General features: G+C 52.8%; 55 protein-coding genes and 1 pseudogene (1 of these 56 running past the window's edge). 33 read left to right on the top strand and 23 right to left on the bottom strand.

Annotation, left to right across the window (positions count from 1 at the left end; all coding sequences use genetic code 11):
• From J1781_RS05045 to J1781_RS05030, 4 genes are all read left to right on the top strand, one after another.
• Positions 1 to 440, top strand: the 3' portion of a protein-coding gene (locus J1781_RS05045; protein WP_217138433.1) for a peptidylprolyl isomerase. It extends 124 nt beyond the left edge of the window; 440 of the gene's 564 nt are visible here — the last part of the coding sequence; its start codon lies beyond the left edge, outside the window; its stop codon occupies positions 438 to 440.
• A 45-nt stretch (positions 441 to 485) separates the two neighbouring features.
• Positions 486 to 812, top strand: coding sequence for a hypothetical protein (locus tag J1781_RS05040; RefSeq protein ID WP_217156661.1), 327 nt, complete (start codon positions 486 to 488; stop codon positions 810 to 812).
• 10 nt (positions 813 to 822) lie between these two features.
• Positions 823 to 1,659, top strand: a complete 837-nt coding sequence (locus J1781_RS05035; RefSeq protein ID WP_129991807.1) for an MBL fold metallo-hydrolase — start codon at positions 823 to 825, stop codon at positions 1,657 to 1,659.
• A 194-nt stretch (positions 1,660 to 1,853) separates the two neighbouring features.
• Complete coding sequence (locus J1781_RS05030) at positions 1,854 to 3,068, top strand: acyltransferase family protein (protein WP_217233288.1); 1,215 nt, start codon at positions 1,854 to 1,856, stop codon at positions 3,066 to 3,068.
• Between the two features lie 174 nt (positions 3,069 to 3,242).
• Here the strand turns inward: J1781_RS05030 and J1781_RS05025 are convergent, their stop codons facing one another.
• Positions 3,243 to 4,130: a LysR family transcriptional regulator gene (locus J1781_RS05025; RefSeq protein WP_129955493.1), complete on the bottom strand. Its 888-nt coding sequence runs from the start codon at positions 4,128 to 4,130 to the stop codon at positions 3,243 to 3,245.
• Positions 4,131 to 4,601: 471 nt separating this feature from the next.
• Here J1781_RS05025 and J1781_RS05020 point away from each other — a divergent pair, with 471 nt between their 5' ends.
• From J1781_RS05020 to J1781_RS05005, 4 genes are all read left to right on the top strand, one after another.
• Positions 4,602 to 6,029, top strand: coding sequence for a bifunctional 2-methylcitrate dehydratase/aconitate hydratase (locus tag J1781_RS05020; protein ID WP_217138432.1), 1,428 nt, complete (start codon positions 4,602 to 4,604; stop codon positions 6,027 to 6,029).
• Between the two features lie 67 nt (positions 6,030 to 6,096).
• Positions 6,097 to 7,221, top strand: coding sequence for a hypothetical protein (locus tag J1781_RS05015; RefSeq protein WP_235173990.1), 1,125 nt, complete (start codon positions 6,097 to 6,099; stop codon positions 7,219 to 7,221).
• A complete protein-coding gene (locus tag J1781_RS05010; protein WP_129955496.1) occupies positions 7,218 to 8,198 on the top strand; it encodes an aminoglycoside phosphotransferase family protein in 981 nt (326 codons plus the stop codon). Before J1781_RS05015 ends, J1781_RS05010 begins: the two co-directional genes overlap by 4 nt.
• A 28-nt stretch (positions 8,199 to 8,226) precedes the next feature.
• Positions 8,227 to 9,609, top strand: a complete 1,383-nt coding sequence (locus tag J1781_RS05005; protein ID WP_129955497.1) for a DHA2 family efflux MFS transporter permease subunit — start codon at positions 8,227 to 8,229, stop codon at positions 9,607 to 9,609.
• 88 nt (positions 9,610 to 9,697) lie between these two features.
• Here J1781_RS05005 and J1781_RS05000 read toward each other — a convergent pair whose 3' ends face one another.
• Genes J1781_RS05000 through J1781_RS04990 form a run of 3 tightly spaced genes read right to left on the bottom strand, consistent with a single transcriptional unit; the run spans position 9,698 to position 12,841 of the window.
• Positions 9,698 to 10,615, bottom strand: coding sequence for an efflux RND transporter periplasmic adaptor subunit (locus J1781_RS05000; protein ID WP_217233287.1), 918 nt, complete (start codon positions 10,613 to 10,615; stop codon positions 9,698 to 9,700).
• Positions 10,612 to 10,827: a DUF1656 domain-containing protein gene (locus tag J1781_RS04995; protein ID WP_217220075.1), complete on the bottom strand. Its 216-nt coding sequence runs from the start codon at positions 10,825 to 10,827 to the stop codon at positions 10,612 to 10,614. Before J1781_RS04995 ends, J1781_RS05000 begins: the two co-directional genes overlap by 4 nt.
• A complete protein-coding gene (locus tag J1781_RS04990; RefSeq protein ID WP_217233286.1) occupies positions 10,817 to 12,841 on the bottom strand; it encodes an FUSC family protein in 2,025 nt (674 codons plus the stop codon). Before J1781_RS04990 ends, J1781_RS04995 begins: the two co-directional genes overlap by 11 nt.
• A gap of 125 nt (positions 12,842 to 12,966) precedes the next feature.
• Between J1781_RS04990 and J1781_RS04985 the strand changes: the two genes are divergently transcribed.
• The 3 genes from J1781_RS04985 to katG all read left to right on the top strand — a co-directional run bounded on the left by J1781_RS04985 (position 12,967) and on the right by katG (position 17,477).
• Positions 12,967 to 13,752 (top strand): AraC family transcriptional regulator, encoded by a 786-nt coding sequence (locus J1781_RS04985; RefSeq protein ID WP_217220084.1) that lies wholly within the window; start codon positions 12,967 to 12,969, stop codon positions 13,750 to 13,752.
• A 227-nt stretch (positions 13,753 to 13,979) separates the two neighbouring features.
• The gene (locus tag J1781_RS04980; protein ID WP_217220077.1) at positions 13,980 to 15,005 is read left to right on the top strand and encodes an LLM class flavin-dependent oxidoreductase; all 1,026 of its coding nucleotides are present in this window, start codon (positions 13,980 to 13,982) and stop codon (positions 15,003 to 15,005) included.
• A gap of 261 nt (positions 15,006 to 15,266) precedes the next feature.
• Positions 15,267 to 17,477: a catalase/peroxidase HPI gene (katG, locus tag J1781_RS04975; RefSeq protein ID WP_238483471.1), complete on the top strand. Its 2,211-nt coding sequence runs from the start codon at positions 15,267 to 15,269 to the stop codon at positions 17,475 to 17,477.
• Between the two features lie 98 nt (positions 17,478 to 17,575).
• Here the strand turns inward: katG and J1781_RS04970 are convergent, their stop codons facing one another.
• The 9 genes from J1781_RS04970 to J1781_RS04930 form a co-directional block, all read right to left on the bottom strand.
• Positions 17,576 to 18,853 carry an OprD family porin gene (locus tag J1781_RS04970; protein ID WP_129955502.1) on the bottom strand — a complete coding sequence of 426 codons (1,278 nt, stop codon included), beginning with the start codon at positions 18,851 to 18,853 and terminating at the stop codon, positions 17,576 to 17,578.
• A 127-nt stretch (positions 18,854 to 18,980) separates the two neighbouring features.
• Positions 18,981 to 20,384, bottom strand: coding sequence for an FAD-binding oxidoreductase (locus tag J1781_RS04965; RefSeq protein ID WP_217233285.1), 1,404 nt, complete (start codon positions 20,382 to 20,384; stop codon positions 18,981 to 18,983).
• Positions 20,385 to 20,411: 27 nt separating this feature from the next.
• The gene (locus J1781_RS04960) at positions 20,412 to 21,227 is read right to left on the bottom strand and encodes an ABC transporter permease (RefSeq protein WP_217233284.1); all 816 of its coding nucleotides are present in this window, start codon (positions 21,225 to 21,227) and stop codon (positions 20,412 to 20,414) included.
• 4 nt (positions 21,228 to 21,231) lie between these two features.
• On the bottom strand, positions 21,232 to 22,059 hold the full coding sequence (locus J1781_RS04955; RefSeq protein WP_129955505.1) for an ABC transporter ATP-binding protein: 828 nt from the start codon (positions 22,057 to 22,059) through the stop codon (positions 21,232 to 21,234).
• A complete protein-coding gene (locus J1781_RS04950; protein WP_129955565.1) occupies positions 22,056 to 23,039 on the bottom strand; it encodes an ABC transporter substrate-binding protein in 984 nt (327 codons plus the stop codon). The genes J1781_RS04955 and J1781_RS04950 overlap by 4 nt, the downstream gene beginning before the upstream one ends.
• 13 nt (positions 23,040 to 23,052) lie before the next feature.
• The gene (locus J1781_RS04945) at positions 23,053 to 23,934 is read right to left on the bottom strand and encodes a creatininase family protein (protein WP_129955506.1); all 882 of its coding nucleotides are present in this window, start codon (positions 23,932 to 23,934) and stop codon (positions 23,053 to 23,055) included.
• A gap of 29 nt (positions 23,935 to 23,963) precedes the next feature.
• On the bottom strand, positions 23,964 to 24,425 hold the full coding sequence (locus J1781_RS04940; protein ID WP_129955507.1) for a RidA family protein: 462 nt from the start codon (positions 24,423 to 24,425) through the stop codon (positions 23,964 to 23,966).
• Positions 24,415 to 25,710, bottom strand: a complete 1,296-nt coding sequence (locus J1781_RS04935; protein WP_217233294.1) for an amidohydrolase family protein — start codon at positions 25,708 to 25,710, stop codon at positions 24,415 to 24,417. The genes J1781_RS04940 and J1781_RS04935 overlap by 11 nt, the downstream gene beginning before the upstream one ends.
• Positions 25,711 to 25,730: 20 nt before the next feature.
• Positions 25,731 to 26,705 (bottom strand): PDR/VanB family oxidoreductase, encoded by a 975-nt coding sequence (locus J1781_RS04930; protein WP_129991799.1) that lies wholly within the window; start codon positions 26,703 to 26,705, stop codon positions 25,731 to 25,733.
• Between the two features lie 214 nt (positions 26,706 to 26,919).
• On the opposite strand from J1781_RS04930, the gene J1781_RS04925 reads away from it, so the two are divergent.
• The 4 genes from J1781_RS04925 (at position 26,920) to J1781_RS04910 (ending at position 31,551) form a co-directional block, all read left to right on the top strand.
• Positions 26,920 to 27,843 (top strand): LysR family transcriptional regulator, encoded by a 924-nt coding sequence (locus J1781_RS04925; RefSeq protein WP_217138424.1) that lies wholly within the window; start codon positions 26,920 to 26,922, stop codon positions 27,841 to 27,843.
• A 262-nt stretch (positions 27,844 to 28,105) separates the two neighbouring features.
• Complete coding sequence (locus J1781_RS04920; protein ID WP_129955510.1) at positions 28,106 to 29,095, top strand: ABC transporter substrate-binding protein; 990 nt, start codon at positions 28,106 to 28,108, stop codon at positions 29,093 to 29,095.
• Between the two features lie 11 nt (positions 29,096 to 29,106).
• The gene (locus J1781_RS04915) at positions 29,107 to 30,534 is read left to right on the top strand and encodes an amidohydrolase family protein (protein WP_217233283.1); all 1,428 of its coding nucleotides are present in this window, start codon (positions 29,107 to 29,109) and stop codon (positions 30,532 to 30,534) included.
• Positions 30,535 to 30,561: 27 nt separating this feature from the next.
• Positions 30,562 to 31,551, top strand: coding sequence for an isopenicillin N synthase family dioxygenase (locus J1781_RS04910; protein WP_129955512.1), 990 nt, complete (start codon positions 30,562 to 30,564; stop codon positions 31,549 to 31,551).
• Between the two features lie 80 nt (positions 31,552 to 31,631).
• Here the strand turns inward: J1781_RS04910 and J1781_RS04905 are convergent, their stop codons facing one another.
• Positions 31,632 to 31,820 carry a YjfB family protein gene (locus J1781_RS04905; protein WP_129955513.1) on the bottom strand — a complete coding sequence of 63 codons (189 nt, stop codon included), beginning with the start codon at positions 31,818 to 31,820 and terminating at the stop codon, positions 31,632 to 31,634.
• A gap of 221 nt (positions 31,821 to 32,041) precedes the next feature.
• Here J1781_RS04905 and J1781_RS04900 point away from each other — a divergent pair, with 221 nt between their 5' ends.
• The 3 genes from J1781_RS04900 (at position 32,042) to J1781_RS04890 (ending at position 34,916) form a co-directional block, all read left to right on the top strand.
• Positions 32,042 to 32,581 carry a DUF2058 domain-containing protein gene (locus J1781_RS04900; RefSeq protein ID WP_129955514.1) on the top strand — a complete coding sequence of 180 codons (540 nt, stop codon included), beginning with the start codon at positions 32,042 to 32,044 and terminating at the stop codon, positions 32,579 to 32,581.
• A gap of 51 nt (positions 32,582 to 32,632) precedes the next feature.
• Positions 32,633 to 33,535, top strand: coding sequence for a LysR family transcriptional regulator (locus J1781_RS04895; protein ID WP_217138421.1), 903 nt, complete (start codon positions 32,633 to 32,635; stop codon positions 33,533 to 33,535).
• A gap of 172 nt (positions 33,536 to 33,707) precedes the next feature.
• Entirely contained in the window at positions 33,708 to 34,916 is a 1,209-nt protein-coding gene (locus tag J1781_RS04890; protein WP_217233282.1) for an MFS transporter, read from the top strand.
• Between the two features lie 58 nt (positions 34,917 to 34,974).
• Here the strand turns inward: J1781_RS04890 and J1781_RS04885 are convergent, their stop codons facing one another.
• From J1781_RS04885 to J1781_RS04875, 3 genes are all read right to left on the bottom strand, one after another.
• Positions 34,975 to 35,883 (bottom strand): LysR family transcriptional regulator, encoded by a 909-nt coding sequence (locus J1781_RS04885; protein WP_217158185.1) that lies wholly within the window; start codon positions 35,881 to 35,883, stop codon positions 34,975 to 34,977.
• A gap of 127 nt (positions 35,884 to 36,010) precedes the next feature.
• A complete protein-coding gene (locus tag J1781_RS04880; RefSeq protein ID WP_217233281.1) occupies positions 36,011 to 36,784 on the bottom strand; it encodes an SDR family oxidoreductase in 774 nt (257 codons plus the stop codon).
• Positions 36,785 to 36,901: 117 nt separating this feature from the next.
• Positions 36,902 to 37,291, bottom strand: coding sequence for a winged helix-turn-helix transcriptional regulator (locus tag J1781_RS04875; RefSeq protein ID WP_129955518.1), 390 nt, complete (start codon positions 37,289 to 37,291; stop codon positions 36,902 to 36,904).
• A 112-nt stretch (positions 37,292 to 37,403) separates the two neighbouring features.
• Between J1781_RS04875 and J1781_RS04870 the strand changes: the two genes are divergently transcribed.
• Together J1781_RS04870 and J1781_RS04865 are read left to right on the top strand one after the other, a co-directional pair.
• On the top strand, positions 37,404 to 38,138 hold the full coding sequence (locus J1781_RS04870; protein ID WP_129955519.1) for an SDR family NAD(P)-dependent oxidoreductase: 735 nt from the start codon (positions 37,404 to 37,406) through the stop codon (positions 38,136 to 38,138).
• 69 nt (positions 38,139 to 38,207) lie between these two features.
• Entirely contained in the window at positions 38,208 to 38,807 is a 600-nt protein-coding gene (locus J1781_RS04865; RefSeq protein WP_217233280.1) for an NADPH-dependent F420 reductase, read from the top strand.
• Between the two features lie 158 nt (positions 38,808 to 38,965).
• On the opposite strand, the gene J1781_RS04860 is transcribed toward J1781_RS04865, so the two are convergent.
• Positions 38,966 to 40,405, bottom strand: coding sequence for an efflux transporter outer membrane subunit (locus J1781_RS04860; RefSeq protein WP_217233279.1), 1,440 nt, complete (start codon positions 40,403 to 40,405; stop codon positions 38,966 to 38,968).
• Between the two features lie 90 nt (positions 40,406 to 40,495).
• Here J1781_RS04860 and J1781_RS04855 point away from each other — a divergent pair, with 90 nt between their 5' ends.
• From J1781_RS04855 to J1781_RS04840, 4 genes are all read left to right on the top strand, one after another.
• On the top strand, positions 40,496 to 41,110 hold the full coding sequence (locus J1781_RS04855; protein WP_129955522.1) for a TetR/AcrR family transcriptional regulator: 615 nt from the start codon (positions 40,496 to 40,498) through the stop codon (positions 41,108 to 41,110).
• 74 nt (positions 41,111 to 41,184) lie between these two features.
• Positions 41,185 to 42,294, top strand: a complete 1,110-nt coding sequence (locus J1781_RS04850) for an efflux RND transporter periplasmic adaptor subunit (protein ID WP_217233278.1) — start codon at positions 41,185 to 41,187, stop codon at positions 42,292 to 42,294.
• The gene (locus tag J1781_RS04845) at positions 42,291 to 45,362 is read left to right on the top strand and encodes an efflux RND transporter permease subunit (RefSeq protein ID WP_217233277.1); all 3,072 of its coding nucleotides are present in this window, start codon (positions 42,291 to 42,293) and stop codon (positions 45,360 to 45,362) included. Before J1781_RS04850 ends, J1781_RS04845 begins: the two co-directional genes overlap by 4 nt.
• Positions 45,363 to 45,587: 225 nt before the next feature.
• The gene (locus J1781_RS04840) at positions 45,588 to 46,148 is read left to right on the top strand and encodes a diguanylate cyclase (RefSeq protein ID WP_217138413.1); all 561 of its coding nucleotides are present in this window, start codon (positions 45,588 to 45,590) and stop codon (positions 46,146 to 46,148) included.
• A gap of 22 nt (positions 46,149 to 46,170) precedes the next feature.
• Here J1781_RS04840 and J1781_RS04835 read toward each other — a convergent pair whose 3' ends face one another.
• Together J1781_RS04835 and J1781_RS04830 are read right to left on the bottom strand one after the other, a co-directional pair.
• Positions 46,171 to 47,010: an MBL fold metallo-hydrolase gene (locus tag J1781_RS04835; protein WP_217138412.1), complete on the bottom strand. Its 840-nt coding sequence runs from the start codon at positions 47,008 to 47,010 to the stop codon at positions 46,171 to 46,173.
• 273 nt (positions 47,011 to 47,283) lie between these two features.
• Entirely contained in the window at positions 47,284 to 48,375 is a 1,092-nt protein-coding gene (locus J1781_RS04830; RefSeq protein WP_238483470.1) for a LysR family transcriptional regulator, read from the bottom strand.
• Positions 48,376 to 48,423: 48 nt separating this feature from the next.
• Between J1781_RS04830 and J1781_RS04825 the strand changes: the two genes are divergently transcribed.
• The 7 genes and pseudogenes from J1781_RS04825 to J1781_RS04795 form a co-directional block, all read left to right on the top strand.
• Positions 48,424 to 49,164, top strand: a complete 741-nt coding sequence (locus J1781_RS04825) for an MBL fold metallo-hydrolase (protein WP_231572432.1) — start codon at positions 48,424 to 48,426, stop codon at positions 49,162 to 49,164.
• Positions 49,164 to 50,507 carry an amidase gene (locus tag J1781_RS04820; RefSeq protein WP_217233276.1) on the top strand — a complete coding sequence of 448 codons (1,344 nt, stop codon included), beginning with the start codon at positions 49,164 to 49,166 and terminating at the stop codon, positions 50,505 to 50,507. Before J1781_RS04825 ends, J1781_RS04820 begins: the two co-directional genes overlap by 1 nt.
• A gap of 223 nt (positions 50,508 to 50,730) precedes the next feature.
• A complete protein-coding gene (locus tag J1781_RS04815; protein WP_217233275.1) occupies positions 50,731 to 51,198 on the top strand; it encodes a GNAT family N-acetyltransferase in 468 nt (155 codons plus the stop codon).
• A gap of 361 nt (positions 51,199 to 51,559) precedes the next feature.
• Entirely contained in the window at positions 51,560 to 52,207 is a 648-nt protein-coding gene (locus tag J1781_RS04810; protein WP_217233274.1) for a dTMP kinase, read from the top strand.
• 116 nt (positions 52,208 to 52,323) lie between these two features.
• Positions 52,324 to 52,533, top strand: a complete 210-nt coding sequence (locus tag J1781_RS04805) for a DUF6434 domain-containing protein (RefSeq protein ID WP_129955531.1) — start codon at positions 52,324 to 52,326, stop codon at positions 52,531 to 52,533.
• A gap of 185 nt (positions 52,534 to 52,718) precedes the next feature.
• Positions 52,719 to 53,201: a glutathione peroxidase gene (locus tag J1781_RS04800; RefSeq protein ID WP_129955532.1), complete on the top strand. Its 483-nt coding sequence runs from the start codon at positions 52,719 to 52,721 to the stop codon at positions 53,199 to 53,201.
• A 129-nt stretch (positions 53,202 to 53,330) separates the two neighbouring features.
• A pseudogene (locus J1781_RS04795) lies at positions 53,331 to 53,513 on the top strand (VOC family protein); the annotation flags it as partial.
• A gap of 68 nt (positions 53,514 to 53,581) precedes the next feature.
• Here the strand turns inward: J1781_RS04795 and J1781_RS04790 are convergent.
• Positions 53,582 to 54,118 carry a GNAT family N-acetyltransferase gene (locus J1781_RS04790; RefSeq protein ID WP_129955534.1) on the bottom strand — a complete coding sequence of 179 codons (537 nt, stop codon included), beginning with the start codon at positions 54,116 to 54,118 and terminating at the stop codon, positions 53,582 to 53,584.
• 262 nt (positions 54,119 to 54,380) lie between these two features.
• Positions 54,381 to 54,848, bottom strand: a complete 468-nt coding sequence (locus tag J1781_RS04785) for a GNAT family N-acetyltransferase (protein WP_217138407.1) — start codon at positions 54,846 to 54,848, stop codon at positions 54,381 to 54,383.
• A gap of 363 nt (positions 54,849 to 55,211) precedes the next feature.
• Here J1781_RS04785 and J1781_RS04780 point away from each other — a divergent pair, with 363 nt between their 5' ends.
• Both J1781_RS04780 and J1781_RS04775 read left to right on the top strand, forming a co-directional pair.
• On the top strand, positions 55,212 to 55,448 hold the full coding sequence (locus tag J1781_RS04780) for a hypothetical protein (protein ID WP_034789686.1): 237 nt from the start codon (positions 55,212 to 55,214) through the stop codon (positions 55,446 to 55,448).
• 162 nt (positions 55,449 to 55,610) lie between these two features.
• Positions 55,611 to 55,811: a hypothetical protein gene (locus J1781_RS04775; RefSeq protein ID WP_129955536.1), complete on the top strand. Its 201-nt coding sequence runs from the start codon at positions 55,611 to 55,613 to the stop codon at positions 55,809 to 55,811.
• A gap of 207 nt (positions 55,812 to 56,018) precedes the next feature.
• Here the strand turns inward: J1781_RS04775 and J1781_RS04770 are convergent, their stop codons facing one another.
• Complete coding sequence (locus tag J1781_RS04770; RefSeq protein ID WP_217233273.1) at positions 56,019 to 56,396, bottom strand: hypothetical protein; 378 nt, start codon at positions 56,394 to 56,396, stop codon at positions 56,019 to 56,021.
• Positions 56,397 to 56,525 lie beyond the last annotated feature (129 nt).

Raw genomic sequence — 56,525 nt, 5'->3', positions numbered from 1 at the left:
CAGTGAGCATCCGTTTATTTCCTGATTTGGCACCCGGGCATGTTGAACGCATAAAATCGCTGGTAGAGGCCAGATTTTATGACGGCATGCCGTTTAGCCGGGTTATAGAAGGCTTTATGGCACAAACGGGTGACCCGATAAAAGATCCTGGTCTGGATTACCGGAGATTACCGGCGCTGGCCGCAGAGTTTAACCGCATGCCTTTTGAACGCGGTACCCTCGGCATGGCCAGATCACGGTATCCGCACAGTGCCAGCCATCAGTTTTTCATTACCTCCGCCAGAGCAGGTTTTTTAGACCAGAACTACACGGCTTTTGGGAAGGTCACGAGTGGCATAGAGTTAATTGATCAACTCCGCCGGGGGGCTTCGGACACGGGCACGGTGGCTAATCCCGATGTCATAAAAAGCATGCGATTAGCCCCTGTCAGAACAGTATAAGGCTCTCTGACTGCCTAAATAACTCGCCGAAGGAGTCGATGTCATATGCCCAGCATTACTCTCTATACCTCAGCCAGTCACCGGTTAGATGCCGGGGTTTTTGCTGAATTTTCAACCACCTTAACCCGTCTTGCCAAAGAGATTCTGAAAGCGAAAGAAAATAATATTCACATCAGCTACCTCACCGCAGAGATAGGTTTCGGTACGCCGGTCTATTTTGAAGCAAAACTAAGGCAGGAAGTTTTCCGAACCGTGCCCGTGTTGGATGAATTCATGCATCAGGTTGATTTATTGATTAAGGAGAAAATAGGAGTCACAGCAAGAATTCGCTGTTTCTCTTTTGAAGCAGGTAATATTTATGCAAAGAACTAAGGAACAGATTATGAATGTTAGTTTTCCAACAAGAGATCTCGGCGATATATCGGTTACTGCGGTTAGCGATGGCTATCTGCACGTCGACTTCGGGATGCTTTCAAATGTGGACGAGGAAGAGTGCAAAACCATTCAGCGCAGTGCGAAAATCAGTGAACTCAATGCGGTTCATATTAACACCTTCTTAATCCGCCGGCAGGATAAAAATATTCTTATTGATAGCGGAGCAGGGGGAGTTAAGGGATGGGGGGGCAGGCTGATTGCCAATCTGGACCGGTTGGGGATACAACCTGACAATATTGACGCTGTACTTCTCACCCATGCCCATCCCGATCATATCGGTGGATTGCTCACCGCAGAAGGCGACGCTGTATTTGTTAATGCTGAACTGGTGATAAACAGCGATGAATTCAATTATCTGCAAGATGATGAGAATTTCGCAGCCGTCAGTGACCGCGTAAAAGGTAATTTCCTGCTGGCGCGAAGTATATTCAAAAAGTATCAGAAAAATCTTCGTCTCATCGATCATGGCGAGGTATTTCCTGGTGTTTTTGCGATCCCGCTGAAGGGACATACGCCGGGGCATACGGGTTACCGGATTGAAGGTAGCAAAGGTAGCGTATTAATCTGGGGGGACATTGTTCATTTCCCCCATATTCAACTGCTAAAACCGGAAGTTGCGATCGCCTTTGACTACGATCCTCACATGGCGGCAGAGATCCGCTCCCACATGCTGGAGAAGGTGAGCTCGGAAAGAATTCTTGTCGGCGGTATGCATTTTGGCGAGCAAGGATTCGGTTATATTGAAAAACGTGAATCCGGATATGGGATCGTCGGTTTCAATTAATTAAAAGCTATTATCAGAACATTCTGCTCTGTAAATAATGTATTTCCTGACCGGCAACGCAACGATTAAATGGGGCAACCTGTCTGGCTCTGCTTAAGTTGCTTTGCCGTTATTAATTTTTTTACTGTGTAACATTGTCGCTATGCTACTGAATAAATTCTCAGGTTTAAAATACTATCCTCGGGGGGAGCAAAATGAATCCTGCAATAAACAGAGAAATAAATATTGATGCTATTCGCACTGATGTAAATGAACAGGATGGGAGTCAGTCGGTCACGGCGGAGAAATTACCCTCCCAGCCCAAACTTCCATCGCTTACCGGAAGCAGATTCTGGGCTGCTTTATTAGTCTTTTTATTTCACTCATCATTACCCAGCGATCTCGCACCCTTTTCAGACCCCACCATACAGCATATTTTTACTGTTATCGTAGGCAAAGCGGGTTGGCTTGGCGTTTCTTATTTCTTCATACTCAGCGGATTCATCATGGTGTGGTCTGCGAAAGATAACGACACCGTGGGGGATTTTTACCTGCGGCGTTTTGCGAAGATTTATCCCACGCACTGTCTGACCTGGGCCGTGGCGTTCGTTATTGGTGCTATGAGCATATATCAATATAAATTATGGTCATCAAACCTTCTGTTACTGAATACCTGGGTTGATGATGTGCATTATTTTTTTGTGGGTAACAGACCCAGTTGGTCTCTGTGTATAGAAGCGATGTTTTATCTTTCTTTCCCTTATCTTTTTAGAGTAATGAAGACAATACCTAAAAAATTCGATCTGCTCGGTTTAACGATTGTAACGGCAGGATCCTTGTTGGTTCAAACGTACATTTACCTGTGGGTTGAGCCGAATAAGATGATGGGGGCGTTTCCGATTTCGCAGCAACATTTTTGGGTTTCATATATTTTTCCTCCCTCACGCATATTTGAATTTCTGGCCGGTATGTTTGCAGCGCGGCTTATGATGCACGGACGCATGCTGGTGCTGTCGAAAACGGCTTCGTTTTCCCTGCTTGCCGCCAGTTATCTCGGATCTATGTATATCCCATACCAGTTTAGTATGAGTGTGGTATTCATTATCCCCGTTAGCTTGTTAATCGTTTCAATTGCGGGTGATGATTTAAAAAACCGAAATACATGGTTGAACACTAAAATGTCTGTATGGTTAGGGGAGATATCTTATTCATTTTATATGGTTCATTTTTTAGTGCTTTTTTATTTTTTGAATCTCACGGCAGGAAGAAAGTTTAGCTTGCCGGAAGGGATTGCACTTATCGCCGTTGCGCTAGTGTTATCTGTCTCCTGTGCCTCCTTTTTATATAAATACTTTGAAGTACCCATGATGAAGTTAATTCTGGAGAAATGTCGTACCAGGTCGTTAGTCGTTCTGCGTAAATCTGCATAACGTAAATAGAGTATGCTTCCTTTCGTTGTCAGAACAGGATGCGTCGGGAAAGTCTGCTTACTGAATGGGAGAGCATATATCAGTCATATGCTCTCCCGATTGTATTTGATGAGGGGTTTTACTGAAAAGGGGAACGCCTAAGGGCTTGTTACCCATGCCTTAATAACGGATGCCTTAATAGCCGATGTTGTGCAGCCGGGGATCCTGAAAAAGTGAGGTCATTATGCCCCGGAATTTTGTGCTATCCAGATAAGGTGAATCTGTACGATAAACAAGCTCTATCTTGAAATCATTGAACTGACCACTGAGTTCGTGAATTTTAATCTTATTTTGTACCTCGCCACTGATCGAACAGCGTAAAACTAAAGATACGCCTTTACCGGCGGCAATGCTGGAGAACAGCACGGGATATGATCCGCATTCCACAACCCGTTTGGGTGTGATATTCCCTTCATTAAAAAGAGTATTATAATTGCGGGTCGTGGTTGCACATTTTTTACTGCTGAGCAAAAAAACTTCGCCGTCAAGGCTGGAGATGTCTTTAATGGTTGGGTAATCTTTTTCCGTAATAATAACCAGTTCGCTGGAGAGTAATATCGAGCGTGAATGCTGGGTGTTTGAAAAACCCGCACCGATTATTACTGCATCGAATTCATTTTGGTCAAAGGCATTGAGTAAGCTGAGAGTATTACCTATCGAAATGTCTATGTTCCAGCCCAAATCATGCCCCAGATCGATGAGCGAGCTGACAATATAGGGGGGTAAACATTCAATTATGCCAATTCGTATATTCAGCTGGCTATTTTTGGAGTGGGAAAGGTTGTTTTTACAATCATCCGCCAGGTTCAATATTTTAAGGGCGTAGTCATAAAGTATCTGACCTTGTGCCGTCAGTGAGCAACCATCAGTTTTCCGGTCTAACAGGGTGACATCCAGATTATCCTCCAGGCTCCTGATCCGGTGGGAAATACTCGATTGCACGCGATTCAGACGCTCGGCTGCCTGGGTTATGTTCCCTGTCTCCACGACTGTCACGAACGCAAGAAGTTCACTTAGCTTCATTTGAGACCTCATGCTAAAAATTAGTTCACCGTCACAACAATTATTTATATTCTGTATTAATGATTTTGTCACTATGTTTTAAACACCCGCGCGCCGGGATACCACCACAGGCTCTGTCTGGCCAGTTCAGGAGACGTGTCAGTATTATTACCCTCCGGGCAGACATTAATTCTGAATTACGAATTACAACAACAGACTGTGCTTATTTTTCTGCTCTGTAACTCATGCACATTTCCCCGAACAATCAGTCATCCGCAACAGGCATTTTTTCAGGGTATCAATACTTTCGATGAGTGCCTCGATTTTATTCGCTGGTCTTTTATTGTCATGCCAATTACGATTTTAGAAGTGAAGTCATGTAACTTCATATAAATCAACTGCTTGTCTATTTCTATTATTTGAATATATATATTACCCAATCTCAGCTGGGTGTATTTAAGAAAATTCATTTTAGTTTCCGGAGGGTGAAATATGGCGCACGCAGAGTTTGATAAAGTAATGACTGAACTGGTTGACTACGCCTATGAGCAGGCAACCTTTGATAATGAGACTTTACGTCTGGCACGTTTTTGCCTGTTGGATTCGATAGGTTGCGCCATTGCCGCCTCTGCTGACCATGATTGTATGAGGCTAATGGGCAGCGCTCAGTTCAGCAAGAGCCGGGAGGGGGTTCCGGTTGCCGGTACCGGGCTCAGACTGGGACCGATAGAGGCGGCCTTTCATCTGGGTTCGATGATTCGCTGGCTGGAGTTCAATGATACCTGGCTCGCGCAAGAGTGGGGGCACCCGTCCGATAATCTGGGGGCTATTCTGGCAGCGGCGGCATGGCACAGTCTGCGTGGTGGTAATCAGACACCTACGGATATGAACGCCGTCCTGAATACAATGATTCGTGCCTACGAGATCCACGGTGTGTTGTGCCTGTCGAACTGTTTCAACGAGCTGGGTATTGACCATGTCGTGTTGGTTAAAGTGGCTTCTGCCATCGCCTCAGCTCAGCTCCTGGGCCTGTCAAAAGACCAGGCCCTGAGTGCGCTGTCCAACGCGATTATCGACGGTCATTCTCTCAGAACCTACCGGCATGCGCCCAATGCGGGGACGCGTAAATCATGGGCCGCCGGGGATGCGACGGCGCGTGGTCTGCAGCTGGCACTGTTCGCGCAAACCGGCGAGATGGGATATCCGACGGCGCTGACGGTCAGCCGGTGGGGATTCAATGATGCTGTTTTGAGAGGCAAACCCTTCAATCTGTCGCGTAATCTGTCAGATTTTGTCATTAAGAATATCCTGTTCAAAGTCCCCAATCCTGCGGAGTACCATGCCCAGACGGCTGTCGAAGCGGCCATTAACCTCCGGGAACGGATACTGGCCGCCGGGTTTACACCTGAGAGTATCGAGTATGTGCGGGTCGAAACAACCCGACCGGCGATGCAGATCATTGATAAATCAGGGCCGCTCAATAACGCCGCCGATCGCGATCACTGTCTCCAGTACATGGTTGCGGTAGGCCTCCAGACCGGAAACCTGACCATTAAGGATTTCCACGAACCGCTCGCCAGCGATCCTCAGCTTGATGCGCTGCGATTGAAAATTACCTGCACTGAACGTCCTTCCTTTACCGGGAGCTACTACGACCCGGATAAACGCGCCATCCCTAATACGCTCTTTGTGAAGTGCCATGGAATGAGCGAAGAAATCGTTGAAACCATTGAATATCCGCTGGGCCATGTTCGTCGCCGTGAAGAGTGTTTCGAAGCACTGCTGACGAAATTCCATCTGAATCTTTCGCAGAGTCCGCTGCGTGACCGGTCCCGTATTCTGGCCGACACCCTGATTTCGGCATCGAAGCTTGATGCTATGTCCGTCACTGACCTCCTGAAAATGTTCTCCTGGGATTAGGTCGCATCAAAAAACACTTACCTATATTCATTTAATGCGAGGTGATGAAGTGAAAAAAGCAATATTGGTGGGCTGCGGAGCAGAAATTGGTGCGAATTTGCTGATTCAGAACGATCCGGCGAAGGATGGTTTTATCATTCAGACTGTCGTCACGAATCCTCCTTCTTTAGATAAACATTATCCTGAACTGCGTCCGATAGATGGCATTGTTGCTCGTCTGGCGATGGCGCTCCCTGGTGTGCAGGCCCATATCCAGATTATCAACAGCGATACCCTGCAAATTGACGGCCGCGAGGTCCGCTTTTTCTTTGGCGATCTTGCCCGGGAGCTTCCCCCGCAGGCTGGCCGTTTTGACATGGGTTTTATCGCGACCAGCAAGCTGGATATGGACAAGAACAGCCCTGTAGCACGCAATATGCAAGAACTCGCTGATGTGGTGCTGGGGGTTGCAGAGGCAAACGAGTTGCCGAGTATCTATGGTTGTCTGGAGGATCTGACCCGTGATGATATCAGTACCCTACATCGTCAGGTGGTCGATTCTGGCCTGTATTGCCTCGGGTCCTGTCAGACCAACGGGATGCATGCTTCATTGCGCGTATTAACCGAAGCACTGAGAACCATCAGTTGCAACACCTCGCATATTCTGTCGGTTGAAACCGATATCGTGCATCCCGATACGCCAAACGGCGTACTTGGCACCCGCTCGTTTGAGGGCCGTCTGCAGGATGCACGCGACAATCTCCGCCCGAGCTTCTCACAAATAGCCATGAGTCAGGACAAGGTTATGCCCTGGGCACCGTTAGTGAATACCGTTTCATTACGTGCCCCTGTGCACGCACCTGGCTATCAGATTAACCGTTTCATCGTCCGGGATGAGGGGGCATTAACCCCGGATATCATTGAGGCGGCAATTGAGCGGGTGAGCGGGACCCACCCTCATGTTGTCAGGGCATCCCGGTCGCCTCTGGGAAGCCGGGCGTATGCTTTCGAGCGCAGGTGCTCAACGATTCTCTCTGATCACAATCACTTGCTTATTCTCCGGCCGGCCTACCTGGCGGGCCAGGGGTTGAGTGAGGTCATCATCCAGTCGTTTGTTAACAACACCGTCGGCTATAGCGCTGTTGTGCGTGCCGTCGCGCGTAGCATCGCGCTTGGCCTGCCATTGGCAACTTTCCAGGGGATTGAAAAATGACAAGCTCTCATACAGTGGATTTTCTGAGTTCAGGCTTTGTGGTGAAGACGGCTATGTCCGAAATGTTCAATGGCAAACTGAAAGCTGAAGTCGATCAGATACGCGCATTGCATGATATTTACCCGGAACTGATGGTCCCGGTCTTACATGACGGGCTGGCTGCCGGGCGGCAATTTTACATTCTCGAGAAGATGGATTCCCTGCCGTTGTCCAAAATTGTCTTTGACGACCAGCGGTCGCTTGCTGAACGCAGGGTGATCGTGAGAAACGCACTGGAAAACGTACAGAAAGCGATCAGCCTGGAATCAGAGACCCCGTCGGCGATGACCCACGATATGCCAGCCCGACTCCTGGAAGAGTGGGAAGGCACGCGTTTCGCACATGAACTGTTTGAAAAACCTGTTTTGCTTAACGGCGCACCCTTTAGCATTACCGCACGGGAAGTGTTTGAAAAGTCGCTGGCGCTGGCCCGGACCGAAGAGTTCAAATCAGTTGAAAAAGCCCATTTCAATTTCCACTTTGGTAATGTGCTTTATAACGAAGAACATGCTCAGACCCGCTTTATTGACCCTGATTTCTCGGTACGGGGACTCGATCCGCTTTTCGGTTTTTCCCGCTTTGCCTTTTCGTTTTGGCATGAGCTTGCGGCAGAGGTAAAGGATGCTGTGAAAATAGTACCGATGCCTGATGCCCTGATGTTCGTGCTGGCGAAGTCAGACTATGGCAGCATTCTTAGCGAGATCCCGGAGTTAGGCGGTATTTCCGGTCTGCTGCCGCTGATGGGAGAAAGTATGCGCAACCGCTTCTATGTTCTCACGACCTATTGTTTCCTGCGAAGTATCCGTATTAACGGCAGTAAACAACCCTGGAAAGTCCCGCGGTCTCCCGTCGTAGCCAGCCCGGAAGAAGTGCTGATGCTGGGTTTGCTGGCCTACCTCGAAGGGCCGGATGCCGGGGCTGAAAGCCTCTGCGCGTAATTCCCATTCACTATAGGACGTTAAGGATATGTCATTGGTAAGCAGTAGTCCCTTAGAACAAGGATTTGAGACCCCGAGGCGCTATCTGGCGGCTGCGGCCATTTTAATTGGCGTGATTATGGCGGCGCTGGACAGTTCCATCGTCAATATCTCCTTGCCCTCTATTGCCGGGGCTTTACAGGTAGATTCAGCATCTATCATCTGGGTTACCAACGGCTATCAGGTGGCCAGCGCTGCAACCATGTTGATCTGTGCATCGCTGGGTTCGAGGATAGGGGAGCGGCGCTTTTACACCGCAGGCATGGTGCTGTTTACACTGGCATCGCTGGGTTGTAGCCTCTCCCCGACCTTCGGCATGCTGGTTACCATGCGCATACTCCAGGGGGTGAGTTATGCGGTTATGATAAGCGTCGGACTGGGTCTTTACCGGGTTATCTTTCCGCCACATGCGCTGGGAACTATTTTAGGGCTGAATGCACTGGCATTTGCGGTGGGTACGGCGATTGGCCCTGCGTTAGGCGGCCTGATCATCTCTTATCTGGACTGGCCGTGGCTGTTCTACATTAATCTCCCGCTGGGTGCACTGGCCATTGTGTTCTCGCTTATCTCTTTGGGCGTTGATACGGAGAAAGAAAAAGGCTTCGACTGGGGGGGTGCTGTCACCTCAGCCGCAGCCCTGGGTCTGATGGTTATCGCTGTCGATCAAATCGGGCGCTGGGACAGTCGCCTGCTGATGCTTTGCGGCGTCGCATCAGTGGTGCTGCTGGCCATCTTCGTCAACGTGCAGACGCGTTCAAAGAGCCCGTTGCTGCCTCCCGATATATTCCGTTCCCGGCGGTATACCTTCGCGGTGATCTCTTCCGTTTCAATGTTTGTGGCACAGGGAATGGCGCTGGTGGGGTTGCCTTTTGTACTGCAGCACGCCTATCACTATTCGGTATTGGAATCGGCGTTTATCTTTACACCCTGGCCGGTGGCCGTTGCAATCTGTGCCCCGGTGGCTGGCCGGTTGTCCAATCGTTTAAATCCTACCCAGATATCGACAGTCGGCGTGGTGATTTTTAGTCTGGGATTAGGTTCTCTGGCTCTGTTACCGGAGGCTGCGACGGTGAATGATTTTCTCTGGCGTGTGGCAGTGTGCGGGATAGGTTATGGATTATTCCTGCCGCCGAACAACAAAGAGATGTTCTCGAATGTGGCATCGAACCGAACGGTAACCGCCTCGGGCGTCTTGTCCACCGCCAGAACAGCGGGGCAATCTATTGGCGCGGCACTGGTCGCCATGGTTATTGCCCTGTTGAACGGACTGACGGGACATGCGGGGGCACAGTTCGCCGTCTATGTCTTCGGGCTGGCCTGTCTTATCTCTGCGCTATCGTCTGTCTCCAGTATGCTACGCCTGCACCGTTAATATCCCGGGCAGAGAAGATGCGTTATCCGGCGGCAGGATGAATGCCATCCTGCTGCCGGTTTTTCTGACAAATGTGTTATCCCGATATTCACCGGTCAGAAGACAACAGCGCGATACGCTCTGTTTCCACATCCGCAGGCTTTGTCGGAGTGATGGCGATACTGGCGGTCATACCGGCCACTAATTCGACCCCTGCTGGCAGTTTATCAATATGGATGCGCACCGGCACACGCTGGGCAAGCCGTACCCAACTGAATGTGGGCTCTACGTCGGGAAGGCCCTGATTGCCGGGCGCGTCATTGCTATCATCTATTCCGCGCCCCAGGCTTTCCACATGGCCTGTCAGTGCAGGTTTATATCCCATCAGCACGATTTTTGCCGCGCTACCCACATGAATATGCTGCATTTTGGTTTCCTCAAAATAGCCCACAACCCAGAAGCTGCTGGCATCAATAACGGCAACTTTTGTGACTCCTGCGCTGGCATAATCTCCGGGCCGCAGTCTCAGATGCGTGACGTAACCGTCGGCCGGAGAACGAATGGTCGCGCGGGAAAGATTGAGCTGCGCCAGTTCCAGCGCGGCCAGTGCTCCCTGATATTCAGCCGTCGCTATGCCCGCCGCACTGCGGGTATTTTGTATATCCTCTTTAGAAATAACCCCGCTAATCTGACTGCGCCGTCTGGCCGCATCCTGACGCATCTGCATTTCATTTCGCTTCGCGTCAACCTCAGCCTGTGCGCTGATCACCGCCAGTTTTAACCATTGCGGATCGATGGAGTAAAGAATATCTCCGCGGTTAACCCGTTGATTATCGGTTACGGCGACATGGCTTACCGGCCCGGACACATCCGGCGTGATTTGCACCACCTCTGCCCGTACACGACCATCACGTGTCCAGGGGGTTTGTGCATAATGCTTCCACATCATGAACGCAATAATGGCTGCGGCAATGACGGCGCTTAAGGTAAACACATAACGGGCTAAGAGAGAAAAAAATGGCTTCATACTAATAATCCTAACGCGTTCAGAGCCTGCATTAACAAGGCGAAAATAATGATAAAAGTCGTAAAATCAACGAGCGGCCGGCAGGGCAAACGCCGGTAAAACCGGCTGAAAGCTAAAAAAGGAGTGATTAAAATCGTGCCGGAGAATGCCACCAAAGCCATGACTAATAAGCCAGGTAAAAAGACGCCACCAATATTAATATCAGTCATCATGTGCCTGTTCCTTATCCCTCTCTTGCGTAAAGTTTTTTAACGCACAGTGCAGGTCAATAATATGTTCAATAAGCGCCTGCGGTGGTTGATGTGAAACCTGAGCGTTCATGGCGAGTATCTTGCTAATACTGTTTTGCAATTCACTGGGTTGTGCACCACGGGCCAGCAGGTTGAGAAGGTGATTCACCTGTAAGGCGGTTTCCCCTTCCAGCTGATTCAGTGAGCGTCGTAAATACGTCACCGCAAGGCCGATATTAAGGTAATTCAGCAGACGGTTAAGCACCTGGTCGGCCGCCTGATTACTACGCCGCAGCCGGGGCAGGATCAGTGCGGTCCGATCTATCATCAGGTTCACCCAGGCCACATCATGAACGGATGACAGACCTTTTGCGCGGGACCGGATATCCCGTCGACATCGGTCCAGCAGGCGACGGATAGCAGAATCCGCCTGTACGGGCTGTAATAAACTCATGCTGATCACGGCATAACCGGTTGCGGCAAATAAAGCGACCGACGTGTTTATTGCAGCGGCAAAATCACCACTGTAGCGGGCGCCTAATTCAGACAATACAGGCAGCGTTAACGTGATGCCCATGGCCATGAATGTGGTGGGTGGCCTGGCCTGCAGGGAACCGGCCAGCAAATAGGCAGGGGCAAGTACGGCAACCAGCACAGTAAACCCGGTCACCTGAGGGAGCAGGACGAAGCTATAAAGCAGGCTGATAATGACCCCGTAGACGGAGCCTGCAATATACTTAACGATATGAGGCACCGGGGTGTCGAAGCTGCCAAATAACGTGCAGCAGACGCCGAGAATTGATACGGCTGTGGCGCCGTCGGGCCATGCGGAATAAATCCACAGCAGACAGCCGCTGAAGATGATTGCAAATGCCCCCAGCGCGGCGCGCGCGGCGGTAAAGTGATCCCGGTGATAAACGTAACCTTTGGCATTTCGGGCGTCATCAGCCAGGTGCTCAGACTTCGCGGAAAGGATGGCATGAGAAAGCTGTTCGCATTGCTGCAAAAGCATGATGGTCTCGTGCAGGCGGTTGACAAAATTAACGTGAAGTTCTGTTTCTACCTTTAATTCGTCCGTACATGACCGTTGTTGCAACGACACGCAACGTTGCAGTAGCGTTTCGGCACCGGCTTTACGTGCGGCGGGATCGTCACAGGTGAGCCACGCCGTGATCTCACTGACCAGTGTCGTAATCTCTTCAGGTAAGGTTTTTAATACCTGCAGGTAATCATGCAGTTGGTTACTGAGGACCAAAAGCCGCGACAATCTGTCATGTATTAACTGGCGGGCTTTACGGGATGGTTTTGAGATAGCGAAGTCATAGGGCAGATGGTGACCCACCCCCTCAAGTGACTGTAACGTCAGCGCAAGTTGAAGCTGTTTTTCTTTCCCGCCTGATGCTCTTTGCAGCGTTTCAGCCACCAGCCGGCGGGCATCACGCTGCGTTGCCGAGAGTGTGCTGTTAAAAAGACCGGTAATGCGTTTTGGTATGACATACCGGTGGATCACACTGGCGCACAGTATCCCGATCATGATCTCCTGTACCCGGGTGATGGCGATGTCAAAAATTGCACCGGGCCCGAACACGGCAGGAAAGCCGATAAGGCTCGCCGTGTAGCCTGCCAGCACAAAGGCATAAGCGCGGGGTGTGCGATCAAGCTGCGAAAAATAAAGACAAATTGTTATCCAGCCGGTGAGGACCAGGCTGCAAATTATCGGGGTGTTGACAAAAACAGGCACAATCACCACCGTCATCGTTGCTCCGGCTATCGTCCCGGCCAGGCGATAAATGCTCCGGCTAAGTGAGGCGCCGACAGAGGTCTGCGAAACAATATAGACAGTAATAATGGACCAGGAAGGCCTTTCCAGACCGATAGACAACGCGATGTAATATGCCAGCATGGCGGCGGTAAACGTCTTGGCTGAATATAACAACGCATTCGCATCGTTAAGAAGAGAGGAGGAGGGGAAGACCCTGCGTAACGGGTTGAACATGAGAGTAATGGTCCCTGGCAAGCGGTGGTGGCAAAAAATTCATTTGCGCATACCGGCAATTATTGCCAGATTACTCAGCAGAGGAAATGCAGTATACTGCCAAAAAATACCTAAATCCTGCCAATATGAATGCTTCCCGTGATGTGACTTCTCTTTTTGATCCCGATTCCACTCGCTGTGCGGCAGTAGCACGCCTGCTTGATTTTACCGAGTACGAAGCGGAGGTGCCGGTTCATACGCATCGCAAGGGACAGTTAATTCTTGCCCTCTACGGCGCGGTAACGTGCCGGGCCGAAAATGAGATATGGATTGTGCCGCCTCACTGCGGCGTATGGATCCCCGGCGGCATTGCGCATAGTGCGAGAGCAACCTGGAATGCGCACCTGAGCTATTTGTTTATTGAGCCGGGCGCGGCCGCACTGCCGGAGCAATGCTGCACATTTGCTGTTTCGCCCCTTATCCGCGAACTGATGAATCGTCTGGTCAGGGAAGATAATGACTATCCGCCGGACAGCCATGCCGCGAGGCTGGCCCGGGTCACGCTTGATGAACTGGTTAATATGCCCCGGCAGAATTTTAATTTGCCGGTCTCTGCACATCCCAAAATACAGGTGATGGCCGAAACGCTGGTCAGTCATCCGCAGGACCGGAGTACGCTCAATGAGTGGGCCAGACGTCTGGCATTAAGTGAACGATCCCTGGCGCGACTGATGGTGCGTGAAACCGGCCTTTCGTTCGGACGCTGGCGTCAGCAACTTCATTTGATTATTGCGCTGCGGGGGCTTGCCAGCGGTGAGTCCGTGCAAAATGTGGCTCATGAATTAGGCTATGAGTCAGTCAATGCGTTTATCACCATGTTTAAGAAATCTGTCGGCTGTACCCCTGCGCTCTATTTTAGTGAAAGGAAATAAACCTGTTGTGTGTTCCCGGTAATGCACATTACGCCGCCCCGTTGAGGGATTTTTTTCATGTCCAGATCCGCAATGCTTCCTATTGTTAATCAAATAAACTGAATCTTTATGTTAAACAAATGATATTTATTCTCATCCTGAGTCGCGTAAAGTAAACCCATCACAACGCCTTGTCCCGCATGACAGAGACAGCGCACAGGTTCACGGATTATGAGGATGAAGACGCGATGAAAAAGATTGGATTTTTATCATTTGGACACTGGACACCGTCACCCCAGTCGGGCACGCGCTCGGCGGCTGATGCCTTATTGCAATCTATCGATCTGGCGGTCGCTGCCGAAGAACTGGGCGCCGATGGTGCGTATTTCCGGGTGCATCATTTTGCGCGCCAGCTGGCATCGCCTTTTCCGTTGCTGGCCGCCATCGGCGCGAAAACCCGCAAGATTGAGATCGGTACCGGCGTTATCGATATGCGTTATGAAAATCCGCTGTATATGGCGGAAAGCGCCAGTGCGGCGGATCTGATTTCCGGGGGGCGTTTACAACTGGGTATCAGCCGTGGCTCTCCGGAGCAGGTCATTGACGGCTGGCGCTATTTTGGTTATCAGCCGGAAGAAGGCGAAACGGAAGCCGATATGGCGCGCCGTCATACAGAAAAACTGCTGGATGTACTGCGTGGCGAAGGTTTTGCGAAACCGAATCCGCAACCGATGTTTGCCAATCCGCCGGGTCTGTTACGCCCTGAGCCGTATTCAGAAGGGCTGCGTGAACGTATCTGGTGGGGCGCGGGGTCGAATGCCACCGCAGTCTGGGCGGCGAAACTGGGCATGAACCTGCAAAGTTCCACGCTGAAAGATGATGAAACCGGCGAGGCGTTCCATATTCAGCAGGCGCAACAAATTCGTGCTTACCGCAAGGCCTGGGCGGAAGCGGGACATCAGCGCACACCGCGTGTCTCCGTCAGTCGCAGTATTTTTGCCCTGATGGATGACCGCGACCGCGCGTATTTTGGTGGCAGCGGCGATGACGGCGATAAAGTCGGGTTCCTCGATGAGAAAACCCGCGCTATTTTTGGCCGCAGCTATGCCGCGACACCGGACCGGCTGATCACACTGCTGAAACAGGATGAAGCGATCGCTGAAGCCGATACGTTATTGCTGACCGTCCCGAATCAGCTCGGCGTCGATTACAACGTGCACGTGATTGAGTCAATCCTCAAATATGTCGCCCCTGAAATGGGCTGGCGTGAGTAACTGCAGAAGAAAGTTTTAGAAACCCCAGGCCCGCCGGCGGAAAACCGGCGGGCTTTTTGCATTTTGAGACACTGGCAGAGAAGTCTCTGTGATTAAGTGGCTACTCTGTAATCAGGAATGGAGTATTTTTGTTGTGAAAATGCGCAGAAATAGCGCCAAATTCCGAAGGGAAGGTCTATCAAATACATAGGGTGATTCAGATGTGACGGTTTTCAATCTGCGTATAGAGTAGCAATGAGACTACATAACAGGAGTGTGAGCATGAGCAGTTCTATTGATGAAGAAGCAAAAGACGCAAAGCCGATTGTTGAAGCAAACAGAGAAGCCGGTGCTGGCAAATGCCCTTTTCATGAAGGCAACACCAATAAAGCGTCAGGTGGCGGGACAAATAATCGTGACTGGTGGCCCAACCAGCTCAGGGTTGACCTGCTGAATCAGCACTCAAATCGCTCAAACCCGTTGGGCGAATCCTTTGATTATCGTAAAGAATTTGCCAAATTAGATTACTCCTCACTGAAAGCCGACCTCAAAGGGGTGCTCACGTCGTCACAGCCCTGGTGGCCAGCCGACTGGGGCAGCTATATCGGTCTTTTCATCCGTCTGGCGTGGCACAGCGCCGGAACGTATCGCTCCGTTGACGGACGCGGCGGTTCAGGCCGCGGCCAGCAACGTTTCGCACCACTCAACTCCTGGCCGGACAACGTCAGTCTGGATAAAGCGCGTCGCCTGTTATGGCCGGTGAAACAAAAATACGGCCAGAAAATTTCCTGGGCCGACTTGTATATTCTGGCGGGGAACGTCGCGCTGGAAAACGCCGGTTTCCGCACCTTTGGTTTTGGCGCCGGGCGTGAAGACGTCTGGGAACCGGATCTGGACATCAACTGGGGTGACGAAACCACCTGGCTGGAACACCGTCATCCTGAAGAACTGGCTAAATCGCCGCTGGGCGCAACGGAAATGGGGCTGATTTACGTTAACCCCGAAGGTCCGAATCACAGTGGTGATCCGGCGTCGGCGGCCCCGGCTATTCGTGCCACTTTCGGCAATATGGGCATGAACGATGAAGAGATTGTCGCGTTAATCGCCGGGGGGCACACGCTGGGTAAAACCCACGGCGCAGCCGATGCCAGCAATGTGGGCGTTGATCCTGAAACTGCACCGATTGAATCACAAGGTCTGGGTTGGGCAAACCGTCACGGAACCGGTGCCGGTGCGGATGCCATCACCTCAGGTCTGGAGGTGATCTGGTCGCAAACCCCGACGCAGTGGAGCAATTACTTCTTCGAAAACCTGTTCAAATATGAATGGGTGCAGACCCGCAGCCCGGCCGGAGCGATTCAGTTTGAAGCTGCCGATGCGCCGGATATTATTCCTGACCCGTTCGACGCGACGAAAAAACGCAAACCGACCATGCTGGTGACCGATCTGACCCTGCGTTTTGATCCGGAGTTTGAAAAAATATCGCGTCGTTTCCACGGTGATCCGCAGGCCTTCAACGAAGCCTTTGCCCGTGCATGGTATAAGCTGACCCACCGCGATATGGGGCCGAAAGCGCGTTATATCGGCCCGGAAGTGCCAAAAGAAGATTTAATCTGGCAGGATCCGCTGCCGGTTCCGGTATATCACCCGACGGTTGCCGATATCGCGCAGCTGAAAGAAAAAATCGCCGCTTCCGGCCTGAGCGTCAGCGAACTGGTCTCGGTGGCGTGGGCGTCGGCGTCTACCTTCCGTGGCGGTGACAAACGCGGCGGCGCGAACGGTGCGCGTCTGGCACTGCGGCCACAAAGAGACTGGGAGGTTAACGCCATTGCCGCCCGCGTATTGCCTGCACTGGAATCCATCCAGCAGTCATTGCAGAAAATGTCTCTGGCGGATGTGATCGTTCTGGCCGGTGTGGTGGGTGTTGAAAAGGCGGCGAAAGCTGCAAATATTGATATTGAAGTGCCTTTCACGCCGGGCCGGGTGGATGCGCGTCAGGATCAGACGGACAGTGAGTCGTTCGAATTGCTGAAGCCGAAAGCAGACGGTTTCCGCAACTACCGCAGTGGTTCAGCCAATGCATCGACTGAAAATCTGCTGATTGACAAGGCGCAACAACTGACCCTGACGGTGCCGGAATTAACGGTGCTGGTCGGCGGATTACGTGCGCTGGGGGCAAACTACGACGGCAGTAATCTCGGGGTCTTCTCTGAAAAAACCGGTGAACTGAACACCGATTTCTTCGTGAATCTTCTGGATATGCGCACCGAATGGAAAGCCACTGACGGATCCGGTGAACGTTTCGAAGGACGGGATCGTGTCAGCGGAGAAGTCAGGTTTGTCGCCACGCGTGCCGATCTGGTGTTTGGCTCGAATGCCGTATTACGTGCCAACGCTGAGGTTTACGCCAGCAGTGACGCCAAAGAGAAATTCGTGAAAGACTTTGTCGCGGCCTGGAGCAAAGTGATGGATCTCGACAGATTCGAGCTCTGATCTGACTTCTGATGTGAACTGGCAGTTTGAAAGCAAATAGCCCGCCTGAGTCTTCTCCGGCGGGCTTTTCTTTGATGTATGCGGGAACTGATGTGTCGTTAAAAATCGTATTCCAGCGCCAGTCGGTTCTGCCAGAAGTCTTTGCCGGAGGTAGACGTCGTCTGCACACCGGCAAAATCTGTTATGCTCAGGCCTTTCAGCACACCGCCAAAGTTATACGTGCCGTACACCAGATATTCAGACTGATTGCTGCTCGATGCGCCTTTGGCTGGCGTGAGATCCATAAACGAGTAACGGCTGCCCAGCGAGATGCTGTCCGTGGCGCTCCAGTTCAGGTCGGTGGAATAGGCGTTACCGCTGCCCAGATCCTGCGTGCTGGTGAAGAACGGTTGCGCAAAGTACGGGCCGGAAGAGGTATTGTGCGCGTAAGGCGTCACCAGTGCGCCGTTGCCGTAAGCATCGCCATTGGCCGCGATATGGTTGTAATTGAGCGACCATTTTAATGCCTGCGTGAAATTCATCGCGAACTGCCCGCCGTAGCTGGTGCTGTTCACATCGCCCGCCAGCGCTTTGCCTTCGCTGACACCACGAATAAATTGAATGCCGATTTTCGGCTGGGAAGGGCTGTCAGTCCACGACAGGAAACTGTCCGCGTACACCATTTTGGTGTAGTTGTGATACTCCTCGTACCACAACTGACTGTTCAGTTTTTGATTATCAAACTTAAGGGCACGACCGCCGCCAATCCCCCACATGCCGTTGGTGGTGCCGTCGGCGTCGGTATAAGCGGTGGTGTTAAGGAACTGGTCGTCGCCCCAGGGTTTGTAACGGGTAATTTTGGTGGCGTGCAGGAAGTTGTCACTGTCACCGTAGCTGCTGTCGATACCCCGGAACAGGATCGGCGTAATGCGCCAGTCATAGTCGCCGATGAACGGAATATTAATACGCTGATCCCCGGCGGTGATGCGGAAGTCCTGATAGTGGTAACTCAGATAAGCTTCGCCCACGCCGGTCTGGTTAGAGCCCAGTTCGGTGATCAGATGGTCGTCGTTGTGTGAAATTCCGCGCTGAAGAATACCGCTGACGCCCAGACTCAGGCCGTAATATTCCGCCGTGGCATATTTCACGCTGCCGCCGTAGCTCACCGTGTCCTGAGAATAGCCCGGTACGAAGTACGCGTTGTGAGTGGAATAATATAAGGTACGCAGGCTGCCGCTGACCGATCCGCAGGTGAACATTTCGGTCAGGGAATCCGCCGCGTCTGTGCTGCAGTCACTCGTGACCGGTATGGCCGCAACAGCGTGGTTTATTAGCAGCGCTTGTGAAATGACAATAGCGCTCAGCTTCAGCGCAAAGCTGAATGTGTTATTTTTCATTAATGCCATCCTGTCAAAATGTAATAGATTTTGTCCGGCAGAAAAACTGCCGGTAATGGTTTTTATGAGGGCGCACGCAACGGTTGCCACTCCGTCTGTTTACAGGCCGGGTGGCTAATAGTTATTTTTACCGGTCAGTCAATAAAAGAGGATTGTTATCTAATGTCAGAGTGTCGCGGACATCCCAGCCACGCAGCTTGCCGGGGTTGAGTAATCCATTAGGATCAAGGCAGTTTTTAACCGAAACGACGTCAGGTTTAATTTCGCCTTGTTTGCCATCTTCAATGTGATAAACATGCGGGTTATTTATTTTTACGTCATTATTACGGAAGATTGTCATTATTTCGTTCAATCTTTCTTCGGTGGAATAACGTACTAATTGTAAACCGCTGGCGGTGATATTTCCGTCATTGTCACGCAGGAACTCAATATGCGAAATAACTTCATCGCCAAATAAATTCGCCATGTCGATAATCTGCTGGCGATAATTCGAATAATTAAACGCCGTCTGCAAATAGGTCAGGGTGCTGTCGATTTTCAGCGCATGAAGTGTGGTGTGGTTCCAGCAATATTCCATCAGCGACGCATTAGCCTCGCGGGCTTCACCGGCGGACTGGCGCACGGCGCTGTGGCCGCGGTACTTCTCCAGCAGATGGGCACAAAAACCTTCGCTTTCCTGCGCAATCACGCTGATCACCGCGTGCTGGCTGGCCCTATAATGTCCGTTCAGATGGCTGAAGTATGACGGGATTGGCGCGGCAAAAAGCGCCAGCTGGCGTTTGACCAGCCCCGGTGAGCGGGCAAAGGCGTTGGCGTAATCCAGCGCATCGGTAAAATCATCGAACACGTCCAGCCGTTCGATCCACTGATGAACCGGCGCCAGCGCCAGTTCCACCTCGAGCACAATCCCGTTGCTGCCGTAAGCGTGATGCAGCAGCAGCGCCTGCGGCGCAGGGACGTGCAGAATGCGCGGTTCGGCTTCCATGGTCATGACTTTAACGCTGAGCACATTGCCCGGCGCGCCGAGCGGGCCGTAGTTGATTGAGCCGATACCGCCGAAACCGCCGCCATACAACCCGCCCAGACTGGCGAGCCGGTACGTTGACGGCATGCAGCGCAGTTCCCAGCCTGCCGGACGGGTCAGGGTTTCAATTTCAGCCAGACGGATCCCTGCCTGGGCACGCACCACGCCGTTACCCAGTTCACAGACCTGATTAAAGCCGGTCATATCCACCAGAATTCCGCCTTCCAGCGGTACCAGCTGGCCGTAGTTACCGGTCGCGCCGCCGCGCAAAATCAGCGGTAACCGGTGCCTGACACAGGCTTTTACCAGTAAACGCAGTTCTTCTTCGCTGCGCGGCCTGACCACGGCATCAGCCTGTTTGTCTTCCAGTTGCCGCTTCAGCACCGGACTGAACCAGTGAAAATCGCGCGAAAGGCGTTTGACCTTGGGGGCCTGCAACGTCCAGTCGAGATCAGGGAGCGCCTGCTGAATCAGGGCAAGCGCATTCTGACGTTGTTCATTGTCCATATTCTTCCTGCCTAAAAATGAATGAGGTTAATGAGATTGCACGGCTTCGCTTTCATGCCAGGCGCTCAGGGCTCGTCTCGAAATCCACGACATCACGCCAAACAGCGCAATTCCGGTAAGCGAAATGAGCAGCAGGGCGGCAAACATCAGCGGGATGTCCAGCTGGTATCCTGCCTGCAATATCTGGTAGGCCAGGCCGGTGTTATTGCCGCCGGTACCGGCAACAAATTCCGCGACCACCGCACCAATCAGCGACAGGCCGCTGGAAATGCGCAGCGCACCGAAAAAATACGGCAGGGCAGAAGGAATGCGTAAACGGATCAGGATTTGTAAACGGCTGGCGCGGTTCAGCTGAAAATAACTCAGCAAACCCGGTGACACGCTGCGCAACCCCTGCGTGGTATTGGAAATGATCGGGAATACCGCCATCAGCGTCGAACACACCACCAGCGACAGCGTGGTGTCTTTGACCCAGATGATGATCAGCGGCGCAATAGCCACAATCGGCGTCACCTGCAGGAACACGATGTATGGGAACAGCGCGGTTTCAACAAAGCGGTTTTGCACCAGCACGAACGCCACCGCCGCGCCGATCACTATCGACAGTAGAAACGAGATCAGGGTGATTTTCAGCGTAAACAGCAGCGACATCGTCAGCGAGCCGAAATTAGTCCACAGGCTTTCCAGCATCACCACTGGCGAAGGCACCAGAAACTGCGGGATTTTGAAATAACTCACCCAGCCCTGCCACAGCATAATCCCCACGACGGCCACGACAGCCGGATACAGGACTTTACGAAATGTTGGGTTATTGATCCACGGAGTGGATTTTTGAGTTTGCATACTGTTACTCCATACCCGATTGGCTGGCTTGCAGCAGACTGTCCTGCAACTGTTTCGCATAGCGTGAAAACGCGGGGCTGACGCGGAAATCTTCGTTGCGCGGGAAGGGTTCGGTAATGGCGATATCTTCTACCACGCGTCCCGGCCGGGCGGCCATCATGATCACCCGCTGCGACAGAAATACCGCTTCATGAATCGAGTGCGTGACAAACACCACCGTCAGACCCTGTTCCCGCCACAGGCGCAGCAGGTCGCTGTCGAGCTTGTTGCGGGTGATTTCGTCGAGCGCGCCAAAGGGTTCATCCATCAGCAGCAGTTTCGGACGCGTCACCAGCCCGCGGGCAATCGAAACGCGCATCTGCATGCCGCCCGACAACTCGCGCGGCAGAACGTGGGCAAATTTACCCAGTCCCACCAGTTCCAGCGCTTCACTGACGCGGGTATTGGCTTCGGCACGCGGCACGCCCGCGAGATCCAGCGGCAGGCGCACGTTGTTCTGCACATTGCTCCAGGGCATCAGTGTGGCTTCCTGGAAGACAAAAGACAGCGGCACTTGGGTTTTTTCACGACTGTCGCGCCGCCACAGCATCAGTTTTCCGTCGCTGGGTTCCGTCAGTCCGGCAACCATTTTCAACAGCGTACTTTTGCCACAGCCCGACGGACCGAGCAGGGTGACGAATTCACCCTCATTAATGGTCAGATTGACCGGCAAAAGAGCGCGCGTACCGTTGCTGTAGATTTTCTCCGCCGACAGCACGTCAATGGCGGGTACAGGCGGAGGATTGGCTGAGCGGACATCGCTCATCACGGTCAGTTTAGGGGCTGAATTCATGGCATAACCTTCGCGTCTTTGATCATATCGAGGGTAAACGTCTGCTCAAACGGCACTTTATCCGCGTCAATCAGCTTGTTTTTCACCAGCATGTCCCAGGTTTTTTTCAGCCGTGGTTCAGTGATGATACCGATACCGCCGGTTTGTGCATCGCCGCCGGTCACCAGCTCATATTTCTTCATTTGTGCAATGCCGAAGGCAATCTGGTCGGCACCCATGCGCGGATTGGCCTGGGTGATCAGTGCATTACCTGCAGTCGGATCCTGCAAATAGTCTTTCCAGCCCTGCATCGAGGCTTTCACGAAAGCAGCCACCGCAGCCGGGCGTTTTTTAACAGTGTCGGCCATACAGATAACAGAATTGCCGTACGGCGGATAACCCCAGTCGCTGAGCATGTAGACGTAAAACGGTTTGCCGCCTTTTTCAACGGAGAAAGGCTCGGAGGTGACATAACCCTGTTGCACCAGATTATTGTCCGCGAGGAAGGGCTGTACGCTAAAGGTGTACGGACGGATTTTTGCGCTGGCCAGTCCCAGTTCACTCTTCGCCCACGGCCAGAAAGAGGTATAAGCCTCGGTGGCCAGCAGGAAGGTTTTGTCTTTCAGTTCCTGACCTTTTTCCACTTTGTCATGGCTGATAAACACCGTCGGCGAGTGCTGGAACACCGTCGCTACCGTTACCGCATGCACCCCGGCCTGCCAGGTTTCCAGCGCCTGACCGTTGTCGCCGAGTGTGCAGTCAGCCTGTCCGGCGGCCATCAGTTGCATGACGTTGACCTGCGGGCCGCCCATTTTAATGCTGACATCCAGACCGGCGGTTTTGTACAACCCTTTGGCCTGCGCCTCGTAAAAACCGCCGTGCTCCGCCTGCGCGTACCAGTTCGTCAGGAAGGTGAATTTTTCTTCCGCCATGACTGAAGCGGAAACTCCGGCCAGCAACAGGGCCAGCAGGGTGTAAGCCGGTTTACGCCGTATTTTCATCATAAGAATTCCCTTATTTAGAGACACAAGAAGACGAAGGAGGGGTGAAGCTGGTTTGCACAAAACCGTTCCAGTGGTGTTTTCCCCAGGTCGGTTCGCTGCGGACTTTCCATTGCATGTGGTGGATTTCGGTGATTGCCTGCGCCCAGCTTGCCGCCAGTGAATCGAGAATGGCCTGACCCTGTTCAGCGGTCGCGCCGGTCGGATCGCCAATGACGCCACTCGGACCAAAATCATAAGAAGCCCAGGCAGCGGCAGGGCGACCTGATGACAGTGTCGGACACGGGAACTCCGGCGGATAATTGGCGACCGCCTGTTCGAGGTGGACGCATTCCGGTGCCAGCGCCAGCATGACTGCGGTTTCGCTGTGACCGGCATGCATCGCCATCTTCTGCTCCTGTGCGCTGAGGAACTGATTTTCCACGCTGGGTACGCGGAACACATCGTGAGGGATCATGATCATGTCGCCGTGACGCAGACGCATTTCCCGCGATGCCATTTGCAACACCTGTGGTTGGCCGCCGTGACCGTTGATCATTAAGAGTTTGCGGAATCCGGCGCGGTAAAGGGATTCGGCAATTTCTAAAATGGTTTGCAAAAGTGTGTCACCGGTCAGGGTCAGGGTACCGGGGAAATTCAGATGTTCGTCAGATTTGCCATACGTGACGGGAGGAATAGCATAAGCCGGGATCGTCTCTGGCAGCCGCGCCAGCGCATGACCTGCCACGCCGGAGGAGATGACACTGTCAACCGAACACGGCAGATGCGGACCGTGTTGCTCGATTGCACCGGTTGGCAAGACGATCACGGTATTGGCTTTGTCGGGCAGGGCAGCAATCGCCGTCCAGCTCAGGAAAGGAAGAAAACGTGCTGCGGGAATATAACCGTTAATCATGCTGTACCTCTGAGTCGGAAATTATGGGGTTAGCGGGACAGGGGCAACCAGGCGGTAGCTTCCACTTCAATCAGCACGTCGGCGTTTGGCAGCATTTCACTGACCTGCACCACGGTGGAGACCGGCGGTTCCCCGGTGTAAAAGAGTTTTCTCACCCGGCTGTAATACGGGAAGTGATCGAGATTGCGAAAATATTGCACCAGCTTGATCACATCGCTCATTTGCCCGCCAGCCTCTTCAATCGTGTGGCGGATGCTTTCGAGCACATACCAGCTCTGCGCCAGAACCGGCCCCTGTTTGGCATCGGTCGAGAATTCGCCGGTTTCGCCCAGCAGCAGGCGTGCTTCGGCGGGGATATCCTGAAAACCGCGCACGATGGTCGCCGTCTGCGGATTGACGGGAATAATGCCGGAGAGAAAGATGAAATCGCCGGCACGACGCCATGCGGCATATCTGGCGAGCGGTTTGCCCGCTCCCGCGTCAAGACTCATGGGATAACTCCTGATTCCAGGTGCGCTGATGGGTTAGCCTGCCGTGGCGGATAACCAGGCGGGCCGGACTGTGTAAAGGCCAGGTGATACTGTCGCTGCCGGGGAAGAGCACCAGACTGGCATCGCTGCCGGGCGCGAGTGGCAGATCCGGCTGAATATCACCGGTCAGTGCGGCGATATCACAAATCAGCCGTGACTGCTGGTCAAAGACGTTTTCCAGCTGAAGCGCGAACAGGGCGCAGCTCAGCGTATCCAGCGGGTCATAGCTGCCTGCCGGACAAAAAGCGTCCTGCACGTTATCGCAGCCGAGCAGCAGCGGAATGCCCGAGGCTTGCGCTTCTTTAATCAGGGTAATGCCGCGCTGGCGCGGCGTGCGGCCCGTAACGGCGTCCTGTAACAGCAGATTGGTCATCGGCAGTGCAATCAGCGTGACGCGCTGCGCCGCCAGCAAACTCAGCACATCCTGCGCCTGTTGGTCACTGCCCGAGGCCAGTGCGCAGCCGTGGCTGCAACAGATATGGCCGCTGAAGGCATGCTCTGATAATTCATTATCTGAAAGGTAACGCGCCAGCCAGCTCAGGCCATGCGCCACCGGCGAAAGCTCCTCATCAATATGTAAATCCAGATTCAGTTGCCAGCGTGAGGCACTGCGCATCAGGTTGGTCATCGCCGCCGGATCCCAGTTTGAAGAGTGGATAAATCCGCCCAGCAGGCAGTCTTTTCCGCTTTGTGCAACAGCGCAGGCAATGCGGTCAGCCGCTTCGGCATCCGCGAAAAAGCTCAGCGGTACCAGCGCCACCCGTTCCAGCGTGATATCCGCAGGGGCCATCCCGGCCAGCTCAAGCCAGGCCAGCGGGGGAACCACGTCGAACCAGTCAATGTGGGTGCGCAAACGGGTCACACCGTTTGCGGCCGCCCAGGCCAGCCCCTTGCCGGCACGCCGGCGAAGGTCTGCCGCCGTCCAGTGCTGACGATCCTGATGCAGGGTTTCAATGGCTGCCAGCAGACCGGGTTTTGCCGGGCGGCTGCGGGCAAGGGTGAAGGTTTTATCGAGATGCGCATGGGGTTCAATCAGCCCCGGTAACGCCAGCGTACCGTGCACATTCCACAGATCGTCCTGAGACGGAGCGGCGGGCATCAGTGATGTAATTTTGCCCGCCTGAAAGCGCATATCTGCCGTGACCGGCTCGCCATTTTTCACAGGCCAGTTCCCCGGCAGCAGCCATGCGGGGAGGCGAACGTTGGCAATACCGTTAAGTGCCGAAGCGGGAGGGGGAATATGCATCATAAGGCTCCGCGTTAACATTACAGGTCGAGGATCAGAACAGGACTTTTGGCGCGCGAACAGCACAGTGTTATCTGCGTGTTCTCCGCTTTCTCCTCTTCAGTCAGTACGCAGTCACGGTGATCGGGAATACCGTCGATCACGTCAGTAATACAGGAACCGCAAATACCCTGTTCGCACGACAGCATAATATCGACGCCGGCGCTTAATAAGACTTCCGCAATGGTCTGTCGCGGGCCGACTAAATAACGCGGCCCGCCGGAACCCAGCTGAATATGAAATGGCTGACTGTCTGTTTCATTATTCAGATTCGTATTACTGAAACGCTCAAAAGATAATTGATTTTCCTGCCAGTGATGCGTGCGCATAATATCTTTAAGGCGCTCAATAAAGCCGTCCGGGCCGCAGGCCAGCACTTGCGTATTCTCTTCCGGATGACACAAACTCAGCGGCGTATTGTGGCGCAGGGAATCGTTTGCGCTGCTGTCATGCAAAAATACATGCTGTGCTAATGCAGGCCGGGTTAAGCGCGGCAGAAACGCCGCCTTTTCAGTGTCGGAGAGATAATAATGCAGTTCAAATTCAATCTGTTGCTGCGTGATTTTTTCCGCCATTGCCAGCAGTGGGGTGATGCCGATTCCGCCGGCAAACAGTAAATATCGCCCGGCCTGTGGCAGCGGGAAATGATTGCGCGGTGCCGAAATTGTCAGGTGATCACCGGGGGCGAAATGATGATGAATAAAGTGCGAACCGCCGGTGGAAGGTTCCGCCAGTTTTACGCAGATCTCATAATATTCCCCGTCATTGTGTTCACTGCATAAAGAATATTGTCGCGGCCCCAGTTGCGGAATAAAAACGTCAATGTGAGCGCCCGGTAAATAAGCCGGTAACCGGCTTCCTTGCTGCGCAACCAGGTGTAAGGACATATTCCCGACACCGTTGACATCGACAGTTTTAATGGTAACAGGGATTAATCCGGCATCTTTCATCGTCATTTACCGTACTTGTGCTGATGGATCATTGATAAAAAAACGGCGTCAATGTGTTCGCCGCATCATCCGCTGCCTGATGCGCATTGCTGCACCGGGTCAGGCGGATAAGCAGTGAAACGATTGTTCCCGTTGCAATGAAAGCTACGTTATTGTTATAAAGCTGTTGCGTCCAGCGCTTTGATTCGCACGTCCCGTTGCATAAAAGAGAGCACTCATTATGTTCGCATTCTCCCGGTTTTTGCTGTACTTCACTGAGGTTGCCCGCCAGGGATCGTTCCGTAAGGCATCCGAAACCCTGCATGTTGCCGCATCGTCGATTGACCGGCAGATATTGCGGGTTGAAAAAGAATTAGCCATGCCGCTGTTTGAGCGTCATCCCACCGGATTGCGGCTGACGGCGGCCGGTGAGCTGTTGCTGCATGCGGCCAATAACTGGAAAAAAGATTTCTCCCGCGTCTGCGAACAGCTCGACGACTTGCGGGGATTACGGCGGGGCCATGTGCGGATTGCCACCATCGATGCCATTAACCGGCAGTTTTTCTCATCGATGCTGAAAAAGGTCCATCTCGATTATCCGAACATCTCCTTCACACTGACGACCATGAACAACGTGGATATTCAGCAGGCGCTGATGTCAGGTGATGCCGACTTCGGACTGATGCTGAATCCGCAAAGTTCCCGTGAGTTGCAGGTGCGGGCTTTTGCCGAAATCGATTTGGGCGTAGTGGTGCCGAAAGGGCATCCGCTCGGGGGCAGAAGCGGTATACGGTTTAATCAGTGCATGGAATATCCGTTTATCCTGCCCTCAGCGCCGCTGATGCTGGCTGAGCCGGTTCAGGCGCTGATGAATATCAATGGCGATAGGATCCACGAAGTTGCGGTATCGAATAACATCCATATGATCCGCTCGCTGATAAAAGAAAAAATCGGCATCGGTATCCTGTGCTGGCTCGATATTATGGATGAGGTGCACAGCCACGAGTTGCAGTTTATTCCGCTGACCGATCCTCAGTTAAAAGCTTTCACGCTCTCCTTGTGCGTTGCGCCGGCCAGACAACTTTCCCTGGCCGCCTCAATGATGCTCAAACAGCTGGAGATGTTGTTCAGTCAGATCCAGACCCCGGGGCGCAACCGGCAATGATATGCACTGTTCTGGTGCTCCGCGCTCTGCGATGAATCAAAGGTTGCAGGCTCCGCAGGCCCGATCCCCTCACAAAGCCTCGGGGAAGCGCACCGGCGAAGTTGGCATCCTTTTTGTATAGATCAATGTGAGTAGAAGCGGTCAGCGCAGGCAACGGCGCGGGACATTGCTCAGCAACCATTTCGCGGTTTATTTTGAGCCGGTCAGGGGGGCTGAGCCGCGTGTGCTTATCCTCCCTCCGGCGATGATTAGGAGAGGAGCAATGAAGTCTATATCCCGCATTCCCCTGTCTTGCTGTGTACTGAGCACGCTGATTCTGGGATCATTTTCCCTGGCGGCACAGGCAGATGAGAAAATCGCCTTACTGACCTCCTGGTACGCCCAGGCCGAGCAGGGCGGATATTATCAGGCGCTGGCGACCGGTCTCTACAAACGTTACGGGCTGGATGTCAGTATTCAGTCAGGCGGCCCGCAGATCAACGGCATGCAGCTTCTGCTGTCGAAACGCGCTGATGTGATCATCGGTTATGACCTCCAGTTGCTCGAATCCGTGCAGCGCGGTTTTCAGGCCAAAGCGATCGCTGCTCCCTTTCAGTACGACCCGCAGGGTTTACTGACCCATGCCTCCGTCACCTCCCTTGATGGCCTGAAAGATAAAACCATTCTGGTGTCCAGTTCCGGTCAATCCACCTGGTGGCCATGGCTCAGGGCGCGCTATCAGCTCAGCGATGCGCAGGTTCGCCCCTATACCTTCAATATTCAGCCGTTTGTCGCCGACGAAAATGTGGCACAGCAGGCGTATGTCAGCTCTGAAGTGTTCCAGGCGCAGAAGGCCGGGGTGAAATCCAATTTCTTCCTTTTCTCGGAGCACGGCTATCCGCCTTACGGCGGGATTCTGATCACCCGTCCGGACCTCATCAGTAGCCGTAAAGACGCGATGGCGAAATTTGTGCGCGCCTCGATGGAAGGCTGGGTGAGTTATCTGCAAAACCCGGCACCGGGCAATGCGCTGATCAAAAAAGACAATCCGAAAATGACCGACGACCTGCTGGCCTGGGGCGTTGAGCAAATCAAAGCACATCACCTGATTGACGGTGGTGATGCGACGACACAGGGCTGGGGCACCATGACGCAGGCCCGCTGGCAAAAAACCCGTGATTTCATGGTGAGTGCCAAACTGCTGAATGCGGATACCGACTGGAAGCAGGCGTATACCACTGAGTTTGTTGAGCACATGCAGGTTAAACCTTGAGGAGCGTTGCGATGTCATCCTGTTCATTGCTGATTAAAAATGCGCACGCCATCCTGACCGGTCTGCCGGGAGAAGACGCGCGTCACGTCGGACCGGATATCCGTGTCCGTAATGGCGTGATCCAGGCGATCGGTACTCTGACCCCGTTGCCCGACGAACGGCTGATTGAGGCGCGTGACTGCGTGGTCTATCCGGCCTGGGTCAATACTCACCATCATCTGTTTCAGTCATTGCTCAAAGGCGAGCCGCAGGGGCTGAACAAAAGTCTGACCGCGTGGTTAAGTGCCACGCCTTACCGTTTTCGCGCCACGTTTGACGAATCCACCTTTCGCCTCGCCGTGCGCATCGGCCTGACCGAACTGCTGCGTTCAGGCTGCACCACCGTGGCGGATCACAATTATCTCTACTGGCCTGATATGCCGTTTGATACCTCGGACATTTTGTTCAGTGAGGGAGAGGCGCTGGGCATGCGCATTGTATTGTGCCGGGGCGGGGCAACGCAGGGGCGGGCGATTGAGCAGGATTTGCCGCAGGCATTGCGTCCGGAAAGCTTCGACCATTACATGGCGGACATGGAGCGGCTGGTTGACCGCTATCACGACCCTGAACCGGCATCGCTGCGCCGCGTGGTGATGGCACCGACCACGTTGTTGCATTCGGCACCCGGTGCGCAGTTGCGCGAAATGGCGAAACTGGCACGCCGTTTAGGTATCCGGCTACACAGTCATTTGTCAGAAACCGTGGATTATCTCGATGCGGCACGCGCGAAATTCAACATGACGCCGGTACAGTTTTGCGCGGAACATGACTGGCTGGGCGATGACGTGTGGTTCGCGCATCTGGTGAAGTTATTGCCGCAGGAGATTACGCTGCTGGGACAAACCCGCACCGGTATTGCGCATTGTCCGCAAAGCAACGGGCGTCTGGGCAGCGGCATTGCTGACCTGCTGGCGCTGGAACAGGCGGGTGTTCCGGTTTCGCTGGGGGTGGACGGCGCGGCATCAAACGAGGCCGCGGATATGCAAAGTGAAGCACATGCTGCGTGGCTTTTACAGCGCGCCAGAAAAGGCATGCTGGCGAAACCGCGCTATGACGGCGGAACGTTTGAGGGGGGCGGTGACGCCGCATCCATTGAAGACGTGGTGCGCTGGGGCAGCGCGGGCGGGGCACAAATCCTCGGACTGCAACGGAGCGGCACCGTGCAGGTGGGCATGCAGGCTGATATCGCCATTTACCGGCTGGATGACCCGCGTTACTTCGGCCTGCATGACATGGCCATCGGGCCGGTGGCCTGCGGCGGCCGGGCGTCCCTTAAGGCGCTGATGGTCAACGGCCGCGTTATCGTCGAAAACGATGTCATCCCCGGGCTTGACCTGGAGGCAATGCGCCATGAGGCCATGTCTGCCGTTCGTATCCTGCAACAGCGTGCTGCGGGCTAACCTTATTGATTCAGAAGGATAAAAATCATGACACAATCCACATCAACATCAGGCTATGCCTTACAGGAACTGGAAAAAGAAGCGGGAATGGGCGCGATGGGCGAAGAGACGTTTGCCCGTGAAGTTCGCTGCATTGATCTTGCAGATTTCGAAAACCGGAAAAGCGAAATTGCCGATGAACTCTGGCTGGCCGCCGTGGAAATCGGTTTTTTTCAGGTGAGCAATCACGGTATCGCACTGGACGATATCCGCCAGGCATTCAGCATGACAGAGGATTTTTTTGCGCTGCCTGAGGACGTGAAAGCTCAGTATCCTCTGGCGCGTAACGCCGGTTGGGAAAATAAATCTCAGGTGCGTCCGTCAACCAAAACGCCGGATCAAAAGGAATCTTATCAGATTACCCGGCCGCTGATGGCCTCGCTGTGGCCAGACGAACAGGAACTGCCTGCGTTTAAACATACCATGCTGAGTTTTGAATCACAGTGCTGGCAACTGGGCATGAAATTGCTGTCTTGTTTTGCGCTGAGGCTGGGTTTCCCGGAGCACTTTTTCGAACAGGCACATGATCCTTATCAGCCAACCTATCAGAGTACACTGCGCATGCTGCATTACTACGCTACTGAACAATCAGAGCAGGGGATGTGGCGTGCCGGTGCGCACACCGATTTCGACTGCCTGACGCTGCTCTTCCAGCGTCCCGGTCAGGGCGGCTTGCAGGTGTGTCCGGGCAAGGATCGCGAAAGCCAGCAGTGGACCAGTATCGAACCGCGTGAAGACGTGATCACCTGCAATATCGGCGATATGCTGATGCGCTGGAGCGACGATCAGTTGCCGTCAAATTTCCACCGGGTCAGAAGTCCGCTGCCCGGTGAATATCAGGGCGCGCGCTACAGCCTGGCGTTTTTCTGCCAGGCCAACAAAGATGTCGAAATTCTGGGGCCGCAGGCCAAATATCCGGCCATCAGCGCTGAAGATTATCTGCAACAGCGTATTCAGGCCAATTTCGCGAAGGGATAAAGGCATATAAAAGCAATAAGCCCGCCTGGTGTGCTCCGGCGGGCTTTTTTATTGGGCAAAGTTCAACAACCGATCGCCGGTCAGGCAGTGGTATTGATATTGCGTCCGATCGCCGGGTTAGCAGGCAACTGCGGGATCGAATCAATCATACTGGCTACTGCCGTCTGCTGAGTATCCAGTGACTTTTTCAGCAGGATATTGTTCACCTGATTACTGGTATCCAGGCTATTGAGGCTGGTTGCCAGCGATGCAATTTGCGATACATCCATTTTGCTCTCCTGTTCGGTACAACATAAAAGGAACTGATCCGGGCGTAGAACTGAAAAGGTATCGGCAATTTCCGGCATAACTTGAGAGAAAAATAAGACTGACGCCGCCACCGAAAGAACCGCCGACGTCCGGCCGGAAGATGAAAAGGTGCTGTAACCTGTATAGCCTCAGGAATTACGGTTATAATCCCCCGCATTATTCAACCGGTTTAGAAACGAAAATGACAAAACTCTCCTTACAAGAACAACTGCTGAAAGCGGGATTAGTGACCAGTAAAAAAATGGCCAAAGTCCAGAGAACGGCGAAAAAATCACGTGTTCAGGCGCGTGAGGCAAGAGAAGCGGTGGAAGAAAATAAAAAAGCGCAGATGGAGCGTGATAAGCAACTGAGCGAACAACAAAAACAGGCCGCGTTATCGAAAGAATATAAAGCTCAGGTGAAGCAACTGATTGAAATGAATAAAATTCTCATTCCAAAAGGGAATATAGATTTTAACTTTACCGATAATAACCTGATTAAAAAAATGGTGGTGGATAAGGCCACGCAGTCTCAGCTGATTAGCGGCCGTCTCGCCATCGCGCGTCTGGTTGCTGATGGCAGCGGCGAGAGTCAGTACGCCATTATTCCTGCCAGCGTGGCGGATAAGATTGCCCAGCGCGATGCCAGCAGTATTGTATTAAACAGTGCGCTGAGTCAGGAAGAGCAGGATGAAGAAGATCCTTATGCTGATTTCAAAGTGCCTGATGATTTGATGTGGTAGTTTCGTTTTCCCCGGCAGTTCAAAAAGGATCACATCGGTAACTGGGACAAGATGGATAATTACAATCAGCTACTGGCATTCATATGGGCCTATGAATACGGCAACTTTTCTGCCGCTGCGCGGGCAAACGGGCTGACCCCTTCAGCAATGAGCAAACTCATCAGACGGCTGGAGACCCGGTTGCAGGTCAGACTTTTCTTTCGTGGAACGAGGACGTTAACACTGACAGAAGAGGGGCAGGTTTATCTGAAGAGTGCCCGCGCCGTGGTGGATGCAATGGCCGAGGCGGACTCGCTGGCTGAGAACATGCCAAACCGTATCCGCGGGCAACTTAAAATCCGGACCATGAACACCTTTGCCCGCTATCAGATACTGCCGTGGTTGCCTGCTTTTATAGAGGCTTACCCGGCTTTACGCGTAGATATTGAAACGGGGCCGGTTTACCGTGACGACTTTGATAAAGGTCTGGATCTGGCCATATATGGGGGAGTGCTGGCCAGTTCTTCCCGCATTGCCCGTCGTATCGGTGAGAGCCAGTGGGTTACCTGTGCGTCGCCTGCCTATATTGAAAAATACGGCGCACCTGCTCATCCGCGCGAACTGATCGACCACCGCTGTTTTCACTTTAATTTTGAAAGCCACTGGAATCACTGGGTGTTCGCCGAAGGCCAGCAAAGTCTTATCTTCCCGGTCAAACCCGTTGCCTCACTGTCGCAGGGTGATTTGCTTCGTGATCTGGCCATCCGGGGGGAAGGAATCGTCCGGCTGGCAGACTTTCATATCCACCAGGATGTGAAAGAGGGGCGGTTAATTCCGCTTCTGGAGGCATTCCGGTCTCCGCTCAGGGAACCTCTTTATGTCATTTACGCGCAAAGGCAGCATCTCAGCCCGCGTATCCGCTGTTTTATTGAATTCATGGAAAAACAGATAGCCCGGCATCCCTGGCGTCTCTGAGGAACCTGCCGGTCCGCCTGGCATTCGTTGTTTCTCCCTCTTCCTTTGTCTCCTGTGAACCGGATTCACAGTGGGTTTGCCTGCGCTCCGAATCCCCTGCCTGAGGGTTTATGGTACCGTTTTGTTCACTTTCACAGAATGTATCCATTCATCACAAATAGCAGAAATTACTATGTCAGACAGACAATCATCACGGGCAGGGCTGGCACTGGCGCTGGCCTTTTTTTCCGGCATGCTCAGCAGCAGTTTGCCTACTCCTCTGTATCCCGTATACATTCGTTTATATGGATTCAGCGCGTCACAAATAATGACAGTATTTGGCGTATACGCCGCCGGCGTTCTGTTCGCATTATTATTGACGGCTAAAGTTAATATCAGGACTGAGTTATATACCAGGCCGATATATGCAGGTTTGGGGTGTGTACTGCTTTCAGCGATTCTTATGATGTTTGCAGATAATATTCTCATGCTTATTTCTGCCAGATTTATAACCGGATTGGGTTCCGGTATTTTAATGGCATATATTAACCGGTCATTGATTAAAATATTCGATACGGAGGTCAGTAACACGGCGGCACTGACTGCCGCAGCTTCATTAATTTTGGGGCAGGCTATCGGACCATTAGTCACAGGGAATATCGTACATCATCATTTTTATACCCTTGAAGCCCCTTACATTATCCTTCTTATTCTGGTGGTAATGTCTGTGGCCGCAGTCTGGAATAATCGTTTACAGATAAATAAAAGCCTCCCCCCCGTACTGAATGTATCGAAAAAAATCACGGTTCAGACACCGGGGCTTACTTTGCGAGACGTTACCGTGTGCTGCATGGCCATATTTCTTTCATGGGCCATGGCCTCTACGTTTATGTCCCAGGGCCCCACGCTGGCACATAGCTATTTCCATATTACCAGCGTGCAACGGGTGAGCTACTCACTCTCTGCGTTTCTGGTTGTGGCGGGTATCACCCAGTTAATAATGAGAAAGAGGCACCACTATTCATCGCTAAGAACAGGCGTTACTGCCCAGCTTGCAGCTGTCTTACTCGCACTTATGAGTGTTTATGCAATAAGTCCCGGGCTTTTGTTCATTTCAGTCATGCTGGAAGGCTTCGCCTACGGGGCCATACTGGTTGGTGCGGCAACCATCGTCAATAGGGTGGCCAGACAGCGTCAGCGGGCACACATAATAAATCTGCTCTATATCGTGGGATATGTCGGTAACTGGCTCCCGTTCTCCCTGAGCGTAATGATGGATCATGGGTCTCTGGAGAAGGCGCTGACGGGCTATCTGATAATATGTTGTTTATTAGGGGGCGGTATTTATTTATCTACGTATGTTTCATCAAGGAAGCATTGTAAAGCACCGGTCGGCGAATAATCAGTTCCAACATGAATATAAAGTAAAACGGAGCGTTTATAGCATGAAACGGGATGGTTCAATTATCCAGATGGGGGTGTATCAGTATCTCAAACCATGAATGGAAGACAGCCAGCCTCCGGGAGCGCTGACGGCGATGCGGATAGATAAAGGATACCGGCATGGAAGCCGCCCGGTAATCTGGCATGACCTCCACCAAATCCCCGGTCGCCAGCAGATGTTGCACATCGAAGCGGGGGATTTGTATCAGCCCAAGACCTGCCAGGCAGCAGGCAATATAGCTTTCTGCAGTGTTCACCGTAACCTGGTTGGGGATACTGACACTGTGTATGTGGCCGTCCTTTGACTGATACTCCCATAGCAACTCTTTACCCGTTTTGGATGAAATATAACCGATTGCCCGATGCCCTCCGGCAAGATCGTCCGGCTGGGAGGGAAGTCCGTGTTCGCTCAGATAGGCAGGGCTGGCGCAGTTGATGAGGGTGATGTGTCCCAGGGTACGAACGACCAGGCTGCTGTCATGCAATACGCCCACACGAATGGCGCAATCCACACCATCCTGGACCAGATCGATTGCCTTGTCCGATGACCCGAGAACCAGTTGTAACCGGGGATGGCATCGCAATAATTCCGGCAGAGCCGGAGCAATCAGGCGTCGGGCAATGCGGCTCGGCACATCGATGGTAAGCTTCCCTGAAACCTGGTGCTGACTGAGCTGAAATGACTGGTCGATATCCTCCACTTCTGCCAGTAAAGGGCGTATACGTTCGAGTAACAGCTCCCCGTCAGCCGTCAGCCGCACCGTGCGGGTGGTACGGTGCAACAGTCTTACCCCCAGTTGCGACTCTAATTGCTGGATGGCGGCAGAAACGGAGGCTCGCGGCACAGAGAGTGCGCCGGCGGCCCGGACAAAGCTTCCCATGTCTGCTACCTGCGCGAAGATGCGATATTGGTTGAACCTGTCCATCTTTCCTGTCTCGTTGTTTTATAGGCTAAAAATCGCTATTGCTGTGTATCCCCGGCAGAGGGGGGATATTCCCTGATCCCCGGAATATCCCCCTCTTTGTTTCAGTACGATATGCGCATGCCACCGGCTATTTAGTGGTGTAGCCGCCGTTAATCAATATTGTCTGGCCGGTGATCCACCATCCTTCGCTCACCAGATGACGGATAAAAGGCACCACATCTTCAATACCGGTCAGTCCCGTTTTGCTGAAAGGAGAGAGCGCGGCTGCAGTTTTATGATACGCCACAGCATCAGCGCCTTCTGCAGGATAAAAGAAAGGTGTATCCATCGGGCCCGGTCCTACTGCCGTGACCGAAATACCACGCTCGCCAAATTCTTTGGAAGCCGCCCGTGTGTAATGCTCTACCGGGGCTTTCGTGCCCGCGTAAGCGGCATAATACGGCGTATAGGCGCCAAGAAGCGAGGTAACGACCGTGCAGATTTTACCGCTATCGTTGAGATTTTTACCGGCTTCCTTGAGGAAGAAGAAAGCGGTTTTCGCGTTTACGGCTGCCATTTCGTCGTATTCAGTTTCGCTTATTTCCGCTATGGGTTTTTTGAGAACTTTGCCCACGGTGTTGATCGCGATATCCGGTTTGCCAATGGCGGCAATGGTATCGGCAAAGAGTTTTTCGACGGCGGCAGCGGTCGTCAGATCGGCCTGAAATGCCACAGCCTGCGCACCTGCCGCTTCGATGGCGGCCAGTGTTTCATCGGCATCTGTCTTTGAGGAGGTGCTGTTATAATGAATGGCGATGGCTTTCGCCCCCTGAGCGGCTAAGTCGCGGGCGATCAGTCCGCCGAGATTCTTAGCCCCGCCCGCGATGATCACAATTTTGCCTTTGATAGAATGGTCTGCCATGGTGTGCTCCTTAGGTTTCTGTCAGAAAGCTGAGTCTAGACATTAATCCCCTTGAAATAAGCACCCCAACGCCGAATAGACAATCCAGAAAATCCGACTAATTAAAGGCAGTCCGGCTCAGAGACTTTCCGCATCCTTCAGGGAGGAAGGATCGCGGCTGGCATAGATGCTGGCCATTTCTTCACTATTCGCCGTTCCCCATGCACACAGCGGCATGATGGCTTCGGCCAGACTGCGACCGAGCGGGGTCAGTGCGTAGTCAACGCGCGGCGGGATTTCCTGATAATCAGTCCTTGCCAGTACCTGATCAGCCTCAAGATCCTTCAGTTGCTGGATCAGCACCTTATTGCTGACGCCGGCTATCAAACGCCTGAGCTCACCATAACGCTTCGGCCCGTCGCGCAGGAAAAAAAGAACCAGCGGCTTCCATTTGCCCGAGATGATACGCAGTGTTGTGTTCAGCCCGCAGCCGGTGCCGCAAATTTCAGTTTGAAATTGTGTTGTCATTTTAGGTGGTTACCAAAAGGTGCATACTTGACCACAGGTTACCACGGTCGCACACTGGCCCGCAAGCAAGCTGCTTACTGCTTGCGTACCACTCACCAGAAGGATTCATGACATGAACAGACTGAATGGAAAAACTGCCGTGATCACCGGCGGCGCGACCGGCATCGGCTTTGCCGCAGCAAAACGCTTCATTGAAGAGGGCGCTTTCGTCTTCATCTTCGGCCGCCGGCAGGAAAAGCTTGACGCCGCAGTGGCGGAACTTGGCAGTCATGCCCGCGGGGTGAAAGGCTCGGTTTCCGATGAGGCTGACCTTGATCGGCTTTATGCCGCCGTGCGGGCCGAACGCGGAACGCTCGACATTGTTTTCGCCAATGCCGGTGCAGGAGGACCGCTTCCGCTTGGCCAGCTCACCGCGGAGCATATTGACGAAACCTTCGAGACTAACGTCAAGGGTACGATTTTTACGGTACAGAAGGCACTGCCGCTGATGGGCCCGGGGGGTTCAGTTATCCTGACCGGTTCAAGCGCCGGCACCACCGGTGCCCCGGCATTCAGCGCCTACAGCGCGAGCAAGGCGGCGGTACGAAACCTCGCGCGGAGCTGGGCGGAAGATCTGAAGGGAACCGGTATCCGGGTAAATGTACTCTCGCCAGGCGCCACCGCGACCGAACTTGCCAGGGATGCACTGGGAGAGGAGGGGCAGAAAGCTTTCGCCGCGATGACGCCGCTCCAGCGCATGGCCGAACCTGCAGAGATCGGCGCGGTGGCCGCCTTTCTTGCCTCGCCGGACAGCAGTTTCATGACAGCCAGCGAGGTCGCCGTTGATGGCGGCCTGGCGCAACTCTGATATATCACGCCTGGCTGTTCGATTCGATCAACCGGAGCGGGCCAGGCTGTATTCACCAAAGGAGTAAATATGACATACGCCATTATTGGCTTCGGCCAGATTGGACAGGCCCTTGCCAGGGCATTTGCCCGCAGCGGTATCGACGTATCCGTGGCGACCACACGCGACCCTGAAAGTTTTGCAGCCGATGCCGCCGCGATCGGACCGGGGATCATTGCCCAAAAATTGGCGGACGCCGTCAGGGCAGACATCCTCTTTTTGGCTGTCCGTTTCGAGTCTCACCCGGATGTCGCGAAGGTGCTAGCGGACTGGAAGGGAAAGATCATCATTGATGTCACCAATGCCTACGGCATTCCTCCTGAGCAACTGGGTGACCAGCCTTCCTCCTGCGTAGTTGCGCAGGCTTTCACGGGAGGAAAACTGGTCAAGGGCTTTAATCATTTGGGCGCAGGTGTCCTCGGCCAGGATCCGGCGGTACAGGGTGGCAGACGAGTCATTTTTCTGGCGGGCGACGATGAGGATGCAGCTGATAAAGTGGGTGTGCTTGCCGAAACTCTCGGATTCTCACCGGTCAAACTGGGCGGTCTTTCACAGGGCGGATTGCTTGTACAGGCACGCGGAAAGCACTGGGGGCAGCTGATTTTTAAGGACATGGTCAGGTTTGACTGACATATCCTGATTGCCGCCGGTGCCCGGTTTCAATCGTGAAAGCAAAAGGCCCGCTCAGATGTCTGTAAGCGGGCTTTTCTGTCTTGAGTTCTTCTGAGCGGGATGGCCTTCTGCCCGTCATGGGTTGATAAATAAGCAACCTGATGAACCCTTATCTGTTAACCGGGCGGCTGCCAGCCCCCGCCGAGCGCCCTGAACGTCGCGACAGCGGCGCGTGCGGATTCTGTCTGGGCCTGCGCTCTGGCATCGGAAGCCTGTAACAGGGTCTCATCATTGTGGAGGACGTCCATCAGGCTGGCCGTTCCCTGCCGGTAAGCGATAAAAGATGACTGGCGGGCGCTGGCCAGGGCAGATTCTCCCCGGTTCAGCGTGGCTGTCTGTGTTTCACGATTGACCAGGGCGGAGAAGGCATTCTCGACATCTTCAGTCGCGCGTAATACCGACAGGCGATAGGCCGCGAGCGCCTCCTGTTCCTGGCCCTTCGCCTGCTCTATCTGAGCATTGATGCGACCAAAATCAAAGAGCCGCCAGCGCAGCCCCAGCACGCCGGCCGACTGGCTGGCACCGCCGGAGAACAGGTTGCTGCCTGAGACTGCCGTTGCACTGCCGAGCAGTGCCGTGAGTGAAAATTTCGGATAATACTCACTGACGGCCACGCCGATACGCGCACTTGAGGCGGCGAGATGACGTTCCGCCACGATAATATCGGGTCTGCGGCGCAACAGGTCGGCAGGTGTACCCGTTGAGGTTATCTGGGGTACCTGCGGTATGGCCCCCGGCAACGCTAACTCAGCCCGGTGGGTGCCGGGCGGCGTGCCGAGCATAACGTCTAATGCATTCATGGCCGCATCTATCCCCGTGCGCAGAACCGGTACGGTGGCCTCAACCTGTGCCAGTTCCCCTTCGGTCTGGCGAACCTGATACGCCGGCGCGAGTCCTTTAGCGTTCAGGAGCTGTACCTTTTCCAGCAGTGCCTGTTGCGTGCTGACCTGTTTATCCGCGATGGCCAGACGGGCCTGTAATCCGCGCAGGGTAATATAGATATCGGCAGTCTGAGCGGCGACAGCAAGGCGGGTCGCGGCGACGCCCGCTTCAGAGGCCTGATAGTCAGCCAGCGCAGCCTGGCGACCGCGTCGCAGCCCGCCGAAAACATCAATCTCCCAGCTTGCGTTAAGATCGGTTTCATAGCTATTGCCGTAGCGATTATAATCCGGCGTTGCGCTGAGAACCTGACCCAGCGGGGTTTCGGCTGACTGATACGCGCGTGCCGCTTGTCCGCTGATGTTCCCTGAGGGCAACAGCGCTGCTGTGGCCGCGCCCAGTCCGGCGCGGGACTGGTTCATCCGGGCAGTGGCCTGCGCCAGATCGAGATTCTGCGCGAGGGCGTCCGAAACGAACTGACTCAGCAGAGGATCGCCGAAGCCGTTCCACCAGACGGTAAAACTGGCAGGTGGGGATACGCTTCTCTCCCGGAGGGCAGGCTGAGTCTGATAGTGTTCCGGAAGTGGCACCGCCGGGCGATGATAATCCGGACCGACGGCGCAACCCGCCAGCAAGCCGGTGCTCACCACCAGCGCAAGAGTACGTAGGGGGAACATTGATATACCTTGAGTGAGTTTTGAAGTGTGACTACATTACCAAATGGTCACTCGTTGTCAATCAGGGCTCAATTGAGCTAAGCTGGAAAAATGACTAAACAGACAAATGTACATCCCCCGCGGGGACCCTCGGATCACAGCGTCCGCGATCAGGTTGTTGATGCGGCCACCGAGCATTTCGGGCATTTTGGCTATGAGAAAACCACGGTGTCCGAGCTGGCTAAATCTATAGGGTTTTCAAAATCTTATATCTACAAATTTTTCGACTCTAAGCAGGCGATCGGTGAGGTGATCTGCAGCAACCGGCTGGCGATGATCATGGCGATTGTCAATTCAGCGATTGCAGATGCCCCGTCGGCCTCCGAAAAATTGCGGCGTTTATTCCGGGCACTGACGGAAGCCGGCAGTGATTTGTTTTTTCACGATCGCAGGCTTTACGACATTGCCGCCGTCGCGGCGCGTGATAAGTGGCCGTCGGCAGAAGCCCATGAAGAACGGTTGCGACAGCTGATTGAGGACATCATTGTTGAAGGGCGGCAGAGCGGGGAGTTTGAGCGAAAAACGCCGCTGGACGAGGCGGCGCATGCGATATATCTGGTCATGCGACCTTACATCAGCCCGGTGCAGTTGCAATACAATCTGGAAACGGCACCGGCAGCGGCTGCGCTTCTGTCCTCGCTGATACTGAGAAGTCTGTCACCCTGAGTGGTGACTATTGACATTATTGGTCACTAGTCTGAGAATGCGGTTACTGTCCTGTTAAATCAATAAGGGAACCCATGCTCAGGCTTAATCCTGCCACCTTTGCTGTTTGCCTGTTGCCGCTTGCCCTTGCGGGCTGCGGTGACTCTTCCGGTACCGACGATCCCCGTACTCAGCCTCCTCTGGTCAGGTCTGCGACCGTAGCCAGTGCTGCCGGTGCCTCCCGCGCATTTACCGGCGTTGTTGTCGCCCGGATTCAAAGCGACCTGGGTTTCAGAGTGCAGGGCAAAATTCTTGAACGTCTGGTCGACACCGGTCAGACCGTCAAACGCGGCCAGCCATTGATGCGTCTGGATCCGGTTGACCTGAGCCTGCAGGCGCAGGCTCAGCAACAGGCCGTCGCGGCTGCGCGGGCCCGTGCAAAACAAACGACTGACGACGAGGTGCGCTATCGCGGTCTGGTCGCGGCCGGCGCCGTATCGGCATCGGCTTATGATCAGATAAAGGCCGCCGCCGACACGGCCAAAGCTGAACTCAGCGCGGCTCAGGCACAGGCCAATGTGGCGCAAAATGCGACGGGTTACGCCGTACTGCTGGCCGATGCCGACGGCGTGGTCATGGACACGCTGGCTGAACCCGGTCAGGTGGTCAGTGCCGGGCAGCCTGTGGTCCGGCTGGCCAGGGCAGGGCTGCGCGAAGCCATCGTGCAGTTGCCCGAGACGTTACGCCCGGCGGCCGGAAGCGAGGCGCAGGCCACGTTGTACGGTACCGGTAAGCAGACAGTCCCTGCGAAACTGCGGCTCCTTTCCGATGCGGCGGATCCGGTAACACGCACCTTCGAGGCGAGATATGTGCTTGAGGGCGCACTGGCAAACGCGCCGCTGGGATCCACCGTTACGCTGCATATTGCAGACGATAAATTACCGGGTCAGGTGATGCAGGTGCCTTTAGCGGCCCTCTACGATCCTGGCAAGGGGCCGGGTGTCTGGGAGATTTCGGGTAAGCCCGCCAAAGTGTCATGGCGGTCCGTTCAGGTACAGGGATTGGGTGACGATGCGGCGAGGGTAACCGGTTCCCTCAAGCCGGGTGAACAGGTGGTCGCGCTGGGGGCGCATCTGCTGCATGAAGGTGAGACCGTACGCATGGCTGAACAGAGCGATGCCAGCGTCGCCGGGAGCCAGCCATGAGCGGGGGGCGGTTCAACCTTTCAGCGCTTGCCGTGCGCGAGCGCTCAATCACCCTGTTTCTTATTATCCTGATTACGGTCGCGGGCATTCTCTCCTTTTTCGAACTGGGGCGGGCTGAAGACCCGCCGTTTACCGTCAAGCAGATGACGATTATCTCCGCCTGGCCGGGTGCCACCGCGCAGGAGATGCAGGATCAGGTGGCTGAACCGCTTGAAAAGCGTATGCAGGAACTGAAGTGGTATGACCGGAGTGAGACCTACACACGTCCCGGACTGGCTTTTACCATGCTGTCACTGCAGGACAGTACGCCACCTTCACAGGTGCAGGAAGAATTCTATCAGGCGCGTAAAAAGCTGGGCGATGAGGCTAAAAACCTGCCCGCAGGCGTCATCGGGCCGATGGTCAATGATGAATTCTCCGACGTGACCTTTGCGCTCTTTGCGCTGAAGGCGAAAGGGGAGCCACAGCGGCTGCTGGTGCGCGATGCGGAAGCGTTGCGCCAGCAAATTCTGCATGTGCCGGGGGTCAAGAAAGTCAATATCATCGGTGAACAGGCTGAACGTATCTTTGTCTCGTTCTCACATGACCGTCTGGCCACGCTGGGCATTTCGCCTCAGGATATTTTCTCCGCCCTTAACAGCCAGAACGTCCTGACGCCTGCCGGTTCGATTGATACCCACGGGCCGCAGGTCTTTATCCGCCTGGACGGCGCCTTCGACAAACTGGAGAAAATCCGCCAAACGCCCATCGTTGTTCAGGGCAGAACCCTGCAGCTTTCTGACATCGCAACGGTTGAACGTGGTTATGAGGACCCGGCGACCTTCATGATCCGCAATCAGGGGGAACCGGCGCTGCTGCTGGGCATCGTTATGCGGGACGGCTGGAACGGTCTGGATCTGGGTAAGGCGCTGGATGCGGAAACGGCCAAAATCAATGAGGGTATGCCGCTGGGCATGACCCTGACCAAGGTCACGGATCAGTCAGTCAATATCAGCTCCGCCGTTGATGAGTTCATGATCAAATTCTTTGTCGCGCTGCTGGTGGTGATGGTGGTCTGCTTCGTCAGTATGGGGTGGCGCGTGGGCGTGGTGGTGGCCGCAGCGGTGCCGTTAACGCTGGCGATCGTCTTCGTGGTGATGGAGGCTTCCGGCAAAAACTTTGACCGCATTACCCTGGGCTCGCTGATCCTGGCGCTCGGGTTGCTGGTCGATGATGCCATCATCGCCATCGAAATGATGGTGGTGAAAATGGAAGAGGGCTACGACCGCATCAAAGCCTCCGCCTATGCCTGGAGTCACACGGCGGCACCGATGCTCGCCGGTACGCTGGTCACCGCCGTCGGTTTTATGCCCAACGGTTTTGCCCAGTCCACCGCCGGTGAATACACCAGCAATATGTTCTGGATTGTCGGTATTGCCCTGATTGCTTCCTGGGTCGTGGCGGTGGTGTTTACACCTTATCTGGGCGTGAAAATGCTGCCGAAAATCAAAACGGTAGAGGGCGGGCATGCGGCGATTTACAACACCCGTCATTACAACCGTTTTCGCCGGCTACTGACCCGTGTCATCGCGCGCAAGTGGATAGTCGCCGGTACCGTTATTGCCATATTTATGGTCGCTATCCTTGGCATGGGGCTGGTGAAAAAACAATTTTTCCCGACCTCCGACCGCCCGGAGGTACTGGTTGAAGTGCAGATGCCTTATGGCACCGCGATTGAGCAGACCAGTGCCACCACGGCCAAAATTGAAGCCTGGCTGAGAAAGCAGAAAGAGGCAAAAATCATTACGTCCTACATCGGGCAAGGGTCACCACGTTTTTATCTGGCCATGGCGCCTGAGCTGCCCGATCCGTCGTTTGCGAAAATTGTCGTGCTGACGGACAGTCAGGAAGCACGCGAGGCGCTCAAGTTCAGGCTGCGTGAAGCGGCGGCCGGTGGGCTGGCACCGGAGGCGCGCGTGCGCGTGACCCAGCTGGTGTTTGGTCCGTATTCTCCTTATCCGGTGGCCTACCGGGTCATGGGGCCGGATCCCACCAGGCTGCGTGAAATTGCAGACCAGGTCGAAAAGGTGATGCAGGCCAGCCCGATGATGAGGACCGTCAACACCGACTGGGGACCACGGGTGCCGGCGCTGCATTTCACGCTCAATCAGGACCGCCTGCAGGCGGTGGGGCTGACATCGAATGCGGTCGCGCAGCAGCTTCAGTTCCTGCTTTCAGGCGTTCCGATCACCTCGGTGCGTGAAGATATCCGTTCGGTGCAGGTCATGGGGCGCGCGGCGGGAGATATCCGGCTCGACCCGGCAAAAATAGCGGGCTTTACCTTAGTAGGTTCTTCCGGTCAGCGCATTCCGTTGTCTCAGATCGGTGAAGTTGAGGTGCAAATGGAAGATCCTGTTCTGCGCCGTCGCGATCGTACGCCGACCATTACCGTGCGGGGGGATATTGCCGAAAACCTGCAGCCGCCGGATGTGTCCACTGCAATGACCAAAGCCTTGCAGCCGGTCATTGATAAGCTTCCGGCGGGTTACCGCATTGAGCAGGCGGGGTCGATTGAAGAATCCGGAAAAGCCACCCAGGCGATGGCACCGCTGTTTCCTATCATGATTGCCATGACGCTGTTGATCATTATCCTGCAGGTACGGTCGATGTCGGCCATGGTGATGGTATTCCTCACCGCGCCACTGGGGCTGGTTGGTGTGGTGCCCACGCTGCTGCTTTTCAACCAGCCGTTTGGCATCAATGCGCTGGTAGGCTTAATCGCGCTGTCGGGCATTCTGATGCGTAACACCCTGATTCTGATAGGGCAGATCCATCACAATGAACAGGAAGGGCTGGCGCCATTCGATGCGGTGGTGGAGGCGACGGTGCAGCGGGCCCGACCGGTGTTGCTGACGGCGATGGCAGCTATTCTGGCCTTTATCCCGCTGACGCACTCGGTATTCTGGGGCACGCTGGCCTATACCCTGATTGGCGGGACGTTTGGCGGCACCATCATTACACTGGTGTTCCTGCCGGCAATGTATGCCATCTGGTTCAGGATACGTCCTGACAATCAGCCATCTCAGTAAAGGCAGGTACTGGTATAAGCATCTGCGGATGAGAATCAGCGGATCGATAAGGTGAAGAAAAACGGGAGTAAAATACCCATTTTTCTTCAACCTTACTGAGATGATTTTTTAATCACGAAGGCAGAGTCCGCTCAGTTTTTTGACAATGAAAGGGGGGTGAGTTTACGCCATTTAGTTCTGTACTAAGCTTGTAATTGATTATCCGGATAACGACGGGAAAGGAATATGCATAACACCGATCCGCAATTGATTATACTGCTCTGGTTCATTCTGCCTGTCTGGCTGGCGGCTGGTTTTTGCGACTGGCTATGTCACCGTGCGACGGGGATCGAGCGAACAACGGGTGTAAAAGAAACCTGGATTCATATTCTGATGTTTCTGGAGATGGGTTTACCCCTGCTCGCTGCTTTATTCCTCGACGTCAATGCGCTGATCATTGCCTTTATGATAGTGATGTTTTTTCTGCATGAAATAACCGCTTTGTGGGATGTAAGTTATGCGGTCAGCGCCCGTAAGGTTACGCCAGTAGAACAACATATTCACAGTTTCCTGGAAATGCTCCCCCTGATGGCACTGTTATTAATTATTTCCCGACACTGGAATGAATTCCTTGCCCTTATGGGCCTTAACGACGCGGCGGGCAGTTTTGATATACGGTTGCGTGCCGATCCTTTACCCGTTACTTATATCGTTGTGATTTTTTCAGGCATAATTTTGTTTGAACTCCTTCCTTACCTTGAAGAGTATTTCCGTGGCAGAAGGTATCAGAAAAAACAATCCTCCTGAATGGCAAATAAATGCAGCGGAGTTAATCAGTTTCTCCGTCTGAGATGAAGGCATTTAATTCTCTGGCGTCATGGCTGCAAAAGAAAGTAATTTCTTGATTATAGCGGCTAAACAGTTCCCGTAATTGCTGTTGGGTACGATGTCGGGCTCCGTTATCCACCGCCATCATCCACTGGTAAAAACGCAGGCCGGGTGTACAGCGGGGCGTTTGCAGGTCCATTTCGCCCCGATAGAACCAGGCATCACCCCCATGCAGCAGCCAGCCTTGCGGCTGGCTTACGGCAATGCCTGCATGCCCCCGTGTATGACCCGCAAGCGGCACCAGCAGGATTTCCGGTGGCAATCCTTGCAGAGCCGTAACCGCCTCGAAGCCGTACCATTTTTCTCCCCGGCATTGATAGCCTGTCCAGCCAGACATACCGCTCCACTGGCCGGGCCGGTAGCGCTCACGGGCCAGCCAGCTGTGTCGCTGCTGTGCGGTATCGATTTCAGTTTGCAGTAAATGTATGCGCGCAGCAGGGAAGTCCGTCAGCCCGCCCGCATGGTCAAAATCAAGATGTGTAAGGATAATGTGACGGACATCCTCTGCGCTGAACCCCAGCGCCTCTATGCGTGAACGGGCGGTCAGCGTCTCCCGTTTTTGAATATTATTCATCAGCCGGAAAAAGCCCGACAGCCGTTTTTCCGGCTGACGGATATCATCCCGCCCGAACCCTGTATCTACCAGTACCAGTCCGTCCCGGTCAGTTTCTATAAGCAGACAATGGCAGACCAGATGCGCATAAATACCTTTACTGAAACCATCAAATAGTGCGCCACCTACCGGGCACATACACCCGCAATTAAGATGATGAACTTTCATATATTGTCTCTTTCTCCCGAAATGACCGGAACGCCAGACCTTATCCTGCGGGTAAATAAAATGACGATGTCATTTTGAGTGGGGCGGTAACAATCCTGATTGACAGGTATTGCCGTAATCGTTAATTCATCATTAAATTATCTTCACAGTTGGGAATTTTTTATAAGAATAATCTCAGTGTGATTTATTATGCGTATAAGCGAACAGTGTAACCTGCCCGTTGCTGTCAGCTTCTGGCACCCGCCAGCCCGGTAAGCTGCACTCTGGCAACGATCAGCGGATAGCAGATAATTTTTTCGCAATTAGCTGACGAATTTTATTTAGCATCCACAGGGTTGCAGCATCACTGTCACGATTGCGATGCCACAACAGGGCGAGTTCAAAGGGCGGCATATGTACCGGCACAGAGTCTGACTGGAAACCATACTGCCGGCACCAGTCATCTACCAGCATCATGGGGACCGTGGCGAACAAGGGCATCTGACTGAGCATGAGCGGCAATGTGGAAAAGTGGCTGGAAACATAGCGTACTCTCCGTGCTACCCCTGCTTTTTCCAGGCTACTGTCCATCGCACTCTGACTGGCCCCCCGGTAGGAAATCAGCAAGTGTTCATAATGAACGAATTCCGCAACCGTCAGCGGTTTGGTTATGTCGATTTGTCCGGGGTCCCAGAGCGTTTTAAATCCGGCACACGTGAGCTTTTCCCGCCGCAAATCACGTGATGTTTCCTGCCCGACAGTGATGGATAAATCGACCTTGTTCTGCTCAAGCGCACTCACCACCTTCCACGGATCAGTGGCCACTGCATTGATCGAAACCTGTGGGGCTTCGCGCATAATCCCGGCCAGCAGATCCGGCATCAGCCAGTGCTCAATCCAGTCGCTCATACCGATATGGAAGGTTAACTTATCCTTTTCCGGATTAAAGCGGGGTGGATTGAGAACCAGGGCCTGTAATTGTGCCATCAGGGGCGTCAGCGCTTGTATTAGCTCGCAGGTCCTTGGCGTAGGCATCATGCCCTGAGTCGTTCTCACAAATAACGCTTCGTTAAACATGCTGCGCAACCGCCTGAGGGCCGCACTCACTGCTGGTTGTCCAAGGTGCAGCCTGTGTGCAGCCTGGGTGACGTTGCGCTCTTCATACATCACGATGAGCACCACGAGTAAATTAAGATCTATGCGACTAAAATCATTTGGATTAATGAGGGTCATTATTTTAATCAATTTAATTAATTCACGAAGCGTGAGTATAGTTCTCTCATTCAGAGCGGACAAGCCGTCAGGCATTCGCGGCGATGTAACGTAGTGGAGGAATAAATGAGAATAACCGTAGGGCAATGTCAGGTTGAGAAAATAACGGAACAAACAACTTCCTTTCCCCTGAGGCAGCTATTTCCCGACCATCTCGATGAGATGATAAATTATCCTGAAGATGCTGCGGTCGGGCTTTCCATTCATAGCTGGCTGGTGAAAACCCCGGAAGATATCATCCTGATAGATACGGCGACGGGAAATGGCAGGAACAGAGGGGGCATCCCTTTATTTGACCATCTTAACAGCGATTATCTTGAACGTCTGAAACAGACCGGGATCGCTGCGGAACAGGTCTCGTTAGTGTTAATGACGCATATCCATACCGATCACGTTGGCTGGAATACGCATTGGAATGAAGGCGAGTGGCAGCCCCTTTTTCCACATGCACGTTATGTTTGTTCGGCCCGGGAGCTCGCGAAGTGTCAGGCCGATCCTGGCAGGCAGGAGCTGTATCGCGACAGCATTCTGCCGCTGATAAAAAGCGGCCAGCTGGATGCTATCGACATTGAACAGTCGCCGTTATTTTCCGGCGTCTTGCGCTATATGCCAACGCCCGGTCACAGTGATGACCATGGCTCTTTACTCCTGGTTTCAGACCAACAGCACGCCATATTTACCGGGGATCTGATGCACCATGAAGTGCAGTTTGAACATCCGCATTGGAATTCGGTTTTCTGCGAAAACAAACCGCAGGCATCCCTTTCACGCCGTAAAGCAATCGACTGGGCATTAGAGCATCAGGCAATCTGGTTCAGTTCGCACTTTGCAGGGGCTTCTTTCGGCAGGGTCAGGTATGACGGCAGTCAGCGTTATCAGTGGCAAACGCCGGAGGAAGAATAATGTTCCGACAAGAGGATTATGCAAAAGCATCCGTCACTGAATTACTGCAAAAATTGCAGAATGGTGAGACTTGTGCAGCGGCGTTGACGGAGTTTGCACTGGCGATTATTGCTGAGCGCGAGCCCGCCCTGAACGCCATTACCTGGCTCTATGCTGATGAGGCAAGACAGGCTGCCATCGCGAGCGATGAAAAACGGCGGCGCGGCCATCCCTGCGGCAGGCTGGAAGGTATCCCTCTGCTGGTTAAAGACAATATTGATGTTGCAGGATGGCCGACAACGGCGGGATCAAAAGCGCTGCTGGGGATTATTGCAGACCATGATGCACCTCTGGTGAAACGTCTGCGTGAAGAAGGGGCAATCCTGTTGGGTAAAACGGCCATGCATGAACTGGCGGCTGGCATTACGGGCGCCTCATCACTGAGCGGTTATACCCATAACGCCTACCGACCGGGCTATAACCCTGGCGGCTCAAGCAGTGGTTCCGCGGTCGCAGTCGCAGCAGGTTATGTTCCCTTTGCTGTCGGTACGGATACAGCAGGATCGGTGCGAATTCCTGCCGCTTTTAATCTGCTTTATGGCCTGCGGCCGACCCGGGGCAGCGTTACGATGGCTGGCATTGTGCCGTTGTCTCCAACACAGGATATTGCTGGCCCGCTGGTACGCCATGCCAAAGATTTGCGGTGGGTGACTGAAGTGATGACGGGTAAAAGTTTCCCGCCCCGGGGGGAAACATTACGTATTGGCTGGCTTGACAGTGCTTTTAACGATATCAGCGACACGAGCAGAAATAAAATGCGGGCCGCTGTGCAGAATATCGGTGCCGAAGTCGTAACGGTCGGTGTTACCTCTTTAGATTCGCTCGCTGAGGCGGCCAATATTATCGCTTACGAGTTTGCGGAGTCATTAAACGCATTTTTGAGTGCCAGACCGCAGGCCAGTTTTACATCGCTTCAGGAAATCGTGGCCGCCAATATTCACCATCCGCAACTTGACGCCGTATTCAGGGCGCGTGCAGAGCACGCCGGGACAAATAGCCCTGAATATCGTGGTGTACAGCAGCGGCAACGTGATTTTTATAATTTACTGAAAGCCTTGTTTGCCGACCACGATATCAATCTTCTCGCCTATCCGGTCATGCGTCATCCGCCGGTCAAACACGGAGAAACTCAAACGGGCAGCAACGCCTTGTTGGCAGCAACCAGCGGGACACCTGCGCTGACTTTTCCTGTAGGATTTGACGAACAAGGCTTTCCGCTTGGGCTGGAGCTTCTCGCCTTACGTGACAGAGAGGACTTACTGCTAAATGTATTCCTGAAGGAGCAAAACGACGCGGCAGATTAACGCCTCTTCATATCCACAGTGATAACCTGTTATCACAGACAGACCTGCGCGCCATCTATAGGTAAAGCCTTTGCTCGTGGATCCTAAATATAATAGGTTGACAACAAGTTTCCATTATGAAAAACAGATTGAGGTCCGGCTAACCCGGAGCGATTCAGGCAGTATAATTATTCCATCGAATGATAAAGCCAGATTTCCCTAAATCCCTGAGACAGGAATTAAAGTGAGTATTTCAGAGAAACATGAATGGCATAAGAATGACTACCTGGTAAGTACAGACAGAGAAAAACTGGATGTACAGGCTATCCACCGGTATCTGACAAGGTCCACCTGGGCTAAAGGTATTCATCTGGATATTGTCTTCGCATCAATAGAAAACAGCCTTAACTTTGGCGTTTATCATAATGAAATCCAGATAGGTTTAGCTCGCCTGATAACCGATTATGCTACATTTGCTTATCTTTGCGATGTGTATATTCTTGAAGAATATCATGGAGAAGGGCTGGGAAGATGGGTTATGGAATGCATACATAATCACCCTGTGTTCGGGCAGCTTCGGAGGATCATGCTGTTCACAACAACAGCACCCTGGCTTTATGAAAAGTTTGGCTACGAGCCCGTAAATCGGGAAAACTATGCATGGACAATTACCCGACCTGATATTTATGCCGATAGAAAAAAGCCTGGCTGACCAACACTCATATTCGGCTTATTTATCATTCAGTTCATATCCAGGGTAATCCCAGTCCGATGAGCTAAATTTTAAAAGGCTCGCCTAAGGCAACTTAAGCGGGCCTTTTGGCTTTCCCAGCCTGTCAGGCAGGTCACGTGCTTCTTTATCGCCAGCAATATGATCCTGAACCTATCCAGTGAGAAACATTGCTTGAATGTTCATCAGTGTCTGTTTATAAAAGCCCTCCATAGAGCTCGCGCTGACGCATTAAGCGGCTCCGGCGAGCGGAGAGGGTGATCAGCTGTTCATACGAAGGAAGTACGATGCTTTTGCCAGATTCAAGCTTTACAACAACCGCATATCAATCGTCATTTAAAGAATGAGCCGTCAGGTGTTTGTTTCTCTGGACGGGCCGAAGGGAGCCGGTAAAACCACACTGCTGGAAGCCATTACGAAAGTACTCAGGGCAGACAACAAGAAGGTGATCCGACTTTGCGAGAAAAAAAGCGATCCCAGCAGGGGGGAAACAATGGCCCTCGTGAACAGGTTCGTCAGAAATCCCACCCTGGATTTGGAACTGGAGATTTGTGAGCGCTTTGCTGACAGCCGTGCCTGGATTTCCCAGCACGTTCTGACTAAGCAGCCACCTGACAGCATTATCTTGATGGATCGCTGGTACCCGTCGGATGCTGCGTTTCGCCGCAGGGTTCCATTCGCACAGATTTTACAGCTTAATATGGAACGAAACGTGCGAGTGCCAGACCTGCATGTCGGGGTTGTAACTGCGCCTGATATTTCATGGGCGAGAGCCGCAGCCCGAACACGCGGGCTGAGTAGTACGGTGATTCATAAGCTGGAAGAGCATGTCGCTTGTACCGAAGCGTTCGAGCGAGAAATTGCATATCAGGGCTGGTTTTTATGCCGTAATGAAGGAACGATCGAAGACGCAACGAGGCAGGTGATATCTGAGATCTACAGAGTGCCGGGATGCCCCGCTGGCACTGGTTTTGCGGGCAGCGCTTCCTGACCGGTTCCTTGCTGTGAGTTCAACTGATCGATGCAACGCTATCGCAAAATTTCGGCATCTTATGCCAGTGAGTATCTTAATTTCTAGTCAACCTTTTCATCTTAGGAGTGAGTAAATTGAAAACCGATTGGCATAGCTCATCACTGACCAGTACCACCAGCATTGATAAAAACTATAAAAATACACAAAACGTTCGTCGTTTCATGATTAAGGAGTGTGGTGAAGATTTTCGATTCGATCGTGAATTTATGATGTGGATACGTAATGATGATCCAAAAACTTTGGGTGATGTTGTAAATGAGTGGAAGCGCAGACATTCGTTTTAATAAACCGAACCAGCTCCTCGCTCATTGCTCATTGCAGTCCCTTGGTGTTGCTTCAGTAGCGCTTTACCAGAAGCGGACACGGCTGGCTATCATCATGGTGTGTTAACCGATGGCGAGCAGGTTAAAGGTCGCCTGTTTGTTATTCTTTTCGTTCGACTTTGCAAATGTGTTCTGAGGATCCCGACATGACCACCTTTCATCAACTTACCGCCACCAGTCTGGGTGGTCAGCTTATCTCTATGGCCGACTACGCTGGCAAGCTGGTTGTGGTGGTGAATACCGCCAGCCATTGTGGCTTCACACCACAATACGCAGGCCTTGAAGCGCTCTACAAGAAGTATGCTGCACAGGGGCTGATGGTGCTCGGTTTTCCCTGCAACCAGTTCGGTAAGCAGGAACCCGGCGGTGCCGACGAAATCGCACAGACTTGTCACATTAACTACGGAGTGAGCTTCCCGATGTTTGAGAAAGTGGAGGTCAACGGAACTGCTACGCACCCTGTGTTTAGGTATCTGAAAAACGAATTGCCCGGCGTGCTGGGTGGACGGATCAAGTGGAACTTCACTAAGTTCCTGATCGGACGCGACGGCAAACCGCTCAAGCGTTTTGCTCCGATCTCCACCCCGGAAAAAATGGAAGCCGTAATCCTTACTGCGCTTGAAATCTAAATATTCCTGTCATCCGAACAGCCCGCTCTTAGAGAGCTTCCGACAAATAAAGAGAATGGGCTCTGTACAAAAGTTTATTGAATTTGCAGATCGCTATAACTGTATATCTTGCCTTTCTAAGCCTAATTCGGTAATCAGTGTGGCGGCCGCGTGTTCCTTTTCCTTCAGACCGACGATTTTTGGCGCGATTATGACGCTATGAAGACTGCAGGCGTTCAATTTTGCGAGGAACCACGTGAGGAAGAGTACGGGACAGTGGTTGTATTTGAGGATCTCTTTGGAAATCGCTGGGACTTGTACCAGAATAACTAATTTTCCAAAGCGCTGTAGGGCGCTTCTTTAGCTTCAGTTTAGCTATCCATGATTTAGCGTAAATACGCTCACATTGATTGTCTGAGCCATTCACTCTGTGTAAGAGAAAAAAGCAGGCTAGGCGGCGCGTCTTTCACATCATGGATCTCTTTTACGTATTGCAACCCGGCTTTTTGAAGAACTTTCTGCGATGCCATGTGGTTTCCTCTAACTACGGCAGATATCTCAGTCAGCTTTAACTCACCAAATCCATATCTGACGGAGTATTTCGAAAACTCTGTCGCCAGACCTTTTCCCCATGCCTCTGTGGCGAAACGATATCCTAAGTTATTAATTACGATATCTGCATAACTGCTGATGCTCAGACCTCCAAAACCAATGATCCTTTCAGGACTATCCTGCAAAGAGATTGCCCAGTTTCCAAAACTGTGAGTTTCCCAGTGGTTGATCCAGCGAGCTAAAACAATTTGTGCATGCTGTATGTCAGGATATGGCCCTGCGGGGTTAAAGGTGTTCGTAGCCGGGTCGCCATAAATTCTGAAAAGGTCATTCAAGTCAGATGTAGTTACGGGGCGAAGATGCAGTCTGGTGAGTTGTAGTTGCAAAACAATTTCCTAAATAATGTGTTCATTAGGTTAGTTATATATCTGTTTTTATAGTTAGGGAAAAGCAGGTTCGCAACACCTCACCGTCAATTACCATACAGAGTTGTTGGCAATGATTTCGATGCTAGTTTACAGATCCGAATGTCGCTATGTCCGTTCCTCGCTCACAGCCGCCCTTGATCCTTCAGCGGACAGGTCAGGGTCATCAGCGCACATTAAAATGATCAAGGAATCTTTGTACCGGGGTCAGTTTTAGTAACCACTACAGTTTTTTGCTCATAAAGACGGTCGTTCCACCTTTGAACGGTTCACGTCTATCGATTTCATATCCGAGCGTCGCATATAATGCGATGTTCGCCTCGAACGCCTCGTTCGTCTGCAGGCGAATTTCCCCAAGCTCCGCTTGAGTTGCCTTACTTTCAACATGTGCCAGCAATGTACGGCCGATTCCGATTCCTTGCCGGTGGGGATGTACCGCAACATTTTCGATCCAAAGATGATCGGCCTGGAGCCATAGTTCGATCAGGCCGACCACTTCCCCTGCGACAATGGCGAGGTCAATGTCATGCTCACGGATGGCCTTAATAAAATCGGCCGTCATCGGAGTTGGTTCACGACCAATGACCGGAATCCATTTGGAATAGGCCGCGCGCACTATCTCACGCACCAATTCCGCTTCATTTTCTTCCGCTCGGCGGACCGAAAGGGCGACGTCAAGCGATTTGCTCATATAAACTCCTTGAAGCTCGGCTACCACTAACATGTGCAACATAGCAGGCTTTGCAGTTTTTCGACGAATTAACACCAGATTGGCACCACCAGTTTGACGTTGCAACTGCCAGATTACTGACACTGGATAAAATAACCAAAGTGTACAGTTGGGGGAGAAATGAGGTAAGAAGGCGTGCTAGCGGCCTAGCTTTTAGGATTGACTCGATAGTTGGGATCTCCCCGTTATCATCAAATTCAACAGGTAGGTAACGTCCGCTCCTCGCTCTTTGCGGATCTGTGCAAGTTACCTTCTGGGCATATTTTACGTTTTATTGCGCTCGAACAGAGGCTTCATTAATTGGAAAAATGGAAAATTAAATTTATGGCTAAGATCCAATACAACCTAACCCGTGGAAGCGATGTCATCCGTGATGGGATGTACCTCGAACTTTTTGAGGCTGGAACATCCCCGCTCCGGCAAATTGCTGAAGTCTTCTATTCCGATGTAACTCATGAGTTCTCTTTCTCTTGTTACGAAGGATGCATCCCTCTGGAAGAGATTGAAAAGCTCATTAACGAAGCTAAAAAATTGCTTCCGCCAGCAAAGCAGGAATCTTGATGGGCCTGAACATCTGCTGTGTGCCAGGAGCGGACATTGACGGCCTACTTATGTAGACTAATGAGTTTGAAACCTCTCAACTGATGTGGAATATTGTTTTATAAGGCTGAACTTCTTAGGCATGTACATGCCAGAGCATAGTTAGATAATTTGAGGTGAGTAATGGACGCCGTATCAGTTGACGAAAAAAAGACTGAATTATCTCTAGATAACAATGAGTTGTTAATTCTCTATTCAGCGTTGAATGAAGTTTGCAATGGTATTTCTGTACCTGAATTTGAAACTAGAATCGGGGCGTCAAAAGAAACCGCTTTTACGTTGTTAAATGATTTAGGGCGAATTTTAGATAAAGTCAGACTCTAGACAACTACTTCGTCAGCATGGGAATTAATGCCATCATTCCGTTCCTCGCTCACAGCGGACCTTAAGCTCAGTTATCTTGTCCACTGAGTGCCAAAAGCCGTCGTTGTTAAGATCAGTATGTGCTCATCAACGAGGTGCAGGTCAAAACCACGACATAAAGCGGGCAGGCGTGGCGGGGGTATGAGCGTGCACTCAAGCTAATTCTTCTCATTTTCTCTTCTCCGCAGCCCTCCGCCTTGCTTCAATCATATGGATATAAAACGAGTGGAACTCCTCGTCCTGCTTGGCAACCATTCCTGGGGGAAGTGATTTTCTTTCTTTATCCCATTGCAAGATCACCTCCTGACACTGCTTGTAGGCAGCATCAACTACCTCGGTTGCAGGCCGATCAGTGTCAATAAATGGTATTGTATGATTATTGAGGCAAATTGATACCGGGGTACCATATTGTTCAGCAAACACATTGCTGGAAATTAGCCCTGATGACACTAAAAGCACGCACTTAAGATTGCGAAATTTCCCCATAATACCAACGTGACCTGCTCCCCGTTGATTAATACACCACGATGTTAGTAATGTCTTCATAATGACCCGCTCCCCGTATGTGATCCATTCATAATCAGGAATAACCGGCTTCATGTTGGTTGTGTATTCTGGCAACCGGCAGACTTCTCAGCAAATTCTGACGGGGTCATCCAGCCCAGCGCAGAATGG

The sequence above is a fragment of the Rahnella perminowiae genome (genome assembly GCF_019049695.1).
GTDB classification, from domain to species: Bacteria; Pseudomonadota; Gammaproteobacteria; order Enterobacterales; family Enterobacteriaceae; genus Rahnella; species Rahnella perminowiae.
The sequence above is the reverse complement of the archived record's forward strand: the minus strand, read 5'-3'. Positions and strand labels throughout refer to the sequence as shown.

What these genes read in the sequence shown, in the direction of transcription:
- J1781_RS05040 (WP_217156661.1), top strand. Translation starts at nt 486, where the DNA reads ATGCCCAGCATTACTCTCTATACCTCAGCCAGTCACCGGTTAGATGCC.
- J1781_RS05035 (WP_129991807.1), top strand. Translation starts at nt 823, where the DNA reads ATGAATGTTAGTTTTCCAACAAGAGATCTCGGCGATATATCGGTTACT.
- J1781_RS05030 (WP_217233288.1), top strand. Translation starts at nt 1,854, where the DNA reads ATGAATCCTGCAATAAACAGAGAAATAAATATTGATGCTATTCGCACT.
- J1781_RS05025 (WP_129955493.1), bottom strand. Translation starts at nt 4,130, where the DNA reads ATGAAGCTAAGTGAACTTCTTGCGTTCGTGACAGTCGTGGAGACAGGG.
- J1781_RS05020 (WP_217138432.1), top strand. Translation starts at nt 4,602, where the DNA reads ATGGCGCACGCAGAGTTTGATAAAGTAATGACTGAACTGGTTGACTAC.
- J1781_RS05010 (WP_129955496.1), top strand. Translation starts at nt 7,218, where the DNA reads ATGACAAGCTCTCATACAGTGGATTTTCTGAGTTCAGGCTTTGTGGTG.
- J1781_RS05005 (WP_129955497.1), top strand. Translation starts at nt 8,227, where the DNA reads ATGTCATTGGTAAGCAGTAGTCCCTTAGAACAAGGATTTGAGACCCCG.
- J1781_RS05000 (WP_217233287.1), bottom strand. Translation starts at nt 10,615, where the DNA reads ATGAAGCCATTTTTTTCTCTCTTAGCCCGTTATGTGTTTACCTTAAGC.
- J1781_RS04995 (WP_217220075.1), bottom strand. Translation starts at nt 10,827, where the DNA reads ATGATGACTGATATTAATATTGGTGGCGTCTTTTTACCTGGCTTATTA.
- J1781_RS04990 (WP_217233286.1), bottom strand. Translation starts at nt 12,841, where the DNA reads ATGTTCAACCCGTTACGCAGGGTCTTCCCCTCCTCCTCTCTTCTTAAC.
- J1781_RS04985 (WP_217220084.1), top strand. Translation starts at nt 12,967, where the DNA reads ATGAATGCTTCCCGTGATGTGACTTCTCTTTTTGATCCCGATTCCACT.
- J1781_RS04980 (WP_217220077.1), top strand. Translation starts at nt 13,980, where the DNA reads ATGAAAAAGATTGGATTTTTATCATTTGGACACTGGACACCGTCACCC.
- katG (WP_238483471.1), top strand. Translation starts at nt 15,267, where the DNA reads ATGAGCAGTTCTATTGATGAAGAAGCAAAAGACGCAAAGCCGATTGTT.
- J1781_RS04970 (WP_129955502.1), bottom strand. Translation starts at nt 18,853, where the DNA reads ATGAAAAATAACACATTCAGCTTTGCGCTGAAGCTGAGCGCTATTGTC.
- J1781_RS04965 (WP_217233285.1), bottom strand. Translation starts at nt 20,384, where the DNA reads ATGGACAATGAACAACGTCAGAATGCGCTTGCCCTGATTCAGCAGGCG.
- J1781_RS04960 (WP_217233284.1), bottom strand. Translation starts at nt 21,227, where the DNA reads ATGCAAACTCAAAAATCCACTCCGTGGATCAATAACCCAACATTTCGT.
- J1781_RS04955 (WP_129955505.1), bottom strand. Translation starts at nt 22,059, where the DNA reads ATGAATTCAGCCCCTAAACTGACCGTGATGAGCGATGTCCGCTCAGCC.
- J1781_RS04950 (WP_129955565.1), bottom strand. Translation starts at nt 23,039, where the DNA reads ATGAAAATACGGCGTAAACCGGCTTACACCCTGCTGGCCCTGTTGCTG.
- J1781_RS04945 (WP_129955506.1), bottom strand. Translation starts at nt 23,934, where the DNA reads ATGATTAACGGTTATATTCCCGCAGCACGTTTTCTTCCTTTCCTGAGC.
- J1781_RS04940 (WP_129955507.1), bottom strand. Translation starts at nt 24,425, where the DNA reads ATGAGTCTTGACGCGGGAGCGGGCAAACCGCTCGCCAGATATGCCGCA.
- J1781_RS04935 (WP_217233294.1), bottom strand. Translation starts at nt 25,710, where the DNA reads ATGCATATTCCCCCTCCCGCTTCGGCACTTAACGGTATTGCCAACGTT.
- J1781_RS04930 (WP_129991799.1), bottom strand. Translation starts at nt 26,705, where the DNA reads ATGACGATGAAAGATGCCGGATTAATCCCTGTTACCATTAAAACTGTC.
- J1781_RS04925 (WP_217138424.1), top strand. Translation starts at nt 26,920, where the DNA reads ATGTTCGCATTCTCCCGGTTTTTGCTGTACTTCACTGAGGTTGCCCGC.
- J1781_RS04920 (WP_129955510.1), top strand. Translation starts at nt 28,106, where the DNA reads ATGAAGTCTATATCCCGCATTCCCCTGTCTTGCTGTGTACTGAGCACG.
- J1781_RS04915 (WP_217233283.1), top strand. Translation starts at nt 29,107, where the DNA reads ATGTCATCCTGTTCATTGCTGATTAAAAATGCGCACGCCATCCTGACC.
- J1781_RS04910 (WP_129955512.1), top strand. Translation starts at nt 30,562, where the DNA reads ATGACACAATCCACATCAACATCAGGCTATGCCTTACAGGAACTGGAA.
- J1781_RS04905 (WP_129955513.1), bottom strand. Translation starts at nt 31,820, where the DNA reads ATGGATGTATCGCAAATTGCATCGCTGGCAACCAGCCTCAATAGCCTG.
- J1781_RS04900 (WP_129955514.1), top strand. Translation starts at nt 32,042, where the DNA reads ATGACAAAACTCTCCTTACAAGAACAACTGCTGAAAGCGGGATTAGTG.
- J1781_RS04895 (WP_217138421.1), top strand. Translation starts at nt 32,633, where the DNA reads ATGGATAATTACAATCAGCTACTGGCATTCATATGGGCCTATGAATAC.
- J1781_RS04890 (WP_217233282.1), top strand. Translation starts at nt 33,708, where the DNA reads ATGTCAGACAGACAATCATCACGGGCAGGGCTGGCACTGGCGCTGGCC.
- J1781_RS04885 (WP_217158185.1), bottom strand. Translation starts at nt 35,883, where the DNA reads ATGGACAGGTTCAACCAATATCGCATCTTCGCGCAGGTAGCAGACATG.
- J1781_RS04880 (WP_217233281.1), bottom strand. Translation starts at nt 36,784, where the DNA reads ATGGCAGACCATTCTATCAAAGGCAAAATTGTGATCATCGCGGGCGGG.
- J1781_RS04875 (WP_129955518.1), bottom strand. Translation starts at nt 37,291, where the DNA reads ATGACAACACAATTTCAAACTGAAATTTGCGGCACCGGCTGCGGGCTG.
- J1781_RS04870 (WP_129955519.1), top strand. Translation starts at nt 37,404, where the DNA reads ATGAACAGACTGAATGGAAAAACTGCCGTGATCACCGGCGGCGCGACC.
- J1781_RS04865 (WP_217233280.1), top strand. Translation starts at nt 38,208, where the DNA reads ATGACATACGCCATTATTGGCTTCGGCCAGATTGGACAGGCCCTTGCC.
- J1781_RS04860 (WP_217233279.1), bottom strand. Translation starts at nt 40,405, where the DNA reads ATGTTCCCCCTACGTACTCTTGCGCTGGTGGTGAGCACCGGCTTGCTG.
- J1781_RS04855 (WP_129955522.1), top strand. Translation starts at nt 40,496, where the DNA reads ATGACTAAACAGACAAATGTACATCCCCCGCGGGGACCCTCGGATCAC.
- J1781_RS04850 (WP_217233278.1), top strand. Translation starts at nt 41,185, where the DNA reads ATGCTCAGGCTTAATCCTGCCACCTTTGCTGTTTGCCTGTTGCCGCTT.
- J1781_RS04845 (WP_217233277.1), top strand. Translation starts at nt 42,291, where the DNA reads ATGAGCGGGGGGCGGTTCAACCTTTCAGCGCTTGCCGTGCGCGAGCGC.
- J1781_RS04840 (WP_217138413.1), top strand. Translation starts at nt 45,588, where the DNA reads ATGCATAACACCGATCCGCAATTGATTATACTGCTCTGGTTCATTCTG.
- J1781_RS04835 (WP_217138412.1), bottom strand. Translation starts at nt 47,010, where the DNA reads ATGAAAGTTCATCATCTTAATTGCGGGTGTATGTGCCCGGTAGGTGGC.
- J1781_RS04825 (WP_231572432.1), top strand. Translation starts at nt 48,424, where the DNA reads ATGATAAATTATCCTGAAGATGCTGCGGTCGGGCTTTCCATTCATAGC.
- J1781_RS04820 (WP_217233276.1), top strand. Translation starts at nt 49,164, where the DNA reads ATGTTCCGACAAGAGGATTATGCAAAAGCATCCGTCACTGAATTACTG.
- J1781_RS04810 (WP_217233274.1), top strand. Translation starts at nt 51,560, where the DNA reads ATGAGCCGTCAGGTGTTTGTTTCTCTGGACGGGCCGAAGGGAGCCGGT.
- J1781_RS04800 (WP_129955532.1), top strand. Translation starts at nt 52,719, where the DNA reads ATGACCACCTTTCATCAACTTACCGCCACCAGTCTGGGTGGTCAGCTT.
- J1781_RS04785 (WP_217138407.1), bottom strand. Translation starts at nt 54,848, where the DNA reads ATGAGCAAATCGCTTGACGTCGCCCTTTCGGTCCGCCGAGCGGAAGAA.
- J1781_RS04780 (WP_034789686.1), top strand. Translation starts at nt 55,212, where the DNA reads ATGGCTAAGATCCAATACAACCTAACCCGTGGAAGCGATGTCATCCGT.
- J1781_RS04775 (WP_129955536.1), top strand. Translation starts at nt 55,611, where the DNA reads ATGGACGCCGTATCAGTTGACGAAAAAAAGACTGAATTATCTCTAGAT.
- J1781_RS04770 (WP_217233273.1), bottom strand. Translation starts at nt 56,396, where the DNA reads ATGAAGACATTACTAACATCGTGGTGTATTAATCAACGGGGAGCAGGT.